We start from the raw sequence: 57,028 nt of genomic DNA on the forward strand, positions 1-57,028 counted from the left end.
TGATCGAGTGGCCGATCCCGCTCGAGACGTTAAAGACGCCGGTCGGCGCCTGCTCGGCCATCGCGAGGTCGACCGCAGCGAGGAAGTCGGACATATCGAGGAAGTCGCGCTGCGCGTCGCTGCAGAAGCAGCCCTGCCCCGCCTTCAGGCGCTTGTAGAAGGTCGGGATCGGACCGATCGCCAGACGGGGACCGGTCACGTTCGCAAGCCGCAACGACATGTAGGGCAGGCCGCTCATCGCCAGATACTGCTCGCCGGCAACCTTCGAGATTCCGTAGCTGGTGAATGGCCGCAGCGGGTGCTCGACCGGGATCGGCGTGGTTTCGGGCCGCCCGTAGCACAGCACGGTCTGAAAATTCAGGATCCGGCTCGCGCCGGCGGCACGTGCCGCGTCAATCACGTTCACGGTGCCATCGACGTTGGTTACGACGTCTTCCCGCCAATTCGCCGGATCCTTGTAGGACGCCGCCGAATGCACGACATGCGTCGGCCGGAACTTCTCGAACGCCGAGGTGACGAGTTCCCGATCGGCGATCGAGCCCTCGATCAAGGTCAGGCCGGGAAGCGCGGGCACGACCTCGCGCTTGCCGGTGGCGAAATTGTCGATCACGAGGATCTCGTGGCCCTGCGGCAGCCAGTGTTCGATCAGGTTCGAGCCGAGGCAGCCCGCGCCGCCGGTGATGATGATGCGCATGTCGCTGTTCCGATCAGGTGCGGATTTCCGCACGCGCTTCCTTCAGGTGCGTATAGCCGCCGACGACTCCTTCCTTCTCCCAGCGCTCGACGGACAGCCGAGCGATCTCATCGAGCGAGGTGAATTCGACGGTACCGAAATCCTTGAATGTGCGTGACGGGTCGAGCAGGATCGAAGGCGCATCGTCGGGGCCGAGCGGCTTCACTTCCGGCTCCGGATAATCATTGATCTTCATCGCCCGCACCACAGAATCGTAGAGCTCCTTGATCGCGACATCCTTGCCCGACGAGAAGTGATAGGTGCCGCGGCCTACACCATCGGCGGCCTTGACGACGACGCGGGCAAGGTCGCCCGCGTAGCAGAAGTCGCGGCGCGCCGGGGTGACGAAGCACTTCTGTCCCTTGGCCAGACGTCCGTAGAAGATCGGCAGCGGTCCCGACACGTTGCGCGGCCCGATCACGTTGGCCAGGCGGAACGTCACCCATTCGACCCCGGAGAACTGCACGTAGTGCTCGCCGGCGGTCTTCGAGATCGCGTAGCTGGAATTGACCGGGTTGATCGGATGGTCGAGCGGGATCGGGGACTGCAGCGGCTTGGTGCCGTAGCAGAGCGCGGTCTGGAAGTAGATCAGGCGGGATACGCCGAAGGTCTTGCAGGCCTTCGCGATGTTGGCGGTGCCAACCGCGTTGACCAAGGCATCGCTGCTCCAGTCCTCCGGATCCTTGTAGGACGCCGCGGTATGGATCACGACCTCAGGCCGGAAGTCGGAAAACAACTGATCGACCACGGCAGCATTCGCGATCGTGTCCTCGACCAGGGTCAGATTCGCGTGCTTGGTGAGGTTGTCGGCTCTGCCGGTCGCATAATTGTCGATCGCAACCACCGTGTCGCCGCGCGACAGCAGCATATCAATGACAGTCGATCCGACCTGCCCGGCACCGCCGGTTACAAATATCTTCATAGCCACCATCCAGATTGAGAAGTTTAAGCACTGACCATCGCGCGGAACTCGGCCGCCCGGTCATGAAACCGTTGGTGCCAGAGTTCCAGACTGAGAAGACCCCACGTCTTTCGGGAGAAGCGGGATTGCTCGCCAAAGCTGGAGAGCACGACATCACTGTTGAAGAACGGGCGATGCTTCGCGCGCTGCTCACCAAAGATGTCGAGAACAAAGTCCTTGAGCTCGCCGTCGAACCATTCCTTCAGCGGCACCGGGAAGCCCATCTTGTCACGCCGCTGCAACAACGCCTTCGGCAGGGTATCGCGATACGCCGTCTTCATGAGCTGCTTCATCTGCCCGCCCATGAACTTCACGTCGGCCGGCACTGTGGCGAGAAACTCCACGAGAGGATGATCCAGCAGCGGCACGCGGCTCTCCAGGCCGTGCGCCATGCTCATGCGGTCCTCGACTTGAAGCAGCGCCGGCAACAGGCACTTGAAGTCGAAGTGCGTCATCTTGTCGAAATAGGCTTCCTTCCGCACATTGTCCTGGTTGTTGAAGATCGCGCGGAAGGAGTCGAACACCGCCTCCTTGTTCAGCGCGCTCCAATCGACCTCACCAACCATGTCGGTCGAACGATCGACCAGGCGGAAGTACCGGCGATCAAGATCCTCGAACAGGCCGTCGCGCCAGAATTCCTTGATCATCGGCTTGTATTCGCGCAGCAGGCCGAGATTGGGCACGATCGACTCGATCGTGACCACGTAGTGACCGCTCTGGTAGGTGCCGTCGACCGCCGCCTTGATGCATTGCTCGAAGTAGGCGACCAGATACCGCGCATAGCCGCCGAGCAGCTCGTCGCCGCCCTGCCCGCCCAGCACGACCTTGACGTTCTTCGCCGCGAGCGCGGACACCATGTATTGCGGAAACGACCCCGGTCCGGCAACCGGGAAATCCAGATGATAGATCACGTCGCCGATGCTGTTGCGGAAGTCGGCGGCGGTGATGTCGACCATATGGAGCGACATGTCCGCCAGATCGGTCACCGTCTTGGCGTAGCCGCTCTCGTCATAGCCTGGAAATTCGAGAAAGCGGCCGTGGAATGCGTCACGGCTGCGGTGATCCAGCTTGGAGGCCATCAGCGCGACGAGGCTGGAGTCGAGACCGCCCGAGACGTAACCGCCGACCGGCACGTCGGAGCGCAAATGCACCTGCATCGAGTCGGATAGCAGTTCGGTGAAGCGCCGCTCGAAGTAGCTCGGACTGCGATCGAAATCGACATCGTACTGCACGTCCCAGTAGCGGGACGTCACGACGTCGCCGCCCTCGAGCCGAAGCAGATGGCCGGGCAGCAGCGCCGATATTCCCTTGAACAGGGTCTTCTTGCCGATCGTGTACTGGAACGTGAGATACTCGCTCAGCGCATCGGCGTCGGTTTGGATGTCGCTCAGGAACGGCAGCAGCGCCTTGGCCTCCGACGCGAAGTAGAAGACCCCCTGTTGCACCGTGTAGTAGAATGGCTTGATCCCGAAGCGATCGCGCGCGGCAAACAGCTTCTTGTTCCTATTATCCCAGATCGCGAAGGCGAACATCCCGCGCAGATGATCGACGCAGCGCTCGCCCCATTTGGCGTAGGCGGCGAGGATCACCTCGGTGTCCGAATGGGATTGGAACGTCCAGCCGTCCGCGAGTTGCTCGCGAAGCTCGATGAAGTTGTAGATTTCCCCGTTGTAGGAAATCACGGTGCCGTTGGCCCCCTTCATCGGCTGGGCGCCGGCAGGCGACAAATCGATGATCGCAAGCCGGCGGTGCACCAGCCCGACGCTTCCGCCGTCATCGCTCCATTGCCCCAAGCCATCTGGCCCGCGATGAGCGATCAGGCTGCTCATCGCATTGAGCGACGCGACGCGCCTTGCGACGGAATGACCGGACAGAGATGCAAATCCTGCAATGCCACACATGAATTCAGAGAACCTCGATATTCAAGATCGCTGCAAAGACACTAAAGCTATCCGCGAATTCTGCGCGCGAGTGACAGCATCTGGCGGACAAGCGTAACGACAACTGTGTGAACGAAATTGGGTAGCAACCTGATTTCCTTCACATCCTCGATGTGATGCTGATGCGCGCGAAGAACGGCGCGAGTAAACGATTCCCGCAAGGAAAGCTCGTCTGTTACCGCACCGGTTGAGGTACCGCAATCGGGGAGTGACCGCCCCTTCCTGCCCGCAGCATCACGGACTTCCGCTAGCAGACCTGCCACGAAATTCCCATAGCGGAACTTCGGGTTCTCGACCAAGGCGCGGTAACATGCCTCGATCCGCGCCATATTGGCGTCCTGGTCCTGCATCTGCTCATAGACGTCTTCGGCATTCGAGCAATCAGGCGCGAGCGCGATGTAGTGCTCTCCCGCCTTCAGGGCACCGGCGTAATTGCCTGGCGTCAGTATCTGACAGGACCGCGCGATCGCCGCCTCGAACAGCCGCGGACCCGCCGCGGTATAGACATTCCTCATGTCCTGGCCGGGAAAGCAGGCCTGCTCAAGTTCCTCGAAGCTGGCCGCCGGATTACGCTGCAGCCGCCGCTCGACGCATTCCCTGATTTCCCCTCTGGCGTCCAGGAGCGAACTTCCGCTCTCGCAGCCCAGGGTGAACTTGCTGTTGCCCAGGAACCGGAGCCAGGCGTCGCCGACGAGCGCGTCGCGCGCCTGTGTCGAGATATCGAGCTTCAGCCGGCGATCGGTCATGCTGGAGCGGAAGCGGTCACCCAATTCGGTCTTCAGCTGGCCAATTCTTCCGAAATAGGCCGGCAGCGCCCTGGCCCGATAGCCGACGTCGATCTCCCGGTCCCCGAACGGTACCGCAAAGCGCTGCATCAGGCCGATGTCGGCGTCGTCGACGTATCCGGTAAGCGCCTCGAGCACCCGGGCATGCTTTCGCGCGCGAGGATAAAACTCCGCATGTTGATCGTAGCAGACGGAATAGATGAGATCGACTTTCCAGTCCGAGAGCCAGTTGTCGAGTATCTCGGCATGGTCGTATTCGTCCTGGGGCAGCGCCACCTTGATCGCATCCGATTTCGCGACGAAGTCGTAGGCATCGAGGATCCGGTCCAGCCACAGCGATTTCGGCCTCGCCCACCTCCAGCACAGGAAGGTGGTGTCGAGAATGATCGCGTCGAAGACCTGCTCGCGGAGGCGCGCAGTGACGGGTTGGCGTGCGCTATGCAGCGTATATTCGTGCTGAGGAGCATATTTGACGAGTGCGAACGCGTGATTGATCGACGTACGCCGCGCCGAGCCAAGATCGTCGAGTTCGTGCAGGATAAGGATGCGCACGATCGAAGATTAACCCTGCACCCGGCACCGTGGGACGGCAACTGTCACGCATCAATCCCGATCAGCCGACGAATTCTCGTGTGGCGCAACACGATCCGTTTCGCCCAACGACGGAGCGGCCCCGGCGTCAAACGCGCCACGTGGATGACGCCATTCGCTGCAACGACCTTCGCGATGACGACCAGACGGTGGCGCACCATCTGCTTCGCCTTCCGCATCACCTTCTGCACAAACTCCCGGCGTCGCGCGCGGCGCTTTTCGCGCTCGAGCAACGTGACAAGCTCCCCTTCGGCATAACACCGCTTCGTTGCCGCCATTTCGGGCTGATACCGACGGTCGATAGCGCGATCGACCTGACGGACCATTGCATCGAAGCTGTTGTCGGGATTGAGCGCAACCTCACGATAGGCCCGATCGACAATCTCCTGCGCCCGTACCGGATCGCGCAGCACCTCGATGACCTCGGCCATGTTGGAATGATCCTTTTTCAGCGGCACATAGTGTCGCCAGGGCTCAAGCCTGCCGGAATAGGTGCCCTCGTACAGGATCATCAATGTCCGCAGCGCTGCCGCCTCGAAGCATCGCGGCGAGATGACGGCAAGAATGACGCGATTGTCCTCATCCTTGAAATAGAGATCGCGCAGCGTTTCAAAGCTCGCCGACGGATCGCGGGCCAGATGTTGATCCACATTGCGCTGAATCTCGCCGGTGAAGTCGCAGACGCTGGCGCCACTTTCGGTGCCGAGGACGGCCTTGCAGTTGGCAAGGAAATTGATCCAGTTCTCGCCGTAGATGCGGTCTTCCTCGCGCGTGGACATGTCGCAGGTCAGTCCGTACGGGGCGGCATCCGCCTCAAACCGACCGGCAATCAGCCATTTCTCCTGGGCGAAGCTCCCCAGCCAGTCGGGAACCTTTCGCGCACGGTAGCCGACATCGATGGAACGATCCTCGAGACGCGGCACCTTCCTGTCGAGCAATTCGCCCGGCACGTAGCCGGTGAGCACGGTTTCCCGGACGACATTCGGCAGCCGATCCTGCGGATAGTAGTCGTCCATGATCTCCTGCGGGACGACACTGAACAGGATATGGATGCCGAGCTGCCGGAATGCGGCCATCGTGTCGTTGATCCAGCGATACTCGTCCTGGATGAAGGCTGCCTTCAACCCCTTGAACCTGCAGATGGCTGCCCGCAGATTGGGACCAATATAGGTGTCCATGCAGGCGACGAGAGAATAGTGGATGATGACACCGTCAAACCGGTCGAGCTCAAGCAGGCTGGAGACGTCGCCCCGCGAGTTGAAGATCTGGATCGAGTGCCTGGAGAACTCCTTCAGGCCCATGACGTGGTCGATAATCGTGGAGGCGCTGCCCGGCATGAAATCGCAGAGCAGCAGAAAGTTGAGACGCTTGAGATTGGGCGCGTCGACCGCAGTGAGCGGAGAGACCGGATGGGTGACTGGAATCATCTGGACTAACTGAAGGTTGGTTTGAAAAAACGCTGACCTAGTGCTTCTGTTTGAGAAGGCCGTCAATTTCAACGTAAGCTTCGCCGGATCGCGGGCACTTCAGATCGTTGCCGAGCCGCTCGCCGGCCCTGCTCATCCAGCCGATCCGTCTTGCGGGATTTCCCGCCATCAATGCAAACGCAGCAACATCCTTCGTGATCACCGAACCGGCCCCGATGAAACAGTATTGGCCCAGCGAATGTCCACAGACGATGGTCGCATTGGCGCCGATGCTGACGCCGCGCCCGATCGGCGTCTTGCGAAACTCATCCTTCCGCGACACATCGGCGCGCGGATTGTTGACGTTGGTGAAGACGCAGCTCGGGCCGCAAAATACGTCGTCCGCAAGCTCCACGCCGTCATAGATCGAGACGTTGTTCTGGATCTTGCAGCCATTTCCGATCCTGACGTTCGGACCGATCATCACGTTCTGGCCGATCGAGCAATTCTCGCCAATCACCGTGCGCGACAGAATGTGACAAAAGTGCCAGACCTTGGTGCCGCGTCCGAGCACGGCGCCATCGTCGACGTAGCTCGATTGATGGATCAATACGCCCGGGAAGCGCGGATCCTCGCGCATCTCGCTCATTTGTGCATCGCCTTCTGGGCAAAGGCGTGAACGCCATTGCTCCGAACGATCGGTGCATGGCGGAACGTGGATACGATGTCGATCGAGGGACGGACTTCGTCCAGCCTGAATCCGCGGCCGGCAATGATCTCCTCATAGCTTCGCGTGTGGAGATCGGTGAACCCTTCGGAGAACTCGACCTCTTCGCCATCGACGGTGATGGAGCGGAAGGTCGTCTTCTTGCCCTTTACGCTCTCCGGCAGGTCGTTGCGGTCGAGCGACAGGAACCAGCTGACGTCGGCGCGCTCGCACTCCAGCGAGCCTGCCGCCCGCTCCGCCTCGCGCAAGTGCGCCTCGTTGCGGCTGGCCGGTCCGAACACGAAGCTTAACATGTCGAAGAAGTGCACCCCGATGTTGGTCGCCACGCCACCGGACCGGTCTTCAGCGCCCTTCCAGGAGGCGTGATACCAGCGCCCGCGCGAGGTGATGTAGGTGAGCTCGACCTTGTGGCGCTTCTGCGAGTTGGCGAAGCGGTCGCGAAGCGCGATGATCGCCGGATGCAGGCGCAATTGCAGAATGGTGGAGATCCGCCGGCCGGTGTCGCGCTCGATGGCTGCTAATCCGTCGATGTCGCCGGGATTGAGCACCAGCGGCTTTTCGCAGATCGCATCGACCCCGGCGCGGAGCGCAAACCGGCAGTGCGCGTCGTGAAGGTAGTTCGGCGAGCAGATCGTCATGTAGTCGAGCTTCTTGCCGTCGCGCTGCAACGCGCCGACATGGCGATCGAACAACTCGAATTCGGTAAAGAACTCGGCGTCGGGGAAATGGCTGTCCATGATTCCGACGGAGTCGTTGGGATCGTAGGCCACCGCGAGCTTGCCGCCGGTATCGGCCATCGCCCGCATGTGCCGCGGCGCGATGTAGCCGGCTGCACCGATCAGCGCATAATTGGTCATGAAATCTCCCTCTTCGAACTCTTGGCTTGCTTCAGGCAAGCTACCGCACTCGGGGTGAATCGCGCGTCACACCCGAGCAAAAAACTCCAATACGCCCCGCCAGGCGGCAGACGCGCTCAAGCCGCGGCGATCAGATCCGCCCCGACAAGAACGCGTACCTTGCGGCCCAACAGGTTCAACAGAACGGCCACGCGATGGTGATCGCTGGCGTCCTCCACGAGCGCAAGACTGTCGGCGAATGCACCCTCGACAATGCGAACCGCATCGCCAGGCGAGAACGCCGGTCTGCGCGCAAGAACGATGAATCCGGCCTCGTCCTCGCGCGATTTCAGCGCATCGATAACGACATTTTCAACTGCCGCGGGCCGATCGCCGACGCAGACGAGATGTGAAACGCCGAGCGTCGATTGAATGGCGCGCCAGCGCTGTGCCGCGACATCGATCGCGACAAACAGATAGCGCGGGAATAGCGGCCGGGCGACGAGCTCGATCTTCCGCGCATGACTGCGGCGCCGCTGATAACGCGGAAGGTAGGTGGAGAACCCCTGTCGCACGAGGCCGGCCGCCGCTTTTGCTTCGGCATTGACTTGTGTCTGCACGACATACCAGCGGGACCCGGGCTGCATCGCCATCACGCTCCCTGCGGCTGCTTGGGACGCAAGCCCAGTAGCTCCGGCGCGAGCACCTTGTCTGCGCCGAAATTGCCGACCGCCTGGTCGAAGACGGTTCGAGCGGCCGTCAAATGGGTCACCACCACCGCATCGAACGGCTCGTCCACCAGCGCATAGGAGGAGACCACCTTGACCCCGATGAAGCGGGTCGCTGTCGCATCGGGATCAACGATGGCAAGCACCGAAATCGGCCCATCGACCGCACACAGGATCGCGATCTCGCAGAGGTCCGATTGTCCGGCGAGCACGACCCGCCTGAAGCCACGCGCCTGCGCGCGTTCAAACAGCCGGCCGTATTCCTCCTTCGCCTTGCGGAACAGCGAAAAGGAGTCCGTGAGGAACTGGACGGTCAGTCGCGATTTCTCGGAGAAGCCCTGCGGGGTGAGATAGTAGGCATAGCGCCGCGCCGGCGCCGAGCCGACCTTGACGAAGCCCTTCTTGATCGCCCGCTTCAGGTAGGCATTGACTAGGCCGAGCGCGACGCCCAATTCGGCCGCGATGTGCCGCTGCGATTGCGCACCATCCGCCTCGAGCGAGGTGAGCAGGCCGAGCACCAGCCGGTCGCTGTCATTCTCATCCGTCGGTAGAGTGCTTGCCATCACGCCTGTCCCCACTGGAGCAGGCTGATACCGCGTTCACTCGATGAACGTCAAGCAAATTCGTTCATGCCATGAACGCTTCAACCAATTGATTACAAAGGGATTTACATCTGACACATGTGACGCGATGGTCACACTTCAGGCCTTATTGGGCAACTCGGCCAAGTATTGCGCCGCGAGCGTTGAATAGCTGTACCGCCGCGCCACGGTCACCCGATCGGCCCGCGGACGCGCCGGGTCGTCGAGGGCAGCGCGCAGGGATGCGGCAAGCGCGTCGGCATCATCAGGCGCGCATCGCGCGGTCACCAGATCCTCGAGCCCGGTCAGCGCCCGCTCCTCACAGGCAATGACACTGCGCGGTGCGAACAGGCAGTAGTCGAACAGCTTGTTCGGGCTGATGCCGTGGTGATAGAGGGCGTTGTTGTGGAAGGCGACCACCGCGCAATCGGACGCGTGCAGCATGCTGTGCACGACCGCCCGATCGACCTCATCGTGAAACTCCACATTGGCGAGCGCAGCCGCCCGCTGTTTCAGCGCCTCCTTCGAGGTGCCGGAACCGATCATCACGAAATGGATCTCGGGGTTTGATTTGCCGAGGATCGAAGCGGCGTCGAGAATGGCCTCCACGGCGTTCGGCGGGCCCATGCCGCCGGCGTAAAGCACGACGCGCCTGCCCCGCTGCTGCAGCAGATTGATGCGGTCGACCAGGGGATGGCCGAGGGCCTCGATGGTCAGCGCGCTCTGAATTTCGCCGTCGGAAACTCCGTTGGGGATCCACAGGAACTTGCCCGCGGGCAAGCCACGCGCCCGCATATGAGCTTCCGCTCCGGCCAACAGGCAGATCACGCGATCCGCCGTACGATAGGCGGCGCGCTCCTTCCAGCCGAGCACCTTCATCAGCGGATGCCATGCCGGCGTCATGCCAAGCGCGACGATGCTTTCCGGCCAGAGGTCGCGGACCTCGAGCCAGAACCGCGTCCCGAATTGTCGCGCGACTCGACCGGCCGCTGAGACGAAGAACAGATGCGGGCTCGACGCAATCATCAGGTCCGGCTCGCCGAACTGCGCCGCGATTGCAGATGCCGCCGAACGGAAAGCCGGCGCAAAGCTCAGATTGTTCCGCAGCCGTCCCAGGCTGCCATGGCCATAGCGCGGCGTGTCGAGAAACCAGAAGTCGACGTCATTGATCCGCTGCGGCCCCGGAACGCGCGGCTGCCTGTGCAGGTGGTGAAAGGCGGCGCTGACGATCACCACCCGGTGCCCCATCTTGCCCCAGGCGTCTGCCAGCCAGAACGGACGATAGTGACGCCCGAGGCCAGGGCCTCCGGCAAAGGGATGCAGCAGCCAGATGTTCATGCCGCCGCCCCGAGCGAACCAAGTCGCCGGTAGAGCTCGATGAGTTCCGCCGCGTCGTGCTGCCAGTTGAAATTCCGGGTCACCGCGGCCCGTCCCGCCAGTCCCATTCCGATCGCGAGCTGCCGGTCGTCCGCGAGCCTGGACAGGCAGTCCAGCAGCGCCGCGCGATCGTCGAGCGACACGACGAATCCGCACCCTGCCGCCTCCACGATCTCCTTGGATTTCGGCAGATCACTTGAAATGACAGGTAGGCCGGCAGCCATATATTCAAACAGCTTGGTTGGAAGTGAGAGCAAATAATTCGGTTCAGGCAATAGCAGGTTGAGGCCGATGAGACTCTCGTTCAGCAGCTTCGCGATCTCACCACGTCCCAGCCTGCCCCTGTATGACACGTCGGCAGTTGATTTCTCAAGCCAGGCTTGTTCCTCGCGACCGATTGTTCCCGCCAGCACCAGCGGCAGACGCACCGCGGCACATGCTTCAACCATTTCGACCAGCCCGCGATCGAAGCTGGTGCGGCCAACGTAGACCGCCTGGCGTCGCCGTTGTGTCGTCGGCCCAGGCTCAATGAATTCGTCCAGTCGCACGGTGTTGCGCACCAGCGTGACGGCAGCACCATAGCTGCGAAAGCGATCGGCAATAGCCGGCGTCGCCGCGACGATGGCGTCGAAACGGCTGGCGGCGTAGCGTTCCGCCAATTCCATTCCGCGCGAGACGAGCGGCCGCATCCAGGGCCAGATCCACCGCTTGGAATAGATGTCCGCGGGCACATCCTCGTGGACGTCGTAGACCACCTTGCAGTTTCGGCTCTTGAGCCGCAGCGCGAACGGGATCAGCTCCGGATCGTGGAATTGCACGACGTCTGCGCTGGCCGCCCGCGCGAGGGCAAAGGCCGCTCGGCCCGTGACCCACGGGCGCTTCCAGCGGGCAGCCGGCGGCATCTCGATCAATCTGAAATCGATGCGCCCCGGATCGCTCGGGCAAGGTGACCGTGCCACGACGGTCACGTCGTGGCCGCCTTCGGAGAGGCTGCGCGCTTCCTTCTCAACGATTCGAATGTCATCGGCCGCATGGACACTCGACAACATGCAAATCTTCATGGAGATTCGACCCGGAAGCGTTCACCCCAAAGCGCGACGCAATAAAGCCGCCAGCGCATTCCAAGATCCAGCCGGTGGAATTTCTTCTTCACCGCAGCCATGTCGGCGTAGCGGGCAAGCAGGGCGCTGCCGATAACCTTTTCATACATCGCCGGCGAGTGTCGGCTGAGCCAGAGCCGGTCGGGTGCTGCAAAGCCGATCTTGTCCTTGCGCCAGGAGATGCTGGCCGGAAGCGCGTCCTGCATCGCTGCACGGAGCGGCCATTTCGTCCAGCCCTTGTTCAACTTGATGCGCGTCGGCAGGCTCAACGCAAACTCGACAAAGCGGTAATCGAGGAACGGCAAGCGGGTCTCGATACCAAACCGCATCGAGTTCTTGTCCTCGAAACGCAGCAGCATCGGCAGGTTGGTTTCGGTGATCTCCAGCACCTGCATTTGCTGCGCATCTCTCGTCTCTCGCGCAAAACGGCGAAGACATTCCGGCAGTTCCGGGCTCTTCAGGAAGGCGTATTGCCAGCGGTAATATGCGTTCCGCAGCGCCGCCGAGCTGGCGCCAAACAGGTACATCAGCAACCGTTGAGCCGAAACGCCGGCCTGCGTGGCCGCGCTAAAGGCGGACAAGAATCCCCCGACGCCGGAGCGAGCCAGCTGGTCGCGCAGCCAGGCCGCATAATAGCGGTGATAGCCCAGCAGCGTCTCGTCACCGCCCTGACCGTCGAGCAGCACGATGACGCCGTTGGCGCGCGCGGTCTTCATCACCTCGTATTGCATCATGATCGAGGGGCCGCCGAACGGCTCTTCCTGTACCTCGAGCAGGGCCTCCGCGGTCGACGCGAAATCCTGATAGCTCGGCTTGGTACGCAACCAGTTCAGCTCGGCCTTTGCGACGACGTCGGCGGCGTAAGCTTCCTCGTTGTTCTCCGCCTGCTCGCTGACCGCCGTGATGGCAAAGAAGCGATCGTTGGAGGACGAGGCATAGCGCCGGGCCGCCAGCGTCGCGACGCTGGAACTGTCCAGTCCGCCCGACAGGCAGGTACCGACCCGAACGTCCGAGCGCAAACGCAGGCGCGTCGCGTCATCGAGCAGCTCCGCCAGCGAGCTGGCGGCTTGCTGCTCGTCGGCCACGGCCGAACGCGGCGCCAGCGAATAATAGCGCTCGATCTTGATCCCGCCCGTTGCCAGATCGACGCGCATCTTGTGTCCAGGGGCCAGCTTCTCGATACCCTTGAAGAAGGTCCGATCGGTATGGTCGCTGAGGCCGCAGACGAGAAAGTCCCTGACAAGTTCGTCGTCGGCGACGGCGCGCCCGATCAACGGCAGCAACTGGCGAATCTCCGAACCGAAGGCGAACTGGTTTGCCGTGTCGACAAAGTAGAAGGGCTTCACACCGAAGCGATCACGCGCGCAGAACAGCGTATTGTCACGCTCGTCATGAATCGCAAACGACCACATGCCGTTGAAATGCTCGAGGCAGCTTTCGCCCCAATGGACATAGGCCGTGAGCAAGACCTCGGTGTCCGACGCCGTGTGGAAGACGTGGCCGAGCGCTTCAAGCTCTGCGCGCAGTTCGAGATAATTGTAGATCTCGCCATTGTAGGTGATCCAGATCGGCAGCAGCCTGTCGCGCATCGGCTGCGCGCCGTCGTCGGTCAAATCGATGATGGCCAGTCGCCGGTGCCCCAGCCCGACCTTGCCATTGACCCTGACCCCACGCCCGTCCGGCCCGCGGTGAGCGACCAGATCGGTCAGTCGATCGACTTGGTCAGCATCAACGAGCCCGTTCTTGGCGACTAGGCCGAATATGCCGCACACGTGGGACTAACCTGCATGGTCTGGGTTTCGTGGACAATTCGACAGGACGCGCATTCCGGCCGCTGCGGCACGACATCCGGCCCAGCGCCTGCGCTCTCCTCTACCCTGTTCACGCGATGAACGTCAACCTCAGGGGTCAGCGCGCGCCCGCGCGATCCGCTGCTCGACTATCTTTCGATCAGCGCATCGACATCCTGACCGGCAGCCTCTCGCATGGTGGCGGCAAAACTGGCCGCGAATGCATGGACGCGCTCGTCCTGATGCGGAACGACGTTCCGAATGACGAGCCCGCGCGCTTGCTGCGAAGCCTCCGCAAGGTGGTCGGCCAGCGCATTCGGATTATCGACGCCGAAATAGCGGGCGACGCCTGAGGTCTGCTCGCGGTGCACGTCGATGTCGGACAGGATCATCGGAACGCCGAATGACTTCGCCTCCTCCACCGTCGTGCTCCAACCCTCGAAGCGCGACGGGTTGAGCAGCGCGGTTGAGGCTCGCAGCAGGGCGTAGACATGGGGCAACGGGATCACGCCGAGGTGGCGGAAGTGCGCCTTGAGGCCGCGGCGTTTGATCTCGGAGTTGACCAGATCGTAATAGCCGGGCTCGCGCCGATCCTCCGTGCTGCCCGATGCGCAGACCACGACATCGACCCCACGACGCTTCAGGATCGTCAAGGCGTCGACGACGAGTTGATGGTTCTTGTGGCGGTAGAACTGATTGGGCAGATAGAAATAGTTCTGCGGCAGGCTATAGGTCGCGATCACGTCCGACGGGTCCGTGTTCAGGAACGCAGCCGGCGGCTGGGTTGCGAAGCGAACGACGCTGACGCGGCTCTTGGCGTGCGGGTAGTAGGCCCGGAAATCGCGCAAGGCACTCTCGCTGCTCAGCATGATGGTCCGCCCGGACGCGATCTGAACGCGAAAGCCGATCTCGCGGCGCCAGCGTGCCATCATCGGAAACAGCTGCGGCAGCGAACGGTGTTGCAGATCCGGGATCCACGCCACCGCCGGAATCGGCAGCCGCCAGCCGAAGAAGCGTGCGGCTTCAACGACGACATCGACGCGCGCGGAGCGAAACGCCGCCGCGGCTCCACTGTCCAGCCCAAGTCCGAGCGCGGCAGCCAGACCTGGCTGTCCGTCGAACGCCTTCGACCTGATGACCTCGACGCCCGGTACTGCGGCAAGCTCCGCGAGTTCATTCTCATCAGCCGCGTTCCCCGCAAACACGACCGCCGTGAATTCGCCGGGCAAAAACCGGTCGAGCGCCGCGAACAGGTTGCGTTGATAATTGTAGCCGCCGGCCCAAAGCCGTCGCGAAATGTGACCAAACGCGAACCGCAATGCGCGCGGCGTCACGAAGCGTGTCCCTTGAACCAGGCCACATAGTCGGCGAGACCCTGGTCGAGCGGAATGCGCCAATCGAATCCGATTTCGCGGAGCATTGTATCGTCGGCCAGCAGGCTGACGGGATCGCCGGGCCGGCTGATGCCCGAGTGACGTACAAGCGTGTTGCCGCCCCACTGCTTGATCAGGTGCGCTGCGATCTCGGCAACGCTCGTGCCGCGGCCTGAACCGCCATTGATGACCCGAAAATTCTGCTGCGACGACGGTTCCGCGACTTTGGCAAGCAGCCTTGCGACATCGCGAGCGTCGGTCCAGTCGCGGATTTCCTGGCCGCTCCCGCCAAGCGTCAGCACGGGTTGCTGGGCCTCCAGCCGCGAGCAGATGTCCCACAGCAATTGCTTGCGCAGATTGGGGCCATAGACCGAGAACAGCCGCACGATCGTGCAATGCATGCCGAACGACTGCGCGTAGCTCCGGCACAGCTGCTCCATCATGAATTTGTGCTGCCCATAGGGCGACATCGGAGTCGGGACAGCACTTTCAGCGATCGGCCCGGCATGGTCGGCGCCGTACACGGCCGCGCTCGACGCCGCGATCAGCGCGCAGTCAGGCGCGGATCCGCGCAGCCATTCGAGCAGCCGCGCCGTGCTCGCGACCGTCCGCGAAAAATCCTCCAACGGCCGCTCGATCGAGATGCCGACGGAGGAGCCGCCGGCCAGATGAAAGACATGCGTCGGCAGCCCGTGCGCTGCCGCAAGGGCGTTGAGATTGGCCGCGTCGATCTCACCGTTGATCCAGCTCTGCAAGCCGAGCCGGCGGGCTTCCGTCGCGTCGAGCGCGCCGTGCCCGACGCCGTGCACCGCATGGCCGGCGCCTGACAACTCATGCACGAGATGGCGGCCGATGAACCCGTTCGCGCCGGTGACCCAGACGATCATCGCTCAAGCCTTGTGACAGACAAAGGAGTACAGCCGGCCCGGCCGATTGTCGAAGCGTTCAGCCATCGACAGCAGCGAGCCGAACACAAGGCGTGACGCAAACGCGGTCCGCCACAGCGGCGCCACCGGAATTTTTTGCGACAATTTGGTCACGATCGCGGCCTTCAGGGTCTCCAGCGTATAGGGAAACAGGTTGATCGGGCTTTGCAGCGGCGCCAGCGTGTCGACCTTCGAAAATCCGGCGGTGGCCAGCGCACCGATGTAGCGATCGAGCAGGAAGGCGTGCTCGCCGCCGTAAAGATGATGCAGCGGGTGCTGCGCAAGGAACTGGGGAAGATCCGCTTCCTTGCTGATGACGTGCTCGCGCGCCGCGATCAGCATGCCGCCGGGCCGCAGCACGCGAAACATCTCCCGGCATGCACCTTCGAGATCGCGCGTGTGATGCAGCACGGCGCGGGCGAACACGACATCGAACGTCGCATCGGCGAACGGCAGCCGCTCGGAGAACTCCTCAACCACCTGGATCGGCAGTTGCGCCTGTTGCGCCAGCCCGCGGATCGCCGCCGCACCCACGATCGCGCTGGGGTCCGGCTCGAGCGCGGTCACCGCAAAGCCGCTGCGGGCAAGCGCGTAGCTCGCAATGCCGCGGCCGGCCCCGACATCGAGCGCGGTGCCGGACCGGCCGGCCAGCAGCGCTGAGACCGCCCGCCACTCGGAGCTCTGGAAATAGCGTTCAGCGGCTTCGGCCAGCGGATCGTCGTAGAATGCGTCGAGCACGAGCTGGCGCTGGTCGGGCTGATTGCGCAGCCAGACCACCGCTTCCTCCCAGGTGGTAAACTTGCGCTCACCGTTCATCGGCGCCAAGCTCCCTCACCAGCACGGCCGGATTGCCGGCCACGATCGTAAACGGCGCGACATCCCTTGTGACGACCGCGCCGGCCGCGACGATGGCGCCCTGCCCGACCGTCACCCCGCGCAACACCATCGCAGCCGCGCCGATCCAGGCATCATCGCAAATCCTCACCGGGCTCTCGTCGAGCGAGATGTCGCTCGGATGGCCGCGCGTGAAAATCTGCTGCACCTGCCGGTGGCGCTCCGCCGTCCGCAGCGGATGGGTGAGATTGTCGAACACATTCGCCGAATGCGAGATCAGGACGCGGTTGCCGATCTCGATCAAGGCCGCCGACCAGATCCGGGTGCCTTCGCCGACGTAGCACCACTCGCCGATCCGGATCTCCCCGCCATGCGCGAAGGTCAGGAGCTCGCCGAGGATGCGGCTGTTGCGGCCGACGACGATCTTGTCGGCATCGCCGCGGATGTTCCTGATCCTGGCGGAGCGGCCGAGCGCCGCGTCGGCTTGCAGACGGCACGTCGCGCGACCGATCAGACGTTGGATCAGGTAATCGATATTCATGCGGTCAACTGCAGGCAGGCGACGGCGCGCGACGACGCCGCAAGGTCGTCGCCCTGCCCCTTGCCGGTATGGATGTCGAAAACGGTGGCGTCGGCGAGCGCCTCGGCACTCTGGCGCGACCAGCCTTGTCGCGAATAGCCGAAATAGTCGACATGGTGCGATGTCGCGCCGAAGGCCTCGATGATCCGCTCGATCATGGCAAGATCGAACACCTGATACCAACCGAGATTGTCGCGCTTGCCGAACGGCACGGAGATCAGGCACGTCCCGCCGGGCTTGAGAATGCGCTTGAACTCTTTCACCGCCGGGACGAAACCGTCCCGATCGGTCTCGGCATCGCGCGGATCGCCCGTGTACAGCATCTGATTGTCGAGCCCGATATGCTCGATAGTCGAAATGCTGGCGACCGTGTCGAACACATGATCACCGAACATCGTCTTGCGGAGATCGCCGAACACATAGGAATACCCATCATGCCAATAGCACCGCCGCTCCGGCGCCAGCGTCATGATGGTGAGATCCGCGCCGCGCAGCGGCGGACGCCGCAGCAGGAAGTCATGGTTGAAGGTCGATCCCGCATCCAGCATCTTGCCGACATCTTTCAATCGGCCGTAGACCCAGGGATATTCCACCACGCGCTCATCCATCGCGATGCCGTAGCCGGGCGGAAGCTCCTTTCCCGCCTGAAGCAGGCCGCCATCGATCGCCGCGGTGATGGTGTCGCGTTTGACCGTCTGATAGCCCGGGCCGAACGGCCGCGGCCGCATCCTGAACAACGGCACGGCCAGTCCGTCCGCCATCCATTTCAATTGATAGATCAAGTCACTTGCAGACATCATTCCGGCCCGATCGCCCGCCCGCTGGCCGGCTCTGTGCCCCCGTGTAGAGCCTTTTCCGGTCCGATGGAATCGGAACGGGCTCTAGAATCTCGCTTTTGCGCGTTTTCTTCACGCCAACCGCCACCCACTTCGCTCGAAACGCTCTGTTACGGCTCAATCCGCGCGACGAGATCGATAAACTGTGCCCATTGCGAGGCCTTGCTGTAAGTCTCCTGCACGCGGCTCCGGCCGGACGCGGCGATCCCGACCCATTGCGGCCAATCCCGCAGGCTGCTTGAGATCGCCTCGACGGCCTTTTCGGGTGCGTCGTAGGTGCGCATCGTGACGCCGTCCTGCATAGCCTCCGGATAGTTGCCCGAATCCGACACCAGCAGCGAGCCGCAGCCCATCGCCTCGAAGCAGCGCATGTTGCCGCGATCGTTGCCGGCCATGTCGATGGCGCCGTTGAGCACGATCTTCGCCGACCCGAACAGCTCGTAGAGGTCCCGGCCGAACAGCGGCGTCCTTGCGATGCGCGCGATGACGTCGGGGCGGCGGTGCTTCCCCAGCGGCAGCAATCGCCCGACCGCGCTTTCGGCAAGCCGTGTCAGCCGCGAGGCATCGAGGCAGAATACGATGTTGCGGTCAGCCGCCAGCGCCGCGACCTGCTCGAGGGTCCGGCCCCGCGCGCTATGATGCCGCGAATATCCGCCGACAAACGCCACGTCGATCGGCCGTTCGCCGTGGCCATACTGCGCCATGACAGGATCGATCGCGGGGAAGAACAGCTCCGCCCGGCAGCCCTTGCCGCGCCACGCTTTGAGGATCGAGGGGAAGTTTCCAAGCACCGCGCCATAGGCGCTCAGGTCGGCGTTTCCCGAGGGCGCCGCGCGCCAGCACAGCGTCTTCTTCACACAGCCGGGGAGCTTGGCGACAAATGCACTGGGATAACGCACCGGATCGAGATTGTAGAACACCTCGGTCCTGTGATGCTCGATCTGTGCCAGCAGAATCGCCTCCAACGTCGGCGTCCCCTGCATGCCCTGCTCACGCGCCCATTGGCGCTGCAGCACGTCGTCGTCGGCATTGGTGAAGAAGGCTTCCGGCGCACCGTCGAGCACCGGCTTGAGGAAATGCGCCGCGCCAAAGCGGTCATGCAGGAAAACGTCGCGGCGCGCGGCGAAGGTCGATGCCTTTGCCGCGAGCTGATTCAGCCGCGGCAGATAGGACGGATAGAGACCGCTATTCTGGAACAGGCGCATCGGTTACGCGGTCCTCGCCAACATCCATTTCATGTTCAGATATGGCCAGATCCGGCCGACGGATTCCCAATCCCAGCCTTGCGACGCCGTCAAGCGACCGACCACTTTCCGCAGCGGCGTCTCGTCGACGAACTCGGCGAATGCCGGAACCTTCCGATCGAGCAATTCCGTGGTCCAGCCCGCCAACGGACCGTTCAGCCATTCCGGCATCGGTGAATTGAAGCCGACCTTGCGGCGCGCGGTGCGGATGCTTTCGGGCATCAAATTCGCCATCGCCTGCCGCGCCACCACCTTGGTCATGCCATCGGCCGATTTGCTGGTTTCCGGCAGCGCCATCGTATAGGTCACCAGCCGCCAGTCCATGAACGGCATACGGACCTCGATCCCGTGCGCCATCGAAAGCCGATCGAAATTGCGCAGGATGGTGGGCAGGGTGGTCGAGTGGAACATGCGGTAGAGCCGCCGGTTCAGCGCACCCCATGTATCAGGCAACTCATCACCCTCGGCAACCAGCGGCAGCGGCGCCGGCATCGCCGTCAGCCCTCCGCGCAGGAAATAGTGCCCCTGGCGCCTGATCATCTGCGCGCGCAGGAAGTCGAGGCCGCGCTGTGCGAGTTGCGATCGGGACGCGAGCGCGGCCGCAGCGTTGCGGATCTTGAATGCGGCCGACTGCCCTTCCTGCAAATAGGCGCCCATCAATTCATCCGCGCCGTGGCCATCAAGCGACACGGTGACGTTCTGGCGGCGCAGCTCGCGATAGATCAGCCAGGGCGCGCTCGGCAGCCCGATATAGACGTCGTCATTGTCGTCGAGGATGCGGTCGAGGTCGGTGAGCGCGTCGGAGCGCCCGATCTCGAGAAAGCTCGGCGCCACATCGGCCCACGCGGCCGCTTGCTCCGCCATCGGCCGCTCGTCATTGCTGGCGCCGGGAAAGGTCGCGACAAAGGCGTGCCGCCAGGCTGTCGAGTCGCGCGGTCCCATGCCGGCCTTCTCATGGCTCGCCATCGCGCAGATCACCGCGGACGAATCGAAGCCGCCGGACAGGCAGGTCCCGATCGGAACGTCGCTGCGCATGCGGAGCGCAACGGACTCGTGAAACAGCTCGCGAAACCGCCCGACGCGGTCGGCCTCGCTGTTCGGGATCACAGGCAGGTGATCCACGGTCCGCCACCAGCGGCGCACCTGCGCCCGCCCCTGGCGCAGCCACATGCAGTGACCGCCCTGCAGGCGACGGAGTTGCGAGAACAGCGTCCGCTCGCTGCCTTCGATCCCGAACGGGTCAAGCAACAATCGCCGCGCCACGTCGATATCGAGCGACGTCTCGACCAGCCCGCTCCGCGCCAGCGCCCGCTGCTCGGATGCGAACACGAAGCGCTCGGACGTTAACGCGTACAGCATCGGCTTGATGCCGAAGCGGTCCCGCGCAAGGAACAGATCATCCGTGACGGTGTCGTAGATCGCCAGCGCCCACATGCCGTTGAAGCGCAGCAGCATGTCTTCGCCCCAGGCCTGCCAGGCAGCAAGGATCACTTCAGTGTCGGACTGGCTGCGGAACACGGCGCCCTTCGCCTCGAGTTCGCGGCGCAGCTCGAGGAAGTTGTAGATCTCGCCATTGTAGACGATCACATGGCGGCCATCGCCCGATGCCATCGGCTGATAGCCGCCCTCGCCGGGATCGATGATGGCGAGCCGGCGGTGGCCGAACGCGACGTTTCGCTTGGCATTGAACCAGGTGCCTTCCCCGAACGGTCCGCGATGCGCGATCAGGCTGGTCAGCCGCGAGATCTCGGCCGGCTCGACGGGATTGCCCCGAAGATTGACGATGCCTGCGATACCACACATGTCTAGGCGGCCTTGAAGGGCAAGAAGCGGGTGATGACGATGCGGAGATCGCGCCAGCAGACGGCGCGATAGGGACCCAGCTGAGACACGGCGACAGCGGCGACAAAGATCACCGCCGCCGACACGCCGTAGAGCGAGACCACATACCACCATGACGGCGCGTGGTCGAATGACATATGGCCGAGCTGCGAGCGCAGCGCCAACGCTATGGCGACACCGGTGCCGAGCGGGATCAGGACGAAGTGCAGCATCCGTGACCACATCCCCGAAAGCCTGAAGGTTCGCCGCAGCAGCAGCACCGTGATCACCATCTGCGCGACCATGCCGACACAGGAGCTCCAACCGGCGGCCTGCCAGCCGAAATACGGCAATGCGATGGCGCTGGTCGCCAGCGTGAAGGTGCCCGTGACGAGCGAGATCAGCGCGTTGAAACTGGAACGTCCCTGCGACAGCAGATAGAACGCAAACACATTGGCGCTCGAGCCCAATATCCCGCTGATCGCAAGCACCACCAGCACCAGCTGCGCCTCGGCGGCGACCTCGGCACCGGTCCATCGATAAAGCAGCGCGCCCGCGACCGGGATCAGGCCGCCCAGCGCGCTCGCGGCGAGCACGTTGAGAATCCAGGACGAGCGAAGCAGCAAATCGACCTTGCGATCATCGTCTTCCTTTTGCAGCGTGCTGAAGAACGGGAACAGGATCTCGCCGATCTTCAAGACGCCGATATAGACCGCCTCCTCCAGCCGCTGCGCGACGCTGTAGAAGCCGACGAATTGCGGTTGCAGCAGCGCGCCGAGCAAATAGCGGTCCGCCTGGCCTGCGAACAGCGCTCCGCTTTGTGCCGCGACCTGCCAGCCACCAAGCTTGACCAGCGCACGCAGCGCGCCGCGGTCGAGCGTCGGCGGCGCGAGCCAGTCGCTGATCGCATGTCGCGACCAGGCGAAGGCCATCAGCAGATTCGTTGCGAAGCCCAGCGCCTGGCAGCCGAGGAAGGTCGAGGCGCGCGGCGCGTATGGGATGAACAGCAGCATCGACATCGTCGTCACCACCGTGCCCGTGATGCTGATCGCGGCGATCCGCCGATAGTCCTGGCGCGCCGTGAACAGCGAGAGAAACACCGCGAACAGGCACTGGCACAGCCAGCCGGCACCGGCCAGGGTGAAGGCAAGCCCGAGATCGTCGCCGGCCGGGCCGCCGAGGTGAAATCCCAGTCGCGCCAGCGGCGCACCGGCGAGGATCAGCAAGGCCGCGATCAGGCCGCCTCCGGCGATGGCGAGCGCCAGGGCGGTGGCGAAGAAGCGCCGTGCGTCGTCGCGATCGGACAGTTGCAGCCGTTGCGCAAGCTCGCGCGCCGTCGAAAGACCCAGCGCATTGCTGAACATCAGCGCCGGCGCGACACAGGCGGTTACCAGCCCCGCAACACCGAATGCGGCGAGGCCGAGCCGGAAAATCACGAATGGGAGAATCGCCAGATTGAGCAGCACCGCGACCGCAAAAGCGGTCGCGTTCCACGCCGAATTGCCGAGCAGATGGGACGGACCTCTCTTCACTGCCATGCCCGCTTTCGGTCCATCACGTCGAAACGCCTCAAGTCCCTCTTCCATAAGGGCAAAACCCATTCGGTCGGGCGACGGGCTAGCAGCCAGAAGCGTGATTGTCGAGAGTTGGCGGACGACGGACGGATGCTCAGGTGTGGGCAGGCGCGAATCGCACCTTATGCAGAGCGGTCCGCACGGAACCGTGACTGTTCGTTTCCGGCACTTTGTTATCCGGGTAACAGTTGGAAAGACCTGCCAAATTGTCTATGGCAGATGAGCAATAGCCCCCACAGCGGCCCGCCAAACAAGAGGTGTCTCAATGCCCTTTCCCCGCGCATCCCAAGCCCTGTCCCGTTTCACCGTGCTGGACTTGACCCGGGTCCGCTCCGGGCCGACCTGCGTGCGCCAGCTCGCCGATTGGGGTGCCAACGTCATCAAGATCGATGCGCTGCTGGAGGACGGCGGCGGCGAGCAGCCGGGCGGTCCCCGCGGCGGCTCCGACTTCCAGAACCTGCATCGCAACAAGCGCGCGATGACGCTGAACCTCAAAGACCCCAAGGGGCTCGAGGTGTTCAAGCGGCTGGCCGAGCAGGCCGACGTCATCGTCGAGAACTTTCGCCCGGATGTGAAGGGCAAGCTCGGCATCGACTATGAGAGCATCCGCAAGATCAATCCGAAGATCGTCTACGGCAGCATCTCCGGCTTCGGCCAGGACGGCCCCTATCACAAGCGCCCTGGCTTCGATCAGATCGCGCAGGGCATGGGCGGCCTGATGTCGGTGACCGGCGCGCCCGGCCAAGGCCCTATGCGGGTCGGCATTCCCGTCGCCGACCTCACCGCGGGCCTGTTCTGCGCGCTCGGCATCCTCACCGCGCTGCTGGAACGTGACGTCTCCGGCGAAGGGCAGTGGGTGCAGACCTCGCTGCTGCAGGCGCAGATCTTCATGCTGGATTTCCAGGCGGCGCGCTGGCTGATGGAGAAGGAAGTCGCCAAGCAGGCCGGCAACAACCATCCGACCTCGATCCCGACCGGCGTGTTCAAGACCTCCGACGGCTACATCAACATCGCCACCACAGGCGGGCGGATTTGGGAGCGCTGCGCCCAGGCGATCGGCGCGCCCGACTTGATCGCCGACCCCGACTACGCCACCGCGCCGGCGCGCTCGAAGAACCGTGACGCGCTGAATGCGCGGATCAACGCGCTCACCGAAAAGAAGTCGACCGAGACCTGGGTGCAGGAACTCAACGCCGCCGGCGTGCCGTGCGGGCCGATCTACTCGATCGACCAGATGTTCGAGGACGCCCAGGTCAAGCATCTCGGCATGGCCCAGCACGTGCCGAACGACGAGAACCGGCATATCCAGCTGGTCAGCCAGCCGGTGACGCTGTCGCGGACGCCGAGCAAGATGGTGGCGCGGCCTCCTGAATTCGGCGAGCAGACTGAGCAAGTGCTGGCCGAGTTCGGCTTCGGCAGTGACGAGATCGCCGAGCTGCGCCAGCGCAAGGTCGTCTAGTCTAGACTAGAGCTCTGCTCCTATCACATCGGAACGGAACGCCAAATTCTTGTCTTCGCGAACCGGTGTCCACTTCGCTCGAAAACGCTCTGGAACCTCACGCCTTTGCCGGCCGTAGCAGACCTGCGACGCCGGCAAAGGCCCGATCGATCACCGGCCAGAACAGCAGCACGATCGCCAATGTCGTGATGCTGCCGACGAGGCCGTTCGACCAGAACACCTTCATGTCGCCGCCGGAGCCGATCATCGAGAGCCGGAACGCGTCCTCGGCGCGGCTGCCGAGCACCAATGCCAGCGTGAACGGCGCAAGCGGAATGCCGATCTTCTTGAAGACATAGCCGACGACGCCGAAGCCCAGCATCAGCCAGATGTCGAACATCGCATTCTGGATCGCATAGGCGCCGATCGCGCAGGACACCACGATCATCGGCGCCACCGCCGCGAACGGCACGCGCAGGATCGAGGCGAAGATCGGCACGGTGGTCAGCACCAGCACGAGGCCGACGACATTGCCGAGGTACATCGAGGCGATCAGGCCCCAGACGAAATCCTTGTGCTCGACGAACAGCAGCGGGCCCGGGTTGAGGCCCCACACCATCAGGCCGCCGAGCAGGATCGCGGCAGTCCCTGAGCCTGGAATGCCGAGCGCAAGCATCGGCAGCAGCGCCGAGGTACCCGAGGCGTGGGCGGCGGTCTCCGGCGCGAACACACCCTCGATGCGGCCCTTGCCAAAACTTTCCTGATCCTTGGAAAAGCGTTTTGCCAGATTGTAGCCCATGAACGAGGCCGCGATCGCGCCGCCCGGCGTAATGCCGAGCCAGCAACCGATCACCGAGGAGCGCAGCAGCGTCACCCAGTATTTCGGCAGGTCCTTCCACACCGACAGCACCACGCGCAGCGAGATGCCGGCGGCATGTCCGCGGAGCGCGAGGCGCTCCTCCATCGTCAGCAGGATCTCGCTGATGCCGAACAGGCCGATCACGGCGACGAGGAAGTTGATGCCGCGCAACAGCTCGGCCGAGCCGAAGGTCATGCGCAGCTGACCGGACACCGTATCCATGCCGACGCCGGCGAGCAGCAACCCAAGCGACATCGAGATGACAGTCTTGTGCTTGGCTTCGCGGCCGAGGCCGACGAACGAGCAGAACGTCAGCAGATAGACCGCGAAGAATTCCGGCGGGCCGAACTTCAGCGCGAACGACGAGATCATCGGTGCCAGGAAGGTAATCAGCAGCACCGCGACCAGCGAACCGATGAACGACGAGGTGAACGCCGCGGTGAGCGCTTCGGCCGCCCGGCCCTGCTGCGCCATCGGATAGCCGTCGAAGGTGGTCGCGACCGACCAGGCCTCGCCGGGGATGTTGAACAGGATCGAGGTGATGGCGCCGCCGAACAGCGCGCCCCAGTAGATGCACGACAGCATCACGATGGCCGATGTCGGGTCCATCGTGAAGGTCAGCGGCAGCAGGATCGCGACGCCGTTCGGGCCGCCGAGCCCCGGCAGCACGCCGACGAAGATGCCGAGCACGAGGCCGACCATCATCAACAGCAGCGTCTTCCACGTCAAAAGGACGGCGAAACCATGCAGCAGGAGACCGAAAGCTTCCATGTCTCGAGATCCTGTCGATCGCTCAGTACCCGAAGGCCGCTTCGAGCGGCCCCTTCGGCATGATGACGTCGAATGCGATGTCGAAGGTCACGAACATCGCGGCGGTGAAGATGAAGGCGGTCAGCAGCGACTTCCACAGCGCGATCTTGCCGACCAGGCGCATGAAGCCCGCGATCAGGAGAAAGCTCGCGACATAGAGGCCGAGATACTGGGTGGCGAGGCAGAACAGGAAGGTCGGCACGAACACCGCCATCACGCGGCGCAGCTGGGCGCGGGTGACAAAGGTCTCGGCAGCTTCCCGGCGCGACACGAAGGCGGCACCCAGCCCATAGAGGCTGGCGGCGCCGAGGATCACCGAAAGATAGAACGGAAAATAGCCCGGCTGCGGTCCGGTCGAATCCCACGAGGCGCCGGTGCGCCAATTGTCCCAGCCCAGCACCACTGCCAGCGCAAGCAACAGCAACGAGACGACGACATCGACGACGCCGGTGGAGACGACGGCCGGGGAATTCTCTTCAGGCGCGGTCGGATCGTCGACGACGATCTCAAGTTCGGTGTTGGACATGGACTGGACGGTCCGGGTTGCGAGGGCAACGATGGGGATAGCGCGCAGATGCAATCACCGTCAATGCAGCCTTCAGCTAACTGGATCGTTCGGGAAACGCGCTCGCAAGTGCAGCACGATTCGCATCGAGCACGCCGCGCTCGGTGATCAATCCCGACACCAGCCGCGCCGGCGTCACATCGAAGCCGAAATTGACGACGCCAGAGCCGTCCGGAACCACGCGCACGGTCTCGATCCGTCCGTCCGCCGTCCGCCCGGTCAGGTGCGTGACCTCGCTGGCCGCACGCTGCTCGATCGGAATCTGCCTGATGCCGTCGTCGATACTAAAGTCGATGGTCGGCGACGGCAGCGCGACATAGAACGGCACGCCATTGTCGTGCGCCGCGAGCGCTTTCAGATAGGTGCCGATCTTGTTGCAGACGTCACCATTGGCGGCGACGCGGTCGGTGCCGACGATCGCGAGATCGACCATGCGATGCTGCATCAGATGGCCGCCGGTGTTGTCGGGGATCACGGTGTGCGGCACGCCGTGATGGCCGAGCTCCCAGGCGGTGAGCGAGGCACCCTGATTGCGCGGCCGCGTCTCGTCGACCCAGACATGGACCGGGATACCGCGATCATGCGCCTGGTAGATTGGTGACGTCGCCGTTCCCCAATCGACGGTTGCAAGCCAGCCGGCATTGCAATGCGTCAGCACGTTGACCGACTCGCCCGGCTTCTTGGTCGCTGCGATTTTTTCGATCAGGCCGAGCCCATGGCGGCCGATCTTGCGGTTGATCTCGACATCCTCGTCGGCGATCTCGCGGGCGCGGGCATAGGCCGCATCTGCCCGCGCCGACTTCGCGACCGGGGCGAGCTCGCGCTGCATCTCGTCGATTGCCCATTTCAGATTGATCGCGGTCGGCCGGGTCGCGGCCAGCATCTTGCCGGCGCGATCGAGCGCGGCGTCGGAAGCATCGGCGCGCATCGCCAGCGCCATGCCGTAGGCCGCGGTCGCGCCGATCAGCGGCGCGCCGCGGACCAGCATCGAGCTGATGGCCTCGCCGGCCTCGTCCGCCGTCGTGATCTTCGCAACGATGAATTCATGCGGCAGCCGGCGCTGATCGATCGCGCCGACCGACCAGCCATCGGGCTCGAGCCAGATGCTGCGGAAATGGCGCCCGTCGACCTTCATGGCTGCAACACCCGTCCGGCGACCGCATCGAGCTTGGCAAGCAGCTGCGGATCGCGCGCCGTGGGCGCGGTGATCAGCGCGGTGTCCAGCGCGCGGTCCGAGCCGATCGGACAGGGCTCGTGGTCGCGCGGGAAATCCCGCGCCAGCCGCGCCACCAGCGCCTTGGCCTTCTCGGCATTCGAATTCAGCACGCGGATGATGTCCTGCACCGTCACGGCATCATGCGCCGGATGCCAGCAGTCGAAATCGGTGACCATCGCCACGCTGGCATAGCAGATCTCGGCCTCGCGGGCGAGCTTGGCTTCCGGCATGTTAGTCATGCCGATCACCGAATAGCCCTGCGCCTTGTAGGTCAGGCTCTCCGCAAGCGAGGAGAATTGCGGCCCTTCCATGCAGAGATAGGTGCCGCCACGCGCGAATGCGATGCGCTCGGCTTCGGCGGCGGCCGCGAGATGTTTCACCAGCAACGGCGACACCGGATGCGCCATCGAGACATGCGCGACGCAGCCTCTGCCGAAGAACGAGCTCTCGCGCTTATGGGTGCGATCGACGAACTGGTCGACCAGCACGAAGGTGCCCGGCGGCAGCTCTTCCTTGAACGAGCCGCAGGCGGACAGCGCGATGAGGTCGGTGACCCCCGCCCGCTTCAGCACGTCGATATTGGCGCGATAATTGATGTCGGACGGCGACAGCGCGTGCCCCGGGCCGTGCCGCGGCAGGAACACGATCGGCAATCCGGCGATCTCGCCACGGCGCAGCGTCGCGGATGGTTCACCCCATGGGCTCGGGATCGGCTCGTCGCGGACATTTTCCAGGCCCGGCAAATCGTAGATGCCGGATCCGCCGATGATTCCGAGAACGGCCTTGGTCATGATCGCTCCTCACGCTCCCGCAACGGCGGCATCATGCGGCGCAATATCGATGGCGCAGCCGCGCGATGCAAGGCGTTTCCGGGCGGAAGGTAAAGCAACGAGGGATGCGCAGCGTACGTCGGGCCAGCGTCGCTGGCCATTTGCTCCGTCATTCCGGGGCGATGCGAAAGCATCGAACCCGGGATGACGGAAGGTTCACGGCCGCAACCTTACTTCGCGACGAAGCCCGCCGCGTTCATCAGCGAGGCATTCTGCTTGTCGTCATCCTCGAGGAATTCGACCATGTCCTTGCCGGTGAGGAAGATCGGCTTCAGCGCCTGCTTCTCCATGTAGTCCTTGTATTCCGGCGTCTGCGTCACCTTCTGGAACAGGTCGACATAGAACGCCTGCTGCTCCTGCGTGACCTTGCCCGGCAGGAACATCGCACGCAGCATCAGGTACTGCACGTCCAGCCCCTCTTCCTTGCAGGTCGGGATATCGTTCCAGGACTGCGTGTCGGTGACCTTGGTCTTGTAGGAGATCCGCTCCTTGTCGAACACGCAGAGCGCGCGGACCTGGCCGGCGCGCCAGACTTCGAGATTCTCGCTGGGATTGTTGACGTTGGATTCGGTGTGACCGCCGACCAGCTGGGTCGCAGCCTCACCGCCGGACTTGTACGGCAGATAGGAGAATTTCGCGCCGGTCTTCTGCTCCATGAACACGGTCAGCACGTGATCCTCGCGCTTGGAGCCGGTGCCGCCCATCTTGAAGGGCGCGCTTGCCGCCTTGGCAGCATCGATGAACTCCTTCACGGTCTTCGGACCCGCGGTGTTGTCCCACAGCACGAACTGGTCGAGCGCGATTACCGACACCGGCGTGAGGTCACGCCAGTTGAACGGAATCTTGGCCGACAGCGGCAGCATGTAGATCAGCGAATAGGCGATCAGCACCTTGTTGGGATCGCCTTCGCTCGACTTCATGTACATCAGCGCTTCCGCGCCCGACGCGCCGCCCTTCAGCGACACCACCATCGGCTGCTTCATCAGATTGTTCTTCTGGATCGCCGCCTGCATCATGCGCGCCATCTGGTCGGAGGCGCCGCCGGCGCCGGCCGCAACCACGATCTCGACCGGCTTGCTCGGCTCCCAGCCGGCAAATGCCGGCGTGCTCAGCAAGAGGGCCGCGATTGCAGCCGTGGTTTTTACAATCTGTCCCACGTGTTTCTTCCCTATCTATTTGTTCGGCTTGGCAAAACCTGCGAAGCGGAGGGCTCTCATCATTGTGCCGAGAATGAGAGTGAGTTCAAGCCGCCGAACCGTCGCATGGCGTATGACTTTGGAATGAGGTCGCGGTGTCGTCGAGAGAGGCAGCGATGGGGATGGTTCTCAATTCCGCAGCCACGTCATCGGTGTCATCACCCGCGCATTTGCGGGTGATCCAGTATTCCAGAGGCAGTAGTGCTTGAGCCGAGAGGCCGCAGCGTACTAGATCGCCCGGTCGCGGGTGATGACAGATATGGATGAGGACGCAGCGCAGCCGCTACTTGCCCTTGAAGTTCGGCGCGCGCTTGTTGAGGAAGGCGTCCATGCCTTCGCGGAAATCCTCGCTCATATAGGCGCGCAGGATCAGGTCTTCGCCCTCCTCGCGGGACAGCGTGCGGCGGATGCGGCGCACCGCTTCCTTGGTCACCTCGAGCGTGATCGGCGCATGGCCGGCGACGAGCTTCGCGGTCTCGTTGGCGCGGCGCTGCAAGGTCTCCACATCGGGCACGACCTCGTTCAACAGCCCGAGGGCCAGCGCTTCCGGCGCCTCGACCAGCCGTGCCTTGAAGATCAGGTCCTTGGTCCGCGCCGGGCCGATCAGCGACACCAGCCGCGAGATGTTGGACATCGACAGGCAGTTGCCGAGCGTGCGTGCGATCGGGAAGCCGATCCGCGTCGCCTCGGTGCCGATGCGGATGTCGCAGCAGGCGGCGATGCCGGCGCCGCCGCCGGTGCAGGCACCGGCGATCGCCGCGATCACGGGCACGCGGCACTGTTCGAGCGTTCCCAGCACGCGGTCGATCCGCGCCTCGTAGTCCAGCGCGTCCTGCGCGGTCTTGAACGCCCGGAACTGGGAGATGTCGGTACCCGAGGCGAACGCCTTGTCGCCGGCGCCGGTCATGATCAGCGCCTTGATCTGATGATCCTGATTGATGCTCTCGCAGATCGAAGCCATCTGCTCGTACATCGCAAAGGTCAGCGCATTGCGGGCCTGCGGCCGGTTGAACGTGATGCGCGCGATGCCGTCCTCGACGGAGTAGATCAGGTCTTCGGTCGGTGCCACGGGCGCGTTCATGTCTCGCTCTTTCTGTTGGTTACGATTTGATATTCAAGCGACCTTCGAGGCCTGCGCGACGTCGCGGCCCTTCAGGACCTCCATCGCCGCCAGCACGCCGCCGCCGCGATGCGGCACCTTGGCCAGATCAAGCCCCATCTCGACGCCGGACAGCGTGCCCATCAGCATCAGATCGTTGAAGTGACCGATATGGCCGATCCGGAACACCTTGCCCTTGACCTTGTTGAGGCCGGTGCCGAGCGACATGTCGAAATTATCCAGCACGACCTTGCGGAAGTGATCGGCGTCGTGGCCGTCAGGTACCCGCACGGCGGTCAGCGCCGGCGAATGCGCGCCCTGCTCCTGACACTGCGTTTCCAGACCCCACACCTTGATCGCGGCGCGGGTCGCTTCGCTGTGGCGCTTGTGGCGGGCGAACACGTTCTCCAGCCCCTCCTCCTCCAGCATCTTGACGGCCTCGCGCAGGCCGAACAGCAGGTTGGTGGCGGGGGTGTACGGCCAGGTGCCGGCCTTGTTGATGTTGATGACCTCCTGCCAGTCCCAGTAGGAGCGCATGCCCGGATTCGCCCTGGCCACCGCCAGCGCCTTCTCCGATACGGCGTTGAAGCCGAGGCCGGGCGGCAGCATCAGCCCCTTCTGGGAGCCGGCGATCGAGACGTCGATGCCCCAGGCGTCGTGCTCGTATTCGAGCGAACCGAGGCCGGAGATGGTGTCGACCATCAGCAGCGCCGGATGCTTCAGCGTGTCGAGGATCTTGCGCACGTCGCGCGGATAGGTGACGCAGGCGGTCGAGGTCTCATTATGGACCACGCAGACGGCCTTGATCTTGTGCGCCTTGTCGGCGGCGAGCCTGGCCTCGATCTGCTCGAGGTCGGCGCCGTGCCGCCAGTCGCCCGCAATGAAGTCGACGTCGAGCTTGAACTTGTCGGCAATGCCGTGCCACAGCACCGCGAACTGCCCGGTCTCGCACATCAAGACCTTGTCGCCCGGCTGCAGCGTGTTGACGATCGCGGCCTCCCAGGCGCCGGTCCCGGACGACGGGTAGATGATCACGGGCTGCTTGGTGCGGAACACGCGCTGCATCGCCGACATCACGGCGAAGCCGATCTCGGCGAATTCGGCACCGCGGTGGTCCATGGTCGGCATATCCATGGCCCGCAGCACCCGGTCCGGCACGTTGGTCGGTCCCGGAATCTGCAGAAAATGCCTTCCAGTATGCACGGTCATGAGCGTCTTTCCCGGTCTTGCCTTGGTCTTGGTAAGCCGCTCGCATATCACTATTCGCCCGCTTTGTCCTAGGCCCGGCGGGGGTCCGTCATGCATATCTGACGGCGCTCGGTCGAAGCCGGCAGCCCCTCATTCGGCCGCCACCACCTTGCCCGCCCCCACCAGTTCGCCGGTCTCCTCGAACGGCCGCTCGGGGTGCATCAGGAACGCCGAGAAACCGCCGAGCAGCAACAGGCCCATCGACATCAGGAACGGCAGGTACCAGTTGCCGGTGGCGTCGATCACGAAGCCGGCAACCAGCGGCGAGACGATGGCCGCGAAGGCCGAGCCCGTGTTCATCAGCCCCGCGGCGGTGCCGGAATATTTCGGTGCGATGTCCATCGGAATCGACCACATCGGGCCGATCACGAGCTCGGCACAGAAGAAGCCGGCCGACAGGCAGAGCGCGACCACCGTGATGTCGTGAACGAACAGGATCGGCATCAGCGACAGCAGCGCGCCGGCGAAACCCACGATGGTCACGCTGAGCCGCGCCATCCGCACATTGCCTGATCGTTCCAGGATGCGGTCGGAGATGACGCCGCCGATGCTGTCGCCGATCACCCCGGCGAAGAACACGCCGGATGCGAACAGCGCCGAGTTCTTCAGGTCGAGGCTGTAGTTGTTCTTGAAGAACAGCGGCAGCCAGTTGAGGTAAAGCCACAGGCACCAGCCGTAGCAGAAATAGGTCAGCGTCACCGGCCACATCCGCTGCAGCAGCGGCCCCCATGGCACCTTCGGCCGCTCGCCTTTCGGCCGCGGCGGCAATGTCGCGAGCTCGGCTGCGGTGATTGCGCCATGCTCCCGCGGCTCGTTGCGGAAGTACCAGACCCAAACGATCCCCCAGATCAGACTGACGATGCCGAGCGCGACGAACGCGCCGCGCCAGGTCAGCCAGAGAATCAGGAGCGCCACCACCGGCGGGGTGATGGCGTTGCCGAGCCGCGCGAACGAATGCGTCAGCCCCTGCGCGAAGCCGCGGCGGTTGGCCGGCGTCCAGTACTGCATGGCGCGCGTCGCGGTCGGGAACGTCGCACCTTCGCCGAACCCCAGCGCAAAGCGCGCGACGAACAGCGCCGCAAGACCATGGACGAAGCCGGTCATGATGGTCGCCGCCGCCCAGATCATGCCGCACCAGAACAGCGTCTGGCGCGGCCCGAAACGATCGCCGACCCAGCCGCCGATCACCTGGAACAGCAGATACGGATAGGCGAACGCCGAGAACACCAGGCCGAGCTGGGTGTTGGACAGACCCAGCTCCTTCTGGATATCGCCGGCCGCGGTGCCGATGTTCACCCGGTCCACATAGGTGATGAAATACATCACGCAGAGCATGGCCAACACGACATGGGTGGCCTTGAACCGAAGCCTCATATCCCCTCCCCTCCGCGACTTTTTTGAGCTTGCTGACGCTGGCTGCCAAAGCATGATCCGGAAAAGCGCGAGGCGGTTGTCCGAAGAGATCATGCTCAACAAGAGCTTAAGTGCCGACCACCTTCAGATGCGACGCGTTGCGCTGATCGCGCTGCTCGAGAATCTTCATCGCGGCCTCGACACCGCCCGCGCGGTGCGGGACGCCGGCGATCGACAAGCCCATCTCGACGCCGGTGAGCGCGCCAAGCAAGGTCAGCTCGTTGCACTCGCCGAGGTGACCGATGCGGAACACCTTACCGGCGACCTTCGACAGGCCAGAGCCGAGCGACATGTTGAAATTGTCGAGCACGACCTTGCGATACTGATCGGCGTCATGGCCGGGCGGCATCAACACCGCGGTCAGCACCGGCGAGAACTCCGAAGGCTCCTGGCACAGCACCTCGAGCCCCCATTGGTTGACGGCAGCCCGCGTCGCGGCGGCCAGCCGCTGGTGACGCGCGAACACCTTGTCGAGCCCTTCCTCCAGCAGCATCGCGATGGCTTCGCGCAACCCGTAGAGCAGGTTGGTCGCCGGCGTGTAGGGGAAGAAGCCCTTGGCGTTCGGCTTCAGCATCTCCTCCCAGTCGAAATAGGAGCGCGGCATCTTGTTGCTGCGCGACGCGGCGCGGGCCTTGTCCGAGATCGCGTTGAAGCCGAGGCCGGGCGGCAGCATGAAACCCTTCTGCGAGCAGCTGACGCTGACGTCGACCTTCCATTCGTCGTGCCGGTAATCGACCGAGCCGAGCGAGGAGATGGTATCGACCATCAAAAGCGCCGGATGGGCGGTGCGGTCGATGGCGGCACGGATATCCGCGATCCGGCTGGTCGCGCCGGTCGAGGTCTCGTTGTGGACCACCATCACCGCCTTGATGCTGTGCGCAGTGTCATCGGCGAGTTTGGCTTCGATCCGGGCGGGGTCGGCGCCGCGGCGCCAGTCGCCGGGGAGGAAGTCGACCTCGATGCCGAACCGGCCGGCGAGCTGCCGCCACAGCGTGGCGAAGTGGCCGGTCTCGACCATGAGGACCTTGTCGCCAGGCGACAGCGTGTTGACGATCGCGGCTTCCCAGGCGCCCGTCCCGGACGACGGGAAGATCACCACCGGACCTTTGGTCTGGAAGATCCTGGCGCTGCCCTCCAGCACCGTCCGGCCGAGCTCGCCGAACTCGGCGCTCCGGTGGTCGATGACCGGCATGTCCATCGCGCGGAGAATGCGATCGGGGACCGGGCTCGGCCCGGGAATCTGCAGAAAATGACGCCCTTGATGCATGAGATTCTCCTAATCGCCGGAATTCGACCCTTCGGAAAGTCTTTTTGCATTCATTTTTTGTCTTTTCAATCCAATTTTGGTATTCGATTGCGGAGATCGACGCGACCGCGCCGGCAAATTATTGTTCAGAATATGAAATCCGCGATTCCCGAGACCGGGGTTCCGATCACCCCGCCCACCGCCGGCAATGGCAGCGACCGCCAGGAGGCCTCACTGCACGGCGAGGTGCTGCTGCGGCTGCGCGACTACGTGGTGGAAGGCAACATCCCCGAGGGCGCCCGCGTTCCGGAACGGCAGCTCTGCGAAATGCTCGGGATCTCCAGGACCCCGCTGCGCGAGGCGCTCAAGGTGCTGGCCGCCGAAGGCCTGATCGAACTGCTGCCCAATCGCGGCGCACGGGTACGCCAGCTCAGCCAGCGCGACCTCGAGGAGCTGTTCGACGTGATGGCAGGGCTGGAGAGCCTCGCTGGACGGCTGGCCTGCGAGCTGATCACCGACGAGGAAATCGCCGCGATCGAGCGGCTGCACTACGAAATGTACGGCCACTATTTGCATCGCGACATGCACGGCTATTTTCAGATCAACCAGCAGATCCACGAGAGCATCGTCGCGGCGGCGCGCAACGAGACGCTGAAGACGACCTACGCCAACTTCGCCGGCCGGATCCGCCGGGTGCGCTATTCCGCCAATTTCGCCCGCAAGCGGCAGCGTTGGGGCGAGGCGATGCGCGAGCACGAGGCGATCCTCGATGCGCTACGCCGCCGCGCGGCGAGCGAGCTCAGCGATATCCTGTTCCAGCATCTTCGCAACAAGCGATCCGCCGCGATCGATCACCTCGCCGAAGGTCAGGACGCCGACCTGGAAACGACGCCCCAGGGCGACTAGGGGTGAGCCTGGGGGAGCGCGACGAGATCGCAATCCTTGCCCATTCTGAATTCATAATATAATTCTCACGTCGAGAGAATGCATAATCCATGAGCAGGCACGCCCGCCACGCGCCGTGGATCACATCGGATCTGGGATGAAGAACGTCTCCTCGCTCGAACAGCGCCTGCGCTCCGAACTGACCGGCGACATTTTCTTCGACGCCTTCAACCGCGGCCGCTACGCGACCGACGCCTCGTTCTACCAGATCATGCCCGCCGGCGTGGTGGTGCCCCGCACCATCGACGAGGCGCTGCGGACGCTGTCGATCGTCCGCGACGCCGGGCGGATCGTGACCCCGCGCGGCGGCGGCACCTCGCAATGCGGCCAGACCGTCAATGACGGCATCGTGGTCGATCTCTCCAAGCACCTGAACCGGATCGTCTCGCTCGACGTCGAGGCCCGCACCTGCGTGGTCGAGCCCGGCATCGTGCTCGATGACCTCAACCGCCAGCTGAAAAAGCACGGGCTGTGGTTTCCGGTCGACGTCTCCACAGCGTCGCGCGCCACGATCGGCGGCATGGCCGGCAACAATTCCTGCGGTGGCCGCTCGCTGCGCTACGGCACGATGCGCGACAACACGCTGTCGATGGACGCCGCGCTCGCCGACGGCACGCTGCTGCATTTCGGCGAGGTGCCGCGCGATCTGACGCGGATCAATGCGTCCGACAGCGGATTGAAGCTGTTTCGCGAGATGCTCGATCTCGGCGAGCGCGAGGCCGCCGAAATCGCGGACAAATTCCCCAAGGTGCAGCGCCGCGTCGGCGGCTATAACCTCGATGCGCTGGTGCCGCGCAACGCGCCGAACAACATGGCGCATCTGTTGGTCGGCTCCGAGGGGACGCTGGCCTTCACCACGCAGGTCGAGCTCAAGCTGTGGCCCGTGATCCGCAACAAGGCGCTCGGCGTCTGTCATTTCGGCAGCTTCTATGAAGCGATGGATGCAGCCCAGCATCTGGTCAAGCTGCGGCCCATTGCCGTCGAGCTGGTCGATCGCACCATGATCGCGCTGGGGCGCGAGATCGCGATGTTCCAGCCGATCATCTCGGCGGCCGTGCGCGGCGATCCCGACGCCATCCTGGTGGTCGAATTCGCGGAAGAGGATCAGGCCGACAATCTCGCCCGCCTGAAGCAGCTCGGCGAACTGATGGGCGACCTCGGCTTCGGCTGGGACAAGCCGCAGCGCAAATGGGGCGGCGTGGTCGAGATCGTCGAGCCCGCGCTGCAGACCGGCATCGCCGATTTCCGCGCCGCCGGCCTCAACGTCATGATGTCGATGAAGCAGGAGGGCAAGCCGGTCTCGTTCGTCGAGGACTGCGCGGTGCCGCTGCCGCATCTCGCCGACTACACCGAGCGGCTCAATGCCGTGTTCGCCAAGCACGGCACCCGCGGCACGATGTATGCGCACGCCTCCGAGGGCTGCCTCCATGTGCGCCCGGTGCTCAACCTCAAGCTTGAGAAGGACGTCAAGGCAATGCGCGCCATTGCCGAGGAAGCCTTCGCGATGGTGCGCGAATACAAGGGCTCGCATTCCGGCGAGCACGGCGACGGCCTGGTGCGCTCGGAATTCCACGAGACCATGTTCGGCGCGCGCATCGTCGCCGATTTCCGCGAGGTCAAGCAGCGCTTCGATCCGACCAACACGCTCAACCCGGGCAAGATCGTCGATCCGCCGAAAATGGACGACCGCTCGCTGTTCCGTTTCTCGCCGGACTATCGCGTCGGTGAAATGAAGACGGTGCTCGACTGGTCGGCGTATCCCGGCGCCGGCGGCGGCTTCCAGGGCGCCGTTGAGATGTGCAACAACAACGGCGCCTGCCGCAAGCTCGAAGGCGGCGTGATGTGTCCGTCCTATCGTGCGACCCGCAATGAAAAGGACGTCACCCGCGGCCGCGCCAACACGCTGCGGCTCGCGATCTCGGGCCAGCTCGGGCCCGATGCGCTCGCCTCCGACGCGATGGTGGAGACGCTGAAACTCTGCGTCTCCTGCAAGGCGTGCCGCCACGAATGCCCGACCGGCGTCGACATGGCCAAGATGAAGATCGAGGTGCTGGCGGCACGCGCCGCGACGCAAGGCCTGTCGCTGCGCGACCGGCTGGTCGGCTATCTGCCGCGCTATGTCGATCTCGCCTCGCGCCTTGCGCCGATCGCGAACTGGCGCAACCGCAGCCCGCTGCTGCGCGCGCTGTTCGAGAAAATCGCCGGCATCAGCGCCAAACGCGCGCTGCCGGAATTTCGCCGCGACACCTTCCGGCCCGATGCCGAGGTGCTCGGCCCGCCGGATGGCCGCGAAGTGGTGCTGTTCGCCGATACGTTCAACCGCGGCTATGAGCGGGAGAATCTCGACGCTGCACTCGAGGTGCTCGTTGCCGGCGGCTATCGCGTCCATCTGCCGAGACCATCGGATGGCGCCCGTCCGCCGTGCTGCGGGCGCACATTCCTGTCGGCCGGACTGGTTGAGCAGGCCCGCGCCGAGCTCGGCCGGCTGGTTGCAACCTACGCACCGTTCGCGGCACGCGGCGTGCCGATCATCGGCCTGGAGCCGAGCTGCCTCTTGACGCTGCGCGACGAGCTGCTGTCGCTGCGATCGGATGGCGCCGCAAAGGCCGTCAGCGCGCACGCGCTGCTGTTCGAGGAATTCCTGGTGCGCGAGGCGGAAGCCGGGCGCCTCGCCCTGCCGCTCGGCGCGGTCGCGAGCAAGGCTGTCGTGCACGGCCACTGCCACCAAAAATCTTTCGGCGCGTTCAAGCCGGTGGAAAAGGTGCTGCGGCTGGTGCCGGGGCTCGAGGTCAAAACTATCGAGTCGAGTTGCTGCGGCATGGCCGGCGCGTTCGGCTATGGCGCCGACACGTATCAGGCCTCGATCGAGATGGCCGAGCTGTCGCTACTCCCTGCGGTGCGCGGCGCCGATCAGGATACGCTGATCGTGGCCGACGGCACCTCGTGCCGGCATCAGATCAAGGACGGCAGCGGCCGCACGCCGCTGCATGTCGCCAGCGTATTGGCGATGAGCCTGAAACGTGCGACATCGAAATCCGACCCATCATTGCCAACAAAGGAAGAGGCCCATGGCTGAGCTCACCCTCGACACCGCCCGCAAGATCCTGGATGCCGCGCTCGCCAAGGGTGTCGAGAAGAAGCTGAAGCCGCTGGTCGTCACCATCCTCGACGCGCGCGGTGCGGTAAAGGTGACGGCAGCCCAGGACGGCACCAGCCTGATGCGGGCCGAGATCGCCCATGGCAAGGCCTATGGCGCGCTGGCGCTCGGCATGGGATCGCGGGCGCTGTTCCAGCGCGCGCAGGAGCAGGCCTATTTCATCGATTCCGTGAACACGCTGGCGCAGGGCCGGCTGGTGCCGGTTCCCGGCGGCGTGCTGATCATGGACGGCACCGCCCTGCTCGGCGCCGTCGGCGTCAGTGGCGACACCTCCGACAATGACGAGATCTGTGCCCTCGCCGGCATCGAGGCCGCCGGCCTGAAGGCCAACGCGGGCTGATACGCGATCGGGCGAGCCGAGCGCAAAATTTTCGGAATATTAGAAACTTGCCCCTGATTTGCCCGACGTGTCAAGCTGCCTTGTCGAACGTTGGCCGCGTCGGCTCCTTTGCATGGGGTTGTTTCCCATGTTTTGATAGTGCGCGCCTGCGGCGGCCGCATGCGGGCGGCTGAAGCGGCACGGCGATGCCTCAACGGCCGGTCCAGGTCGGCTTGCGCTTCTCGCCGAAAGCCTTGAGGCCTTCCTTGGCGTCCTCGGTCATCGCGAGCAGCGCGATCTGGCTTTCGGTGTAGGCGATGCTTTCATCGAACGACATCGAGGCGATCGCGCGCATCGCGTATTTGCCGCGCCGGATCGCGGTCGGCGACTTGTCGACGATGCGGCCGATCAGCCAATCGACCTTGGCGTCGAGCTCGGCCGCCGGCACCACGTAGTTGAGCAGGCCCGCGGCCTGGGCAGCCCTAGCGTCGAACGGCTCGCCGGTCAGCGCCCATTCGTTGATCAGACGCGCGGGCGCGATCGACTGCAGCAGGCTCAGCACCTGCATCGGAAACACGCCGACCTTCACCTCGGGCAGGCCGAAGATCACGCCATCGGCGGCGACCGCCATGTCGGTCATGCACAACAGGCCCATGCCGCCGGCCATGCAGACGCCGCCGACCCGCGCGATCGCGGGTTTTGTGGCGCTCTGCGACAGCCGCAACAGGTCGGCGTAGTCGACATTGGGCCGCGAGAAATCCATCGAGAACGCCGCGCCGCTGTTCTGCAGATCGGCACCGGCGCAGAACGCCTTGTCGCCGGCGCCGGTCAGCACGATGACGCGCACGTCCTTGTCGTCATGCGCCTCGCGATAGCCCTTCGCGATGCCGGCGATCACGCCGGCATTGAGCGCGTTGCGCTTGTCCGGGCGGTTGATGGTGATCCAGAAGGCCTGCCCGCGCTTTTCCAAGAGAACGCTGTTGTCGGTCATGTTTCCTGCCTGATTTGTTGCCTGTGTGCTGTTGTCAGCCCACATTTGCGGCAGGATCGGCGCCGACTGCAAGCACGATTCAGGCGCCCGCAGACGCCTTCCTGATCCAGACCTTGTTGTCGTGGAACGCGGCACCGCCGAGCGGTGCGACGGCCTCCGCCCCGGTCAGCATGTTGATGCCGCGGCCGCCGATATGGGACTTGTTCGGATGGATCGACTCGGCGATCAGCACGCCGCGGCGCACGCCATCGAACAGCTTTGCGGTCAGCGTGGTCTCGCCGCGCATGTTGCCGAGCGTGACGGCCTCGCCGTCGGCGATCGACAGCGCGACCGCATCGTCGGGATGGATCATCACGGTCGGCGCGCCCTCGCGGGCCTGCGACGACGGTGTTTCGTTGAAGCTGGTGTTGAGGAAGCTGCGCGAGGGCGACGTCGCCAGCCGGAACGGATGCTGCGCGTCCGCCTCCTCGATGATGGTCCAGTGGTCGGGCAGCGAGGGCATCTTGTCCCATGCGCCCAGCAGCCCGCCGGTTCCGACCGGCACCTTGCCCCAATCCACCTTGAAGTGGAACTTCTTGTCGGCGTGGGCAAAGCCGTCGAGATAGTGCGAGGTGCGGAAATCGGGTTGCAGGTCGCGCCACAGCTCGGCCTCGAGCGTCGCGATATCGCCATGCCCGCTCTTTTGCAGCGTCGCGTCGATCAATTCGCGCGCCGTCATGTCGAAGCCGGGATGCACGGCGTTGAGACGGCGGCCGAGCCCCTGCAGCACCTCGTGGTTGGAACGGCACTCGCCCGGCGGATCGATCAGCTTCGGGCCGACCGAGATGTGCTGATGACCGCCGCCGTAATAGAGGTCGTCGTGCTCCATGAACATCGTCGCCGGCAGCACGATATCGGCCATCCGCGCCGTCTCGGTCATGAACTGCTCGTGCACCGCGACGAACAGATCCTCGCGGGCAAAGCCCTGGCGCACCAGCGCCTGCTCGGGCGCCACCGTCATCGGATTGGTGTTCTGGATCAGCATCGCCTTGACCGGCCCGCCGCCCTTCAACGCTTCGGCATCGCCGGTCAGGATCCGGCCGATCTGTGACTGATCGAGCACCCGCGTCGAGGGATCGATCGCGTCGTGGCCCTCGATGATCGACTCGTCGAAGCGCCAGATCCCGGCATTGTTGAAGAACGCACCGCCGCCCTCATATTGCCAGGCACCGGTGACCGCGGGAATGCACAGCGCCGCGTGCATCTGCGCGGCGCCGTTACGGCTGCGGGTGAAGCCGTAGCCAAGACGGAAGAACGAGCGCTGGGTCTGTCCGACCAGCCGCGCGAATGCCTCGATCTCCTCGACCGGCACGCCCGAGATCGCCGAGGCCCATTCCGGCGTCCGGGTCTTCAGATGTGCTTCCAACTCGTCGGGGCAATCGGTGTAGCGTGCAAGGTACTCGCGATCGGCAAATCCCTCACGGAACAGCACATGCATCACAGCGCAGGCGAAGGCGCCGTCGGTCCCCGGCCGCAGCAGGATCTTGATGTCGGCCTGCTTCATGGTCTCGTTGTTGTAGACGTCGACCGCCGCGATCTTGGCGCCGCGCTCCTTCCGCGCGCGCGAGGCATGCGTCATCACGTTGACCTGGGTGTTCACCGGATTGGTGCCCCAGATCACGATGAGATCGGACACGCCCATCTCGCGCGGGTCGACGCCGGCGATCTTGCCGGTCCCGGCGGCAAAGCCGATGCGCGCGATGGTTGCGCAGATCGTGCCGTAGAAGCGCGAATACTTCTTCACATGCGACAGTCGGTTGAGGCCGTCGCGCATCACGAGCCCCATCGTGCCGGCGTAGTAGTAGGGCCAGACCGATTCGGCGCCGAACTCCCGCTCGGCGGCGTTGAAGCGCGCCGCGATCTCGTCCAGCGCCTCGTCCCAGGAAATCCGCGCGAACTGGCCGGAGCCCTTCGGCCCGGTCCGGCGCATCGGATATATCAGCCGTTCGGCATGATGGATCCGCTCGGCGTAGCGTGCGACCTTGGCGCAGACCACGCCGGCTGTATAGCTCTGCTGCTTGGAGCCGCGGACCCTGCCGATCGAGCGGCCCTCGATGACTTCGACGTCGAGCGCACATGCCGACGGGCAGTCGTGCGGGCAGGTGGAATGGCGGATGTCGACCTTGGCATGCTGGTTCATGCCAAATTGGTAACATCAAATATCGCCTCCGCCGAGGGGCATTATTGCCCAGTCCGGGCGAAAACCGGGCATGAGCCATGCGGCAGGCGCCGAGACCGGACTGCGATCCGCTCGCCCCGTCGGTCAAACGCGGAAGATGCGAGTGTAGTGCGACTTGATCGCGTCCCCTTCCCGCTCCACCGCGGCAGGATCATCCTTCATCGTCTTGATGTCCTTCAGCGGCTTGCGTCCGGCCTTCTCCGGGACCTGCGCGTGGACGGACCTGAGGCCGCCGATCTCGATGTTGAGCTGCTGCCCCTCGCGGCCGAGCGCGAAGGACTGGAACAGCCTGGCGGCATTCGGATGCGGACAGTCCTTGAAGACACCATTCGGGCCAACGATCAGCGGTGATCCCTCGGTGGCATAGACCGGCTCGACCGGGCGGCCCATCTCCTTCATCTGGAAGATGTTGTACTCGTTGCCGTCGGCCATGACAGCGCGCTCGCCGAGATCGAGCTTCTTCGGCGGATCGGTCGAGGACTGCACCTGCATGATGTTCTGCTTGGCGAGCTGCTCGAAGAAGCTCCAGCCGAGATCGCGCTGCATCTGGTAGGTCGCAGTCATGATGGTGCCGCTATAGCCGGGATGCCCCTTCACGATCTTGCCCTTCCATTTCGGATCGAGCAGATCGGCAAAGCTCTTCGGCGCCTCCTCGGCCTTCACGAGGCTGGTATTGTAGGCAATGATCGACAGCCAGACCCGGAAGCTTGCGAACTGACCGTCGGCATCGCGATGCTCCTCCGGATAGAATCGTGCGACCTCCTCCGGGACATAGGGCGCCAGAATGCCGTCCCGCTTCCACACGATGAAATGCGCGGCATCGGAGGAGTTGACGACGTCGACAGCGTGAATGTTGCTGGCATATTCCTGGCCGATCCGCTGGAACACACGCTCGGCGCCGGTGCGTTCGACGCGCAGGGAGATCTCGGGATATTTCGCTTCGAACGCCCTCGCCAGCTTCTCGGCGACTGGCAGATCGGTCGAGGTGTAGTAGACGACCTGCCCCTCTTTCTTCGCCGCCGCGATCAATGTCGGCGTCACTGGTTCCGCGGGTGGCGCGGCGGCCATCACGCGGGTTGAAAAGGCGGCCCCTGCCAGCACGGCACCGGTGCCCTTCAGCATTTCGCGGCGCGATAGCCCAGGATGTTTCCTCATATGATTCCCCGCACTCAGTGGCGAAGTTTAAGTACACCGTCCTCCCGCCCTTATTCCGATGCGCGAGAACGGAGTCTGTCGTCGACAGACGCTTCAGGTTGCAGCTAGACTTCTCGCCAAGAAACAAGACAAAAGTTGGGGGAAGCGATCAATGGCGGGCTTTCGGTGCGCCTTGGTGTTTGTCGCCGCGTTGCTGAGCATGTCTATCTCGAGCTCGCATGCGGATGCTGAAGACTACCCTGCGCGACCGGTCAGGATCATCGTTCCCTTCGGCCCCGGCGGACCGGCAGATGTCGTGGCGCGACAGATCGGCAGCATCCTGCAGGAAGGCCTCGGCCAGCCCTTCGTGGTCGAGAACCGCACCGGCGCCGGCGGCGTGATCGGCACGCTCGAGGTCGCGAAGGCGCCGGCCGACGGCTACACCCTGCTGATGATGTCGAATACCCAGACCGCGAATGAGTCGTTGGTGCCGCAGCGCAAATATGAGCTGACGCCGATCGCATCGCTGAACACGTCGGATCTCGTGATCGTGGTCCACCCCGCCGTGCCGGCGAAGACGCTGCAGGAATTCATCGCGCTGGCAAAGGCGCAGCCCGGAAAGCTGAACTATGCTTCGTCCGGCCAGGGCACGCCGTATCACATGGCCGGCGAATTGTTCAAAGCCATGGCCGGAATCGACATCGTGCACGTGCCCTATCGCAACAGTGGTGAAGCCCGCAGCGGCATCATCGGCGGCCAGGTCCAGATGATGATCGATGCCGTTCCCGCAATGGCGCCGAATGTCGCCGAAAACCAGGTGCGGGCGCTGGCAACGACCGGAAAGACTCGTTCAGCAGTGCTGTCGGGTGTTCCCACGGTGATCGAGGCTGGCGTTGCCGGATACGAGGCGACGATCTGGCTCGGCCTGATGGCGCCGGCGGGCACACCGAAGCCGATCATCGACAAGCTCAACGCAGCCGTGAATGCCGCGATCAAGCGGCCGGACGTCGAGAACCTCTGGGCCGCGCAAGGCGCGGTGCCGATGCCAATGACGCCGGAGGCGTTCGACCAATTCCTGCGCGCCGATATCGTGAAGTGGGCAGACGTCGTCAAACGGTTCGACAAGAACCAATAGGCGGACAACGGCAACGCCAATGGAACGGTACGCATGAAGACGTTGAACATCCTGAGCGGAGGCGCGGCGCAGGGCCTGGTGCGCAGCCTCGGACCAGCATTCGAAGCCGAAACCGGCTTCGTCGTTGGCGGCGATTTCGGCGCGGTCGGCGCCATGGCCGACAGACTGCGCGCCGGTGTTCCGACCGACATCGTCATCCTCACCGCGGCCCTGATCGCGACGCTGGCCGATGAAGGGCTTGTCGTGCGGTCGTCGATCGCCGACATCGGCCGCGTCGAAACCGCGCTGGCGGTCCGCGCAGGCGATCCGCCGGCGCGCCCCGAGGATGCAGCCGGCCTGTGCACGGTGCTGCTCGATGCTGACGCGATCTTCGTGCCGGATATCAAGGCTTCAACCGCCGGCATTCACGTCGCCAAGGTGCTTGCACAACTCGACATCGCCGATGTCGTCGCCGATCGGCTAAAGATCTTTCCCAACGGCGCGACGGCGATGCGGCATCTGGCCGAGTCAAGCGACCGGCGGTCGATCGGCTGCACGCAAACCACCGAGATCATCAGTACCAGTGGCGTCGTGCTGTCGGCCACCTTGCCGCCGGGATGCGGGCTCGCGACCATGTACACCGCCGCCGTTGCGACGCAGGCGATGGCTGCATCGCAGGCGCAACGCCTGATCGCGCTGCTGACCTCGCCGGAGACGTCGAAGCTGCGCAATCAGGCTGGCTTCGTCTCCGGCTGACTCGGACTCGCCTTTCAGCGCGCCAGCTGCGTGAGGCCCGTTGGCGGTCCATCGACCGCGGTCCAGCCACCATCGACGAACAGCGTGCTGCCACTGACATAGCTCGCCGCATCGGAGGCGAGGTAAGCGACGGCGGTGGCGACCTCGTCGGCGCTGCTCCAGCGGTTGAACACGGTGTGGCCCGCATAGAGGTTGTAGATATCGGGCCGCTGCTTGAACGGGCCGGTCAGCGCGGTTTCGGCGATGCTCGGCGCGATGGCGTTGACGCGGACGCCGGATCGCCCGACCTCCGACGCGAAGCCCTTCACCAGAAGACCGATCGCGGCCTTGGTCGAGCCATAGACCGCAAGCCCCGGCTCGATCGTCACCGCGCGCACCGAGGAGCAGGCGATCAGGCTGCCGCCCTGCTGCGCGACCATGATGCGGCCGAACGCCTGGAAGAACCAGACCGTGCCCTTGATGTTGAGGTTGATGACGCGGTCGAGGTCCTCCTCGGTATAATCGAGGATGGTCTTGCGGATGTTCAGCCCCGGCGTCGTCACCGCGATGTCGACGCGCTGAAATTCCGCGAGCGCCCTCGCCGCCAAGGCCTCGACGTCGGCACGATCGGCGGCATCGCAGGTAGCGGCCGAGGCCGATCCGCCCTGCGCGCGGATCGCAGCAGCCGCCGCATCGGCGCCTTCCTGTGTGCGGTCGGCGCACAGCACGCGCGCACCGAGCGACGCCAATGCTTCAGCCGAGGATTTGCCAATACCCGAGGCGGCGCCCAACACCACGGCGGTCTTGCCGGTGAGATCAAACAGCTTGCGGTAGTCGGTCATGGGACCTCCCGAGACGCGAACGATGCGCGTTTGCCTTCGACGATGAGTTCATATACTAATATATCAATTTTAGGAGCAACAATGCCCGCGCGCTCGCCGAAAAAGCCGCAGCTCCGCAAGATCGCCGGCCATAGGCGGACCGGCCGCCCGCGGACCGCGACGGCGGCCGCGCGGATCTATGCCGAGCTGCGTGCCGAGCTCGTCTCGTTGCAGCGCAAGCCGGGCGACCCGATCCTCGAGACCGAAATCGCTCGTTCCTATGGCGTCAGCCGGACACCGGTGCGGGAGGCCATCCTGCGGCTGTCGGACGAGGGTCTGGTCGAGATCTTTCCGCAATCCGGCATCTTCGTGTCGCGCATCCCGCTCGCCGCCCTGCCCGAGGCGATCATCGTCCGCAGGTCGCTGGAGGAAACGATGACGCGGATGGCGACAGAGCGCGCCAGCGCCAGCCAAATCCTCGGCCTGCACGCGATCCTCGAACGCCAACGCGAGGCCGACATGGCCGGAGATCGCGAGGCATTCCATCAGGCCGACGAGGCCTTTCACGCAGCCATCGCCGACGTCGCCGGGCATCCCGGCATCTGGAAGCTGATCCTGCAGGTCAAGGTCCACGTCGACCGCTTCCGACGCCTCACCTTGCCGCAGCGCGGGCGGATGACCGAGGTTATCGCCGAGCATGAGGCCGTCATGACCGCGATCGAGGCGCATGACGCGGTGCGCGCCGGCGCCGCAATGGTCACCCATCTCGAACGGCTGCTGGCCGACATCTCGGCTACCCGGCACAACAATCCGGAATTCTTCGATCAGCGAAGCGAGCCGGCATGACCGCGGCCGGAGACTCCGGCCAGGCAGTTTTGGAAGGAAACAACATGAACGCTACCGATCGAGCGCAGCACCGCGATGGCGGGCTCAACCGCCGCGACGTGATCAAGATCGCAGCCGGCCTGGGCGCGGTCGCGGCGAGCCCGACGTTCGCGCAGTCGAAGGCGGTGTTCAAGGCGTCCGACGTCCAGCCGCCCGGCTACCCGACCGTGGTCGCGACGGAAAATCTCGGCAAGAAGCTCGCGGAAGTGACCAACGGCCGCCTGTCGGTGCAGATGTTCCCCTCGATGCAGCTCGGCGGCGAGAAGGAAACCATCGAGCAGACCCAGATCGGCGCGATCCAGATGCTGCGCGTCAGCGCGGGCTCGATCGGACCCATCGTCGACGACATCAACGTCGTCAACATGCCGTTCCTGTTCAAGAACATGGCGCATGCGGAGCGGATGATGGACGGCCCGATCGGCCAGGAGCTGCTGGACAAGATCACGGCGAGCCCAAACGCCGGCCTTGTCGCGCTGTGCTGGATGAACTCCGGAGCCCGCAGCCTCTACAACACCAAGCGCGCGATCAAGACGATCGCCGACATCAAGGGCCTCAAGTTCCGCGTCATAGGCAATCCGATCTTCATCGACATGATGAATGCGCTCGGCGGCAACGGCGTCGCGATGGGCTACGATCAGGTGTTCAGCGCGCTGCAGACCGGCGTCATCGACGGCGCCGAGAACAACCCTCCGAGCTACGTGTTCAGCAATCATTACACCGCAGCGAAGCACTTCTCACTCACTGAGCATTTGATCGTTCCCGAACTGCTGGTGTTCTCGAAGCGAGCCTGGTCTGCGCTGTCAGCCAATGACCAGACGCTGATCAAGAAGCTTGCCCGCGAGGCGCAGATGGAAGAGCGCGGCCTCTGGAACACCTATGAGCAGCAGGCGATGGACAAGGCGAAAGCCGCCGGGTGCGAGATCATCGAGATCGCCGACAAGACGCCATTCCAGAACGCGGTCAAGCCAGTGTGGGACAAATACGGCCCGAAATACCAGGACATGATCGGGCGTATCCAGTCGGCCTGACTCCACGTCACACAGGACATCGACATCTGACAGGACAAGGTCATGGCCGGATCATATCGCCGCGCGATGGACTATTTGTATCTCACCTGCGTCATCACGGGCTGTGCGGCGCTGGTGCTGATTTCAGCGGTCATCCCCTGGGCGGTGTTCACCCGGTATGTGCTGAACAGCGCCGCATCCTGGCCCGAACCGCTCGCGGTGTTGCTCACCATCGTCGTCACGTTCATCGGCGCGGCGGCGGGCTATCGGCTCAACCTGCACATGAACGTCGGATATTTCGCCGGCAAGCTGCCTGACCCGCTGCGCAACCTCGTGGATCTGGTCGTCCAGCTGCTGATGGGGCTCATCGCGCTGTTCATGATCATCTGGGGCGCCCGGCTCGTCGAGGTGACCTGGTACAACACGATCGCCGATTTCCCGTCGCTGTCGGTCGGTGTCACCTATCTTCCGATCCCGATCGGCGGCGGCTGCCTCCTGCTTTTCATCATCGAGCGGATTTTTCTGGGCGCACCGCCCGATCCGATCGGCCCGCATCGCGACGCATCGATCGACTGATCACGGGAAGCAACCATGGATATTTCCATCCTGCTCGCGACCATGTTGCTCTGTTTCCTGATCGGCATGCCGATCGCCTACTCGCTGGCGATGGCGGCGATCGTTGGCGCCTTGTGGATCGGCATTCCGCTGGAAGCGGTGATGCTGAAGATATCCGACGGCGTCAGCAAGGTCGCGATGCTTACGATTCCGTTCTTCGTGCTGGCCGGCGCGATCATGGCGGAGGGCGGCATGGCCCGGCGGCTGGTTGCGTTCGCCGACGTGCTGGTCGGGCTGATCCGGCTGCGTGGCGGCCTCTCGATCGTCAACGTGCTGGCGACGACATTCCTGAGCGGCATCTCGGGATCGGCGGTCGCCGACACATCCGCGATCGGCTCGGTGATGATCCCGCAGATGGAAGCGAACGGCTATCCACGGGTGTTCGCGACCAATCTGACGATCACCTCGTCGGTGCAGGCGCTGCTGGTGCCGCCGAGCCACAATGCGGTGCTCTATTCGCTTGCGACGGGCGGGACGATCTCGATCAGCGCCCTGTTCATGGCCGGCGTATTCCCGGGGCTGCTGCTCGGCTTCTCGCTGATCATCCTGTGCCTTGCGGTCGCCTATCGCGAGAAGCATCCGCATGGCCAGACCGTGCCGGCCAAGGATGCGATCCGGATCGCGATCGATGCGGGCTGGGGCCTCATCACCCTCGTCATCATCCTGGGCGGCATTCTCGGCGGCATCTTCACCGCCATCGAAGCCGGCGCCGTCGCCTGCATCTGGGCGTTCTTCGTCACCATGTTCATCTACCGCGACTATCGCTGGCGCGACTTGCCGGTGCTGCTGCATCGCACGCTCCGCACGGTCGCAATGGTGATGACGCTGATCGCCTGTGCCTCCAGCGTCGGCTACATCATGGCGCTGACCCAGATGCCGGCCAAGATGACCGCTTTCTTTCTGTCGATCTCAGACAACAAATACGTCATCCTGCTTCTGATCAACGTCCTGCTGCTGGTGCTCGGCACGCTCGTCGACATGGCGCCGTCGATCCTGATCGCGACGCCAATCCTGTTGCCGGTCATGAAGAATTTCGGCGTCGATCCGGTTCATTTCGGCATGATCATGCTGCTCAATCTCGGCATCGGCCTCTGCCACCCGCCGGTCGGCGCGATCCTCTTTGTCGGCTGTGCGGTCGGCAAGGTCACGATCGAGCAGGTCATGCGCAAGATCTGGCCGTTCTACGCGGTGATGTTCTTTGTCCTGATGTGCGTGACCTATCTCCCCGAAATCTCGCTATGGTTGCCCCGGCAGCTCCAGGTCCTGCACTGAGCGCGAGCGACATCTTGCACAAGCGCGGCAAACCCGTCAGCATTGCGCTGACATCATCGAAAAAGGCCGGGATCAAGCCGGTCTGAGCAGATCAACATTGCGCGGCACGCGCAGCGTGCGATCTTGCGACCGCTCGCCGGCATCCCTACGCTCCCCGCCCACAACAAAATGACAGGGAGGCGATCGTCATGAGCACAAGGCGGGATTTCCTGAAAGCGGGCACAGCGGCGGCGGCCGGCATCGTGTTCTGCGGCTGTGGGCTCGTCCACAACGCGAGCGCGCAGCAAGCGCGCCAGAAGTTGCCGGTCAGCGTCGGCGGCAAGCGCGTCAAGACCATCGACATTCATTCGCATTGCCACTTCCGCGAGGCGGGCGCCCTGCTCGGCGCCGACGCCGGAAAATATCAACTGCCGCCGGTCAACGGCGCCGCCGAGGCCTTCCTCGAGATCGACAAACGTCTCGCTGCGATGGATTCGCAGGCCGTCGACATGGAAGTGCTCTCGATCAATCCGTTCTGGTACGACCGCGATCGCGATCTAGCGGGCAAGATCGTGAAGATCCAGAACGAAAAGCTCGCCGAACTCTGCGCCTCGAAACCCGAGCGCTTCGCCGCCTTCGCCTCGCTGACGTTGCAGGCGCCGGACCTTGCGGTCCAGGAGCTCGAGACCGCGGTCAAGAAGCAGGGCCTGAAGGGTGCGGCGATCGGCGGTGTCGTCGACGGCGTGGAATTCTCCGATCCCAGGTTTCACCCGGTATGGGCCAAGGCCGAGGAACTCGGCGCTCCCCTGTTCATCCATCCGCAGGGCGTGCCCGAGCTCAACAAGCGGCTGTCAGGCAATGGCTGGCTCGGCAACACGATCGGCAATCCGCTCGAGACCACGATCGCACTCTCGCACCTGATCTTCGAGGGCACGCTCGACCGCTTCCCGGGATTGAAGATCATTGCCGCGCATGGCGGCGGCTATCTCCCGTCTTACGCCGATCGCTCGGACCATCCGTGCCTGGTCGGACCGAAGGGATGCAATCCGGAGATCAAGCTGCAGAAGGCGCCGACCGAATACCTCAAGCAGATCTATTTCGACTCGCTGATCTTCACGCCCGAGGCGATCCGGCATCTCGCCGCCCAGGTTGGTGCCGGCCAGATCGTGCTGGGCAGCGACTATCCCTATCCGTGGCAGTTGGCGCCGATCGACCACATCTTCGCCTGCGCGTCGCTGAGCGACGACGACAAGGCCAACATTCTCGGCCGGACTGCGGCAAAGCTGCTCGGTGTTGCAGCGTGAGGATGATCTCAACTGTCGTCGTCGCGCCATGGCACGCGACGGCGACGATCAGTAGGCGTTCACCGTCCGCATCTGATTGCGCGGCTGAACCGTGGGCGCCAGCTCCGCAACGTTGGGCACCGGATCGGCGTAGACGGCCTCAGTTCCGGCGAACTCCGCTTGCGCCGCGTCCGATACCCATGTGACCGCCGAGGGGTGACTGACCAGCATCCCGATCAGTGCAACGATCACCAGCACCGGCAAAGCGATCAGCTTGAAGCTGAAGCTTTGGTAGTTGCGCTCCGGGTCCTGCCGTCGATTGTCGAACGAGCCCTGCATGGATTCCTCCACATTGCGGATTTGATCCACCGAGGGTTCACTTACCGCAGCGCACGCAAGACCGATGTGAATGGTTTCACAGGCTTTGTCGGGTTCACCGTTTCGTGAGACCCGGACGGGCCGAGCCGCCGCAGCGGCTATTCGCCGTCATCGGCCCCGGCGTCGACCAGCTCTTGCAGCGACTCGGGCTTCAGCACGACGATCGCACCATGCTCGAGCCTGACCCAGCCGCGGGTCGCCCAGGCGCGGAGCTGCTTGTTGATGCTCTCGCGGGTCATGCCGACCATCTCGCTGATCTCCTGCTGGGTGATCGAGATGGTGCGCCCCTGCGGCTTGTGCTTGTCGCTGAGACGCAGCAGCGCGCTCGCCAGACGGCCGGGCAAGTCCTGGAGGATCACCTGCTCGACCTGGTCGCTGGTCCAGCGCAACCGCGCGCACAGCAGCTCGATGAACTTCATCGCCAGCGTCGGCTGGCTGCGCACGAACGGAATGAACTCGCGCCGGTCGATGACGAACAGCTCGCAATTGGTGTTGGCGGTGGCGTCGGCGGTCCGCGACAAGCCGTCGAGCAGCGCGATCTCGCCGAAGATCTCTCCGGCCTCGATCAGGTTCAGAATCGCATTGCGGCCGTCCGGCGACGAGATGCTGATCTTCACCGTGCCCGAAATCACCGCAATCAGGCTGGTGCCGGGATCGCCCTTGGAAAAGATCGTCGTGCCGCGCTTCAGCGTGATGTGCTTGGCATAGCGACAGAGCTGATCGAATGCCTCGGGCTCGAGATCGGCGAAATAGGGATGCTTGCGCAGCACCGACAGCTTGTTGTTGGAAAACGACGGCGCACCGGCAGTTCGTTCTATGGGGAGCGCACCGGTCATATTGATCCAGACTGAATATGTTGCGCTCGATCGGTGCGCCAGCAGCGCGGGCACCGACGAGGCCATCGATCAATGAAAGTGGGACGACTATAACCCCGCCAGCGGCCTACAGCAACAAAAGGTCCGGGCCGGTGGCATCGGGATAGCGGGCATCCAAAGTACAATTTGGAATAAATATGTTCCTTTACAACGCTCAATTGCAGCCGGCGCCCGCTGCTTGACGCCCCGTTCGAGCCGACTCACAGCAGCTTGCCGTCCGGCCCAAAGAACGGATGCGGCCCGTCAAACTGGCCGATCGGGAGCTGGTGCGTGACCAGCTGTCCGAAGTCCTGTCCGGGAAACCAAGTGTGCAGGTGAAAGGCAGCCGGTTCCACCTTGAACGACGGCTCCCGAAGATGGCCAAGGTCCAGGTCGACCGCGTGGTTCGGCGCGGGGCATAGTGTCACGGGGCGCCCGGCAAAGGTCGTCAGCATGGCCCGGTGGACATGCCCGCAGCCGATCAACCGCACTCGCGGGTGACGCCTGACGATTTCCGCCAACGCGTCGGCATTGAAGAGATCCTGCCGGTCCATATGCCAGATGCCGCCCTTGAATGGCGGGTGATGCAGGAAAAGCAGCGCCGGCCGGCCGTCCCCGGTCGCCAACGCCGCATCCAGCCATTGCAGCGTGGACGCTTCCAGCATGCCGTGCGGCTTGCCGGCGACGCTTGAATCCAGCAGCAGAAGATCGAGCCCGTTGACCTCGATCTTCTGGTCGAGCGGACCCGCTGCGTGGACATAGCGCGCTGCTGGAAACGCGGCGCGCATCCACTCACGCGAGTCGTGATTGCCGGGAATTCCGGCAAACGGAACGCGCAGCGGCGCGAGCAAGCGCTTCAGATAGTCGTATTCCTCGACTGAGGGCGTGTCCACGAGGTCGCCGGAGATGACGACGAAATCGGGGGCCGGCGCAAATGCGTTGAGCGCAGCAATACAGCGTTCAAGCGCCTTCACGGTATCGACCCGGCCATAGGCCAACGTGCCCGGCGGCTTGATGTGGAGGTCGGATATTTGCGCGATCAGGACTGGTTTCGACGGCATCGATAATTCTCAGGGTTCGGAAGGCAGAAGACGAAGCGCGTCGGGCGCAATCGAAAGCCCTACGCGATCGCCGACCTTGGCCTGGATCGTATTGGGCGCGTCGACATTGAGCGGCTTGCTCGACGCGGCGCTCACGACAATTCGCTGCCGGTCGCCAATGAAGCTGACGGCATCGACGGTTCCCGAGAGCTGCCCTGCGCCGGCGTCCACCACGAGAATGGTTTCGGGGCGGATCATCACGGTCGCGTTCGCAGTCGTCGCGCCACCTTCGATCGGCAAGCGCCCGCCGGGCAGGATCAAGACGCCGTTCTCGATCGGCGCCTCCACGATATTCGCCGCGCCGATGAACTCCGCGACGAACCGATCCTTCGGCGCAAAGTAGACCTCGCGCGGCGTGCCGATCTGGGCGATCGCGCCCTTCCGCATCACGACAACACGGTCGCCCAATTCCATGGCTTCGGCCTGATCGTGGGTGACATAGATCGTCGTGATGCCTAGTGCGCGCAGCAGCCGGTTGAGCTCGCTCCGCAGCCGGTCCCGCAGGGCGGCATCAAGCGCGGTCAAAGGCTCGTCGAGCAGCAAGATGCCGGGCCGGATCGCAACCGCACGCGCCAGCGCGACGCGCTGACGCTGGCCGCCCGAAAGCTGCTCGATGCGGCGGTTTTCCAATCCCGTGATGTTGGTAAGAGCCACCAGCTCGGCGACGCGCGCGGCGCGCTCGTCCCTGGCGACGCCGCGGATCTTCAAACCATAGGCGATGTTGTCCGCCACCGTCATGTTGGGGAACAGGGCGTAGGACTGAAACACCATCCCGACATTGCGCCGCTCGATCGGGACCGAGGTCATGTCCTTGCCGTCGAACAGGACCTTGCCGCCCGCATCCGGCAACTCGAGGCCCGCGATGATGCGCAGCATTGTGGTCTTGCCGCAGCCTGACGGGCCAAGCAACACCAGCGTTTCGCCGCGCGAGATGTCGAGGGTTGCGGGATCGAGCGCGCGGGTGCCGTCGGCAAAAGTCTTGCCGCACGCCTCGATCCGCACCGCTGCACCGTGACCGGCCGTACTCATCGCTTGTGATCCTTGTCCGCCAGCAGTTGCATCGCGACCAAGAGCGGAATGATCATCACGAAGAAGATCAGCGTGTAGGCCGAGGCCACTTCGAGCCGCATCGAGGCGTAGCTGTCGGCGAGCCCGATCGGCAGCGTCTTCGTCAACGGCGTATGCAGCATCCAGGTCAGATTGAATTCACCGAGCGACAGCGTGACCACCATCAATGCGCCGGCGAGAATTCCCGGCAGCGCGTTCGGCACGATGACATCGCAGAAGCGCCGCCAGGGCGACGCTCCCAGCGAAGCGGCGCCTTCGTCGAGTGTCTTGATATCCACCGTCGCAAACACCGCCATCACTGACCGCACCATGAACGGCATGGTGAAGATCACATGGCCAACCAGGATGAAGAGCCAGGAACGGCGGAGGTCGCCAAAGCCGCCATAGGTCAGCAGCAATGCAAGGGCGATCGCAAGCCCGGGGATCGCCAGCGGCAGCGTGATGATCTCCTCGGCGATGCGGGCGAGCCGGCCTCCACGCGTATGCAAGGCATAGGCCGCGGGGACACCGGCGAACAGCGTGACCGCAAGTGTCGCGAATGCGATCACGAAGGAGAGCAGGATGGTGCCGGCATAGAGCTCCCAGACCTGCGCGACCCATTGCAGGGTCACGCCGGATTGGATGCCGCGGAAATAATTGACGGTGACGCCGGCGGAAATCGAAAGCCCGGCGGGCACCACCAGGAATGCCGCAACGAGCAGCGTGAAGACGAACTGGCCGGTGAAGATCAGGCGGTCGCGCATGCGCTCACCCGGCCGCCGCGACCGCGCTGCCGCTGAAGGTGCGGGCGAGCGCGAGGATGAGCCAGGTGATCAGGCCAAGCCCCACCGACAACGCCGCCGAGGTCGCGAAGTTGGCGGCCAGCGTGAACTCGGTGTAGATCAGCATCGGCAGCACGTCGATGTTCGTTGCCAGCGTGAAGGCAGTGCCGAAGGCGCCCATCGCGGTCGCAAACGCGATCGCGCCGGAGGCGACGAAAGCCGGCGCCAGCGCCGGCAGCACGACGTCGCGCTGCACCGCCCAGGGGCTGGCGCCAAGCGACCGCGCGGCCTCCTCGAGGCCGACGTCGAGCTTCTGCACGGCGGCCATGATGGTCAGGATCACGCGCGGGATCGAGAAGTAGAGATAGCCGAGGAAGAGCCCGTAGATCGAATAGGCGAAGACGAACTTCTCGCCAAAAATCCGATTCGAGAGATCGCCGATCAGCCCTTGCCGCCCCGCCAGCAGGATGATCATGAAGCCGACCACAACGCCGGGAAACGCCAGCGGAAAGGTCAGCATCGCGATCAGCACGGCGCGGCCGGGAAAGCGGTGCCGCTGCAGGAACATTCCGGCAATCGTCGCCACGATCAGCGTGACGACCGTGGTTGCCGCCGCCAGCAGCACGGTGTTGATCAACGTCGCGCGATAGCGGCCTTCCGTCAGGATGGCGAGATATCCGGCGAGCCCGTGCGGCCCTTCAGCCCCTGCTACCACCAGGCGCGCCATCGGCAGCAGGAAGAAGGCCGTGGTCACGACCGCAAGCGGCAGCAGGCAGAGCCAAACGAAGGATTTTTGCGACATCGGAAGAATGGTGCCCCGCGAGAAGCACCATATTGCCTCAGCGGACCTCGGCGAGATAGCGGTCGACGAAGGCTTTTTGCACGTTTTCCATCTCGCCCCAATCGACGCTCTTGGCGCGGGCGTAGTCGCTGTCGGGGAGGAATTTGCCCTTCACGGACGCCGGCAGTTCGATCGGGCGGGCCGGACGCAGATAGGCATTGGTCCAGATCGCCTGTCCCTTGTCGGACAAGAGATAGTCCATCACCTTCTTGGCCTTCTCCTTGTCGGGCGCGTTCTTCACGAGACCGACAACATAGGGAAACACCACCGAACCCTCGCAGGGAATCACAAACTCGAAGTTGCCCTTCTCCGAATATTTCGCCCGATAGGCGTTGAAGTCGTAGTCGAACAGGATCGGCATCTCACCGGAGACGACACGGGCATACGACGTCTGCTTGGGCACGATCGGATCGTTCTTGCGCAGCTCCTTGAAGAAGTTGATCGCGGGATCGAAATTGCTGGGCGAGCCGCCGAGCGCCAGGTTGACCGCGACCGCGCCGACATAGCCGACCGCCGCCGACGACGGATCGAGGTAGCCGACCATGCCCTTGTAGTCGGGCTTCAGGAGGTCCTTCCAGCAGGCCGGCACCGGCTTGCCGCCGAGCGCGTCCTTGTTCACGAACAAGCCGAGCGTGCCGGAGTGGATCGTGGTCCAATAGCCGTCCGGATCCTTCAGGCCGGCGGGGACCTGGTCCCAATGCGCCGGCTTGTAGGGCTCAAGCGCATCCTGCGCCTTGGCTTTCATACCGAAGGTCACGCCGAAATAGCCGATATCGCCGACCGGATTGCTCTTCTCGGTCAGGATCTGAGCTAGCGCCTGGCCGGAATTCTTGTTGTCGTGCGGGATGTCGTAGTCGAGGTCCGCCTTGATTGCCTTCAGCATCGAGG

General features: G+C 64.0%; 51 protein-coding genes (2 of these 51 running past the window's edge). 11 read left to right on the forward strand and 40 right to left on the reverse strand.

The annotated features are described in order from the left end of the window. The 20 genes from ACVMB0_RS33130 to ACVMB0_RS33225 all read right to left on the reverse strand — a co-directional run. Positions 1-694, reverse strand: partial view of an NAD-dependent epimerase/dehydratase family protein gene (locus tag ACVMB0_RS33130; RefSeq protein WP_461348886.1) — the 5' portion only. 239 nt of this gene lie to the left of the window's left edge; 694 of the gene's 933 nt are visible here — the first part of the coding sequence; it begins with the start codon at positions 692-694; its stop codon lies off the left edge, out of view. A gap of 13 nt (positions 695-707) precedes the next feature. Further along, positions 708-1,655, reverse strand: coding sequence for an NAD-dependent epimerase/dehydratase family protein (locus tag ACVMB0_RS33135; protein WP_456797822.1), 948 nt, complete (start codon positions 1,653-1,655; stop codon positions 708-710). A 23-nt stretch (positions 1,656-1,678) separates the two neighbouring features. Next, a complete protein-coding gene (gene asnB / locus ACVMB0_RS33140) occupies positions 1,679-3,595 on the reverse strand; it encodes an asparagine synthase (glutamine-hydrolyzing) (protein WP_461348887.1) in 1,917 nt (638 codons plus the stop codon). A 47-nt stretch (positions 3,596-3,642) separates the two neighbouring features. Next, the gene (locus tag ACVMB0_RS33145) at positions 3,643-4,971 is read right to left on the reverse strand and encodes a hypothetical protein (protein ID WP_456753681.1); all 1,329 of its coding nucleotides are present in this window, start codon (positions 4,969-4,971) and stop codon (positions 3,643-3,645) included. 44 nt (positions 4,972-5,015) lie between these two features. Next, positions 5,016-6,437, reverse strand: a complete 1,422-nt coding sequence (locus ACVMB0_RS33150; RefSeq protein WP_456753680.1) for a hypothetical protein — start codon at positions 6,435-6,437, stop codon at positions 5,016-5,018. A 37-nt stretch (positions 6,438-6,474) separates the two neighbouring features. Further along, entirely contained in the window at positions 6,475-7,065 is a 591-nt protein-coding gene (locus tag ACVMB0_RS33155; protein WP_461348888.1) for an acyltransferase, read from the reverse strand. Further along, on the reverse strand, positions 7,062-8,000 hold the full coding sequence (locus ACVMB0_RS33160) for a Gfo/Idh/MocA family oxidoreductase (RefSeq protein WP_456753678.1): 939 nt from the start codon (positions 7,998-8,000) through the stop codon (positions 7,062-7,064). The genes ACVMB0_RS33155 and ACVMB0_RS33160 overlap by 4 nt, the downstream gene beginning before the upstream one ends. A 116-nt stretch (positions 8,001-8,116) precedes the next feature. Then, a complete protein-coding gene (nusG, locus tag ACVMB0_RS33165) occupies positions 8,117-8,632 on the reverse strand; it encodes a transcription termination/antitermination protein NusG (protein WP_461348889.1) in 516 nt (171 codons plus the stop codon). Then, positions 8,632-9,270, reverse strand: coding sequence for a winged helix-turn-helix transcriptional regulator (locus ACVMB0_RS33170; protein ID WP_456753676.1), 639 nt, complete (start codon positions 9,268-9,270; stop codon positions 8,632-8,634). Before ACVMB0_RS33170 ends, nusG begins: the two co-directional genes overlap by 1 nt. Before the next feature lie 138 nt (positions 9,271-9,408). Continuing rightward, positions 9,409-10,626, reverse strand: a complete 1,218-nt coding sequence (locus tag ACVMB0_RS33175) for a glycosyltransferase family 4 protein (protein ID WP_461349754.1) — start codon at positions 10,624-10,626, stop codon at positions 9,409-9,411. Next, positions 10,623-11,714 (reverse strand): glycosyltransferase family 4 protein, encoded by a 1,092-nt coding sequence (locus tag ACVMB0_RS33180; protein ID WP_461348890.1) that lies wholly within the window; start codon positions 11,712-11,714, stop codon positions 10,623-10,625. The genes ACVMB0_RS33175 and ACVMB0_RS33180 overlap by 4 nt, the downstream gene beginning before the upstream one ends. Before the next feature lie 8 nt (positions 11,715-11,722). Then, positions 11,723-13,537, reverse strand: a complete 1,815-nt coding sequence (gene asnB / locus ACVMB0_RS33185; RefSeq protein WP_461348891.1) for an asparagine synthase (glutamine-hydrolyzing) — start codon at positions 13,535-13,537, stop codon at positions 11,723-11,725. 167 nt (positions 13,538-13,704) lie between these two features. Continuing rightward, a complete protein-coding gene (locus tag ACVMB0_RS33190) occupies positions 13,705-14,889 on the reverse strand; it encodes a glycosyltransferase family 4 protein (protein ID WP_461348892.1) in 1,185 nt (394 codons plus the stop codon). Next, positions 14,886-15,815, reverse strand: a complete 930-nt coding sequence (locus ACVMB0_RS33195; protein ID WP_461348893.1) for an NAD-dependent epimerase/dehydratase family protein — start codon at positions 15,813-15,815, stop codon at positions 14,886-14,888. The genes ACVMB0_RS33190 and ACVMB0_RS33195 overlap by 4 nt, the downstream gene beginning before the upstream one ends. A gap of 3 nt (positions 15,816-15,818) precedes the next feature. Next, a complete protein-coding gene (locus ACVMB0_RS33200) occupies positions 15,819-16,670 on the reverse strand; it encodes a class I SAM-dependent methyltransferase (RefSeq protein WP_461348894.1) in 852 nt (283 codons plus the stop codon). Next, positions 16,660-17,229 carry an acyltransferase gene (locus tag ACVMB0_RS33205; RefSeq protein WP_456753669.1) on the reverse strand — a complete coding sequence of 190 codons (570 nt, stop codon included), beginning with the start codon at positions 17,227-17,229 and terminating at the stop codon, positions 16,660-16,662. Before ACVMB0_RS33205 ends, ACVMB0_RS33200 begins: the two co-directional genes overlap by 11 nt. After that, entirely contained in the window at positions 17,226-18,068 is an 843-nt protein-coding gene (locus ACVMB0_RS33210; protein WP_456797819.1) for a methyltransferase domain-containing protein, read from the reverse strand. The genes ACVMB0_RS33205 and ACVMB0_RS33210 overlap by 4 nt, the downstream gene beginning before the upstream one ends. Positions 18,069-18,214: 146 nt before the next feature. After that, positions 18,215-19,309 carry a glycosyltransferase family protein gene (locus ACVMB0_RS33215; protein WP_461348895.1) on the reverse strand — a complete coding sequence of 365 codons (1,095 nt, stop codon included), beginning with the start codon at positions 19,307-19,309 and terminating at the stop codon, positions 18,215-18,217. A 3-nt stretch (positions 19,310-19,312) separates the two neighbouring features. Continuing rightward, positions 19,313-21,151, reverse strand: a complete 1,839-nt coding sequence (gene asnB, locus ACVMB0_RS33220) for an asparagine synthase (glutamine-hydrolyzing) (protein ID WP_461348896.1) — start codon at positions 21,149-21,151, stop codon at positions 19,313-19,315. 2 nt (positions 21,152-21,153) lie between these two features. Beyond that, positions 21,154-22,707, reverse strand: a complete 1,554-nt coding sequence (locus ACVMB0_RS33225; RefSeq protein ID WP_456753665.1) for a lipopolysaccharide biosynthesis protein — start codon at positions 22,705-22,707, stop codon at positions 21,154-21,156. A 301-nt stretch (positions 22,708-23,008) separates the two neighbouring features. Between ACVMB0_RS33225 and ACVMB0_RS33230 the strand changes: the two genes are divergently transcribed. Next, positions 23,009-24,202, forward strand: coding sequence for a CaiB/BaiF CoA transferase family protein (locus ACVMB0_RS33230; RefSeq protein ID WP_456753664.1), 1,194 nt, complete (start codon positions 23,009-23,011; stop codon positions 24,200-24,202). 97 nt (positions 24,203-24,299) lie between these two features. Here ACVMB0_RS33230 and ACVMB0_RS33235 read toward each other — a convergent pair whose 3' ends face one another. From ACVMB0_RS33235 to ACVMB0_RS33275, 9 genes are all read right to left on the reverse strand, one after another. Further along, entirely contained in the window at positions 24,300-25,811 is a 1,512-nt protein-coding gene (locus ACVMB0_RS33235) for a tripartite tricarboxylate transporter permease (RefSeq protein ID WP_456753663.1), read from the reverse strand. A gap of 22 nt (positions 25,812-25,833) precedes the next feature. After that, the gene (locus tag ACVMB0_RS33240) at positions 25,834-26,376 is read right to left on the reverse strand and encodes a tripartite tricarboxylate transporter TctB family protein (protein ID WP_456753662.1); all 543 of its coding nucleotides are present in this window, start codon (positions 26,374-26,376) and stop codon (positions 25,834-25,836) included. A gap of 76 nt (positions 26,377-26,452) precedes the next feature. After that, positions 26,453-27,550 (reverse strand): S-methyl-5-thioribose-1-phosphate isomerase, encoded by a 1,098-nt coding sequence (gene mtnA, locus ACVMB0_RS33245; RefSeq protein WP_461348897.1) that lies wholly within the window; start codon positions 27,548-27,550, stop codon positions 26,453-26,455. Beyond that, positions 27,547-28,422 carry an S-methyl-5'-thioadenosine phosphorylase gene (locus ACVMB0_RS33250; protein WP_461348898.1) on the reverse strand — a complete coding sequence of 292 codons (876 nt, stop codon included), beginning with the start codon at positions 28,420-28,422 and terminating at the stop codon, positions 27,547-27,549. The genes mtnA and ACVMB0_RS33250 overlap by 4 nt, the downstream gene beginning before the upstream one ends. Positions 28,423-28,631: 209 nt before the next feature. Beyond that, a complete protein-coding gene (locus tag ACVMB0_RS33255) occupies positions 28,632-29,609 on the reverse strand; it encodes a Bug family tripartite tricarboxylate transporter substrate binding protein (RefSeq protein ID WP_456756490.1) in 978 nt (325 codons plus the stop codon). Positions 29,610-29,940: 331 nt separating this feature from the next. Continuing rightward, entirely contained in the window at positions 29,941-30,738 is a 798-nt protein-coding gene (locus tag ACVMB0_RS33260; protein WP_456753659.1) for an enoyl-CoA hydratase/isomerase family protein, read from the reverse strand. A 33-nt stretch (positions 30,739-30,771) separates the two neighbouring features. Beyond that, the gene (locus tag ACVMB0_RS33265) at positions 30,772-31,965 is read right to left on the reverse strand and encodes a pyridoxal-phosphate-dependent aminotransferase family protein (RefSeq protein ID WP_456753658.1); all 1,194 of its coding nucleotides are present in this window, start codon (positions 31,963-31,965) and stop codon (positions 30,772-30,774) included. A gap of 129 nt (positions 31,966-32,094) precedes the next feature. Then, positions 32,095-33,378 carry an MFS transporter gene (locus ACVMB0_RS33270; protein ID WP_461348899.1) on the reverse strand — a complete coding sequence of 428 codons (1,284 nt, stop codon included), beginning with the start codon at positions 33,376-33,378 and terminating at the stop codon, positions 32,095-32,097. 106 nt (positions 33,379-33,484) lie between these two features. Further along, entirely contained in the window at positions 33,485-34,684 is a 1,200-nt protein-coding gene (locus ACVMB0_RS33275) for a pyridoxal-phosphate-dependent aminotransferase family protein (protein ID WP_461348900.1), read from the reverse strand. A 132-nt stretch (positions 34,685-34,816) separates the two neighbouring features. Between ACVMB0_RS33275 and ACVMB0_RS33280 the strand changes: the two genes are divergently transcribed. The 3 genes from ACVMB0_RS33280 (at position 34,817) to ACVMB0_RS33290 (ending at position 39,105) form a co-directional block, all read left to right on the forward strand. Next, positions 34,817-35,569 (forward strand): GntR family transcriptional regulator, encoded by a 753-nt coding sequence (locus ACVMB0_RS33280; protein ID WP_461349755.1) that lies wholly within the window; start codon positions 34,817-34,819, stop codon positions 35,567-35,569. 136 nt (positions 35,570-35,705) lie between these two features. Beyond that, positions 35,706-38,684, forward strand: coding sequence for an FAD-binding and (Fe-S)-binding domain-containing protein (locus ACVMB0_RS33285; RefSeq protein WP_461348901.1), 2,979 nt, complete (start codon positions 35,706-35,708; stop codon positions 38,682-38,684). After that, positions 38,677-39,105, forward strand: a complete 429-nt coding sequence (locus tag ACVMB0_RS33290; RefSeq protein WP_456753654.1) for a GlcG/HbpS family heme-binding protein — start codon at positions 38,677-38,679, stop codon at positions 39,103-39,105. The genes ACVMB0_RS33285 and ACVMB0_RS33290 overlap by 8 nt, the downstream gene beginning before the upstream one ends. Before the next feature lie 190 nt (positions 39,106-39,295). Here ACVMB0_RS33290 and ACVMB0_RS33295 read toward each other — a convergent pair whose 3' ends face one another. The 3 genes from ACVMB0_RS33295 to ACVMB0_RS33305 form a co-directional block, all read right to left on the reverse strand. Further along, positions 39,296-40,075 (reverse strand): enoyl-CoA hydratase/isomerase family protein, encoded by a 780-nt coding sequence (locus ACVMB0_RS33295; RefSeq protein WP_456753653.1) that lies wholly within the window; start codon positions 40,073-40,075, stop codon positions 39,296-39,298. A gap of 79 nt (positions 40,076-40,154) precedes the next feature. Further along, a complete protein-coding gene (locus ACVMB0_RS33300) occupies positions 40,155-42,254 on the reverse strand; it encodes a molybdopterin oxidoreductase family protein (protein WP_461348902.1) in 2,100 nt (699 codons plus the stop codon). 123 nt (positions 42,255-42,377) lie between these two features. Then, a complete protein-coding gene (locus tag ACVMB0_RS33305; RefSeq protein ID WP_461348903.1) occupies positions 42,378-43,448 on the reverse strand; it encodes an ABC transporter substrate-binding protein in 1,071 nt (356 codons plus the stop codon). A 199-nt stretch (positions 43,449-43,647) separates the two neighbouring features. Here ACVMB0_RS33305 and ACVMB0_RS33310 point away from each other — a divergent pair, with 199 nt between their 5' ends. Beyond that, entirely contained in the window at positions 43,648-44,562 is a 915-nt protein-coding gene (locus tag ACVMB0_RS33310) for a tripartite tricarboxylate transporter substrate binding protein (RefSeq protein ID WP_461349756.1), read from the forward strand. 33 nt (positions 44,563-44,595) lie between these two features. Beyond that, a complete protein-coding gene (locus ACVMB0_RS33315) occupies positions 44,596-45,297 on the forward strand; it encodes a molybdate ABC transporter substrate-binding protein (protein ID WP_461348904.1) in 702 nt (233 codons plus the stop codon). A 14-nt stretch (positions 45,298-45,311) separates the two neighbouring features. Here ACVMB0_RS33315 and ACVMB0_RS33320 read toward each other — a convergent pair whose 3' ends face one another. Then, positions 45,312-46,118 carry an SDR family NAD(P)-dependent oxidoreductase gene (locus ACVMB0_RS33320; RefSeq protein WP_461348905.1) on the reverse strand — a complete coding sequence of 269 codons (807 nt, stop codon included), beginning with the start codon at positions 46,116-46,118 and terminating at the stop codon, positions 45,312-45,314. An 81-nt stretch (positions 46,119-46,199) separates the two neighbouring features. Between ACVMB0_RS33320 and ACVMB0_RS33325 the strand changes: the two genes are divergently transcribed. The 5 genes from ACVMB0_RS33325 to ACVMB0_RS33345 all read left to right on the forward strand — a co-directional run bounded on the left by ACVMB0_RS33325 (position 46,200) and on the right by ACVMB0_RS33345 (position 51,159). Next, positions 46,200-46,943: a GntR family transcriptional regulator gene (locus ACVMB0_RS33325; RefSeq protein WP_461348906.1), complete on the forward strand. Its 744-nt coding sequence runs from the start codon at positions 46,200-46,202 to the stop codon at positions 46,941-46,943. A 44-nt stretch (positions 46,944-46,987) separates the two neighbouring features. Then, positions 46,988-48,010, forward strand: coding sequence for a TRAP transporter substrate-binding protein (locus tag ACVMB0_RS33330; protein ID WP_461348907.1), 1,023 nt, complete (start codon positions 46,988-46,990; stop codon positions 48,008-48,010). A gap of 42 nt (positions 48,011-48,052) precedes the next feature. Beyond that, entirely contained in the window at positions 48,053-48,565 is a 513-nt protein-coding gene (locus ACVMB0_RS33335) for a TRAP transporter small permease (protein WP_461348908.1), read from the forward strand. 15 nt (positions 48,566-48,580) lie between these two features. Continuing rightward, positions 48,581-49,876 (forward strand): TRAP transporter large permease, encoded by a 1,296-nt coding sequence (locus ACVMB0_RS33340; RefSeq protein WP_461348909.1) that lies wholly within the window; start codon positions 48,581-48,583, stop codon positions 49,874-49,876. Positions 49,877-50,064: 188 nt separating this feature from the next. Then, the gene (locus ACVMB0_RS33345; RefSeq protein ID WP_461348910.1) at positions 50,065-51,159 is read left to right on the forward strand and encodes an amidohydrolase family protein; all 1,095 of its coding nucleotides are present in this window, start codon (positions 50,065-50,067) and stop codon (positions 51,157-51,159) included. A gap of 48 nt (positions 51,160-51,207) precedes the next feature. On the opposite strand, the gene ACVMB0_RS33350 is transcribed toward ACVMB0_RS33345, so the two are convergent. From ACVMB0_RS33350 to ACVMB0_RS33380, 7 genes are all read right to left on the reverse strand, one after another. Continuing rightward, positions 51,208-51,477: a hypothetical protein gene (locus ACVMB0_RS33350; protein ID WP_461348911.1), complete on the reverse strand. Its 270-nt coding sequence runs from the start codon at positions 51,475-51,477 to the stop codon at positions 51,208-51,210. A 137-nt stretch (positions 51,478-51,614) separates the two neighbouring features. Next, positions 51,615-52,352 carry a Crp/Fnr family transcriptional regulator gene (locus ACVMB0_RS33355; protein WP_456753642.1) on the reverse strand — a complete coding sequence of 246 codons (738 nt, stop codon included), beginning with the start codon at positions 52,350-52,352 and terminating at the stop codon, positions 51,615-51,617. Between the two features lie 239 nt (positions 52,353-52,591). Further along, positions 52,592-53,431 (reverse strand): phosphodiesterase, encoded by an 840-nt coding sequence (locus tag ACVMB0_RS33360; protein WP_461348912.1) that lies wholly within the window; start codon positions 53,429-53,431, stop codon positions 52,592-52,594. Between the two features lie 9 nt (positions 53,432-53,440). Beyond that, a complete protein-coding gene (locus ACVMB0_RS33365; RefSeq protein ID WP_461348913.1) occupies positions 53,441-54,499 on the reverse strand; it encodes an ABC transporter ATP-binding protein in 1,059 nt (352 codons plus the stop codon). After that, a complete protein-coding gene (locus tag ACVMB0_RS33370; protein ID WP_456753639.1) occupies positions 54,496-55,281 on the reverse strand; it encodes an ABC transporter permease in 786 nt (261 codons plus the stop codon). The genes ACVMB0_RS33365 and ACVMB0_RS33370 overlap by 4 nt, the downstream gene beginning before the upstream one ends. A gap of 4 nt (positions 55,282-55,285) precedes the next feature. Further along, complete coding sequence (locus ACVMB0_RS33375) at positions 55,286-56,101, reverse strand: ABC transporter permease (RefSeq protein ID WP_106329293.1); 816 nt, start codon at positions 56,099-56,101, stop codon at positions 55,286-55,288. Between the two features lie 37 nt (positions 56,102-56,138). Beyond that, positions 56,139-57,028: the 3' portion of an ABC transporter substrate-binding protein gene (locus tag ACVMB0_RS33380; protein ID WP_461348914.1), read on the reverse strand. 118 nt of this gene lie beyond the right edge of the window; only the last 890 of its 1,008 coding nucleotides appear in the window; the start codon falls outside the window, past its right edge; its stop codon occupies positions 56,139-56,141.

It is taken from the genome of Bradyrhizobium sp. USDA 4451 (genome assembly GCF_054822585.1).

Bases quoted from the DNA above. Each gene is read 5' to 3' on its own strand.
- ACVMB0_RS33315 (WP_461348904.1), top strand. From the start codon at position 44,596: ATGAAGACGTTGAACATCCTGAGCGGAGGCGCGGCGCAGGGCCTGGTG.
- asnB (WP_461348896.1), bottom strand. From the start codon at position 21,151: ATGTGTGGTATCGCAGGCATCGTCAATCTTCGGGGCAATCCCGTCGAG.
- ACVMB0_RS33155 (WP_461348888.1), bottom strand. From the start codon at position 7,065: ATGAGCGAGATGCGCGAGGATCCGCGCTTCCCGGGCGTATTGATCCAT.
- ACVMB0_RS33355 (WP_456753642.1), bottom strand. From the start codon at position 52,352: ATGACCGGTGCGCTCCCCATAGAACGAACTGCCGGTGCGCCGTCGTTT.
- ACVMB0_RS33225 (WP_456753665.1), bottom strand. From the start codon at position 22,707: ATGGCAGTGAAGAGAGGTCCGTCCCATCTGCTCGGCAATTCGGCGTGG.
- ACVMB0_RS33300 (WP_461348902.1), bottom strand. From the start codon at position 42,254: ATGAACCAGCATGCCAAGGTCGACATCCGCCATTCCACCTGCCCGCAC.
- ACVMB0_RS33330 (WP_461348907.1), top strand. From the start codon at position 46,988: ATGAACGCTACCGATCGAGCGCAGCACCGCGATGGCGGGCTCAACCGC.
- ACVMB0_RS33335 (WP_461348908.1), top strand. From the start codon at position 48,053: ATGGCCGGATCATATCGCCGCGCGATGGACTATTTGTATCTCACCTGC.
- ACVMB0_RS33320 (WP_461348905.1), bottom strand. From the start codon at position 46,118: ATGACCGACTACCGCAAGCTGTTTGATCTCACCGGCAAGACCGCCGTG.
- ACVMB0_RS33260 (WP_456753659.1), bottom strand. From the start codon at position 30,738: ATGAACGCGCCCGTGGCACCGACCGAAGACCTGATCTACTCCGTCGAG.
- ACVMB0_RS33170 (WP_456753676.1), bottom strand. From the start codon at position 9,270: ATGGCAAGCACTCTACCGACGGATGAGAATGACAGCGACCGGCTGGTG.
- ACVMB0_RS33200 (WP_461348894.1), bottom strand. From the start codon at position 16,670: ATGAACGGTGAGCGCAAGTTTACCACCTGGGAGGAAGCGGTGGTCTGG.
- ACVMB0_RS33265 (WP_456753658.1), bottom strand. From the start codon at position 31,965: ATGACCGTGCATACTGGAAGGCATTTTCTGCAGATTCCGGGACCGACC.
- mtnA (WP_461348897.1), bottom strand. From the start codon at position 27,550: ATGAAGGTCGACGGGCGCCATTTCCGCAGCATCTGGCTCGAGCCCGAT.
- ACVMB0_RS33295 (WP_456753653.1), bottom strand. From the start codon at position 40,075: ATGACCGACAACAGCGTTCTCTTGGAAAAGCGCGGGCAGGCCTTCTGG.
- ACVMB0_RS33210 (WP_456797819.1), bottom strand. From the start codon at position 18,068: ATGATGTCTGCAAGTGACTTGATCTATCAATTGAAATGGATGGCGGAC.
- ACVMB0_RS33235 (WP_456753663.1), bottom strand. From the start codon at position 25,811: ATGGAAGCTTTCGGTCTCCTGCTGCATGGTTTCGCCGTCCTTTTGACG.
- ACVMB0_RS33270 (WP_461348899.1), bottom strand. From the start codon at position 33,378: ATGAGGCTTCGGTTCAAGGCCACCCATGTCGTGTTGGCCATGCTCTGC.
- ACVMB0_RS33285 (WP_461348901.1), top strand. From the start codon at position 35,706: ATGAAGAACGTCTCCTCGCTCGAACAGCGCCTGCGCTCCGAACTGACC.
- ACVMB0_RS33150 (WP_456753680.1), bottom strand. From the start codon at position 6,437: ATGATTCCAGTCACCCATCCGGTCTCTCCGCTCACTGCGGTCGACGCG.
- ACVMB0_RS33240 (WP_456753662.1), bottom strand. From the start codon at position 26,376: ATGTCCAACACCGAACTTGAGATCGTCGTCGACGATCCGACCGCGCCT.
- ACVMB0_RS33350 (WP_461348911.1), bottom strand. From the start codon at position 51,477: ATGCAGGGCTCGTTCGACAATCGACGGCAGGACCCGGAGCGCAACTAC.
- ACVMB0_RS33275 (WP_461348900.1), bottom strand. From the start codon at position 34,684: ATGCATCAAGGGCGTCATTTTCTGCAGATTCCCGGGCCGAGCCCGGTC.
- nusG (WP_461348889.1), bottom strand. From the start codon at position 8,632: ATGGCGATGCAGCCCGGGTCCCGCTGGTATGTCGTGCAGACACAAGTC.
- ACVMB0_RS33160 (WP_456753678.1), bottom strand. From the start codon at position 8,000: ATGACCAATTATGCGCTGATCGGTGCAGCCGGCTACATCGCGCCGCGG.
- ACVMB0_RS33345 (WP_461348910.1), top strand. From the start codon at position 50,065: ATGAGCACAAGGCGGGATTTCCTGAAAGCGGGCACAGCGGCGGCGGCC.
- ACVMB0_RS33305 (WP_461348903.1), bottom strand. From the start codon at position 43,448: ATGAGGAAACATCCTGGGCTATCGCGCCGCGAAATGCTGAAGGGCACC.
- asnB (WP_461348887.1), bottom strand. From the start codon at position 3,595: ATGTGTGGCATTGCAGGATTTGCATCTCTGTCCGGTCATTCCGTCGCA.
- ACVMB0_RS33340 (WP_461348909.1), top strand. From the start codon at position 48,581: ATGGATATTTCCATCCTGCTCGCGACCATGTTGCTCTGTTTCCTGATC.
- ACVMB0_RS33195 (WP_461348893.1), bottom strand. From the start codon at position 15,815: ATGATCGTCTGGGTCACCGGCGCGAACGGGTTCATCGGCCGCCATCTC.
- ACVMB0_RS33375 (WP_106329293.1), bottom strand. From the start codon at position 56,101: ATGTCGCAAAAATCCTTCGTTTGGCTCTGCCTGCTGCCGCTTGCGGTC.
- ACVMB0_RS33250 (WP_461348898.1), bottom strand. From the start codon at position 28,422: ATGACCAAGGCCGTTCTCGGAATCATCGGCGGATCCGGCATCTACGAT.
- ACVMB0_RS33360 (WP_461348912.1), bottom strand. From the start codon at position 53,431: ATGCCGTCGAAACCAGTCCTGATCGCGCAAATATCCGACCTCCACATC.
- ACVMB0_RS33215 (WP_461348895.1), bottom strand. From the start codon at position 19,309: ATGCGCCTGTTCCAGAATAGCGGTCTCTATCCGTCCTATCTGCCGCGG.
- ACVMB0_RS33365 (WP_461348913.1), bottom strand. From the start codon at position 54,499: ATGAGTACGGCCGGTCACGGTGCAGCGGTGCGGATCGAGGCGTGCGGC.
- ACVMB0_RS33325 (WP_461348906.1), top strand. From the start codon at position 46,200: ATGCCCGCGCGCTCGCCGAAAAAGCCGCAGCTCCGCAAGATCGCCGGC.
- ACVMB0_RS33180 (WP_461348890.1), bottom strand. From the start codon at position 11,714: ATGTTGTCGAGTGTCCATGCGGCCGATGACATTCGAATCGTTGAGAAG.
- ACVMB0_RS33135 (WP_456797822.1), bottom strand. From the start codon at position 1,655: ATGAAGATATTTGTAACCGGCGGTGCCGGGCAGGTCGGATCGACTGTC.
- ACVMB0_RS33290 (WP_456753654.1), top strand. From the start codon at position 38,677: ATGGCTGAGCTCACCCTCGACACCGCCCGCAAGATCCTGGATGCCGCG.
- ACVMB0_RS33175 (WP_461349754.1), bottom strand. From the start codon at position 10,626: ATGAACATCTGGCTGCTGCATCCCTTTGCCGGAGGCCCTGGCCTCGGG.
- ACVMB0_RS33205 (WP_456753669.1), bottom strand. From the start codon at position 17,229: ATGAATATCGATTACCTGATCCAACGTCTGATCGGTCGCGCGACGTGC.
- ACVMB0_RS33280 (WP_461349755.1), top strand. From the start codon at position 34,817: ATGAAATCCGCGATTCCCGAGACCGGGGTTCCGATCACCCCGCCCACC.
- ACVMB0_RS33310 (WP_461349756.1), top strand. From the start codon at position 43,648: ATGTCTATCTCGAGCTCGCATGCGGATGCTGAAGACTACCCTGCGCGA.
- ACVMB0_RS33370 (WP_456753639.1), bottom strand. From the start codon at position 55,281: ATGCGCGACCGCCTGATCTTCACCGGCCAGTTCGTCTTCACGCTGCTC.
- ACVMB0_RS33230 (WP_456753664.1), top strand. From the start codon at position 23,009: ATGCCCTTTCCCCGCGCATCCCAAGCCCTGTCCCGTTTCACCGTGCTG.